The sequence below is a fragment of the Bacillus sp. 05T21 genome (genome assembly GCF_056396785.1).
In genome coordinates this window covers 57,672-115,342 of record NZ_JBFTMD010000006.1, presented here as the reverse complement: position 1 = coordinate 115,342, position 57,671 = coordinate 57,672, and the positions used below count along the sequence as shown (strand labels likewise).

The window sequence follows — 57,671 nt, the reverse complement described above, 5'->3', positions numbered from 1 at the left end:
AATACAGGAAATGTACTGGCGACGAACGTTATTTTTCAAGATCCAATCCCAATTGGAACGACTTTTATACCAAATAGTGTAACTGTTGATGGAGTTTCGCAACCTGGGGCAAATCCAGCGACTGGTTTTACGGTAGCGAATATATCTCCAGGTGGAAGTAGAACGGTGACTTTTCAAGTACGAGTTACATCTACCCCATCAGGAGGCACGATTGCGAATCGCGGTAATGTATCTGCTAATTTCGTCGTTATTCCGAATCAACCGCCAGTAACGATTAATAGGCAAACGAATACCGTTGTAACACAAGTTAATACAGGTGGTTTAAATGTAATAAAAGAAGTGAATACAACGCAAGCAGCAGTAGGGGATACTTTAACGTATACGATTTCCGTTCAAAATACAGGAAACGTTCCGCTAACAAATGTATTTTTCCAAGACCCTATTCCTTCTGCTGTTTCATTTGTTGCAAATTCTGTAACAATTAATGGAGTACCGCAAAGTGGATTGGATCCGAATCCAGGATTTTCTCTTCCAAATATTCCTGCGGCTCAGACAGTTGTAGTCACATTTGACGTATTAATTGTACAGGATCCAGAAAATGAAGATATTTTAAATCAAGCAAATGTAACAGCAAGTTTTCAAGTGAATCCGAGTGAACCACCAGTAACAATTAATGTTCCTAGTAACATTGTTAACACAACTGTACAATCGGGGAATTTTGAAGTTGTGAAAGCAGTCAATACGGATGTTGCAACGGTAGGGGATGTTTTAGTATATACAATCGAAATCATAAATGCAGGTAGTGTACCAGCGACAAATGTATTTTTCCAAGATTCAATTCCGCAAGGGACATTATTTATTGAAAACAGTGTATTAGTTAATGGTGTTTTACAAGAAGGAGCAGATCCAGAACTTGGATTCCCACTAAATAATTTGCCTACTGGCGCAAGTGTAATTGTTTCGTTTGAAGTATTAATTGATGAAATTCCCCAAGGAAATAATGTCGTAAATAATGCGAATGTAACTGGAGATTTCCTTGTAAATCCAACAGAGCCACCAATTACTGTAACAGTACCAAGTAATACTGTTATGACAGTTGTGAATTCTTCAGGGCTAAATGTAATGAAGAGCGTAAGTGCTAGTGAAGCCGGTGTAGGAGATACGTTAACGTATACAGTTCGTATACAAAATAGTGGAACAGTAGCAGCGACAAATGTATCATTCCTTGATCCGATTCCATCTGGAACAACGTTTGTTGCGAATAGTGTAACAATCAACGGGATATCTCAACCTGGTTTAGATCCGACAACTGGATTTCCGCTTGCTAATATTCCGGTAGGTACGATGGTAACAGTTACTTTCCAAGTGTTAATTACAAGTGTACCATCAAATAGAGTTCTTCCGAATAATGCGAATGTCACTGCTGATTTCCAAGTAAGTCCTCTCCAGCCACCAATTACAATTGTAACGATTAGTAATATTGTTGTGACGCGAGTGAATGTAGGATCACTTAATGTAATGAAGAGTGTAAATACACCACAAGCAGGTATAGGAGATACGTTAACGTATACGATTCTTATTCAAAATACAGGAACTGTTCCTGCAACAAATATCATTTTTCAAGATCCAATCCCAACTGGAGCTACATTTGTAGCGAATAGTGTAACGATAAATGGAGTTGTTCAGCAAGGCGCGAATCCTATGACAGGTTTTCCAGTACCAAATATTCCAGTCGGGCAAACCGCTACAATTACGTTTCAAGTTACAGTGACGAGTGTTCCAAGTGGAGGGAATATAAGAAATCAATCGAACGTTACTGCAAGCTTCCTTATAAATCCGGCAGGACCTCCTATAACGACTGTTACGAATAGTAATTTTGTAGTGACACAGGTAAATACGGCACAGTTAAATATACAAAAATCTTCATCTGTACAACAAGCAGCACTTGGAGAGACTTACACGTATTCTGTTGTCATTCGAAATAATGGCACAGTACTAGCGACGAATGTTTCTTTCATTGATCCGATTGCAACAGAAACAACATTTGTCGCAAATAGTGTAACGATAAATGGAACGCCTCAACCTGGCTTTGACCCAAATGCTGGTTTCCCGCTCCCTAATATCGCAGCTGGAACATCATTGACAGTAACGTTCCAAGTTACGGTAGTTGCACCGTCTACACGTGGAGCAGTACTAAACACAGCATCTGCTACAGCCACTTTTTTATTAAATCCTTTACAACCGCCTGTAACAACGACAAATTCAAGTAATACGACAGTAGTTACAATACCGTTACCTCCTCCTGGTGAAGTAACAGCAACAAAAACTGTAAATGTTGCTGCTGGAGCTGTTGGAGATGTATTAACGTATACCGTTCTAATAACGAATGTAGGAATTATACCTGTTACAGATGTACTCTTCCAAGATGTCATTCCAGAAGGATCAACATTTGTCGCAAATAGTGTAACGATAGGTGGAATACAGCAACTTGGTGTAAATCCTGAAATAGGATTTACAGTTACTCCGTCATTAAATGCTGGTGGAAGTATTACGGTAACATTCCAAGTGACGATTACAGAGATTCCAGATAATGAAGTCATATTAAACGATGCTGACGTTACATTTACTTCACAACCAAATCCGCAGGAACCACCGATTACGCAAACGATATTAACAAATTTAGTCGTTACGACGATTAATATAGCGTCTATTTTTCCATTAAAACTAGTAGATAAAGAGGCAGCAACGGTTGGAGAAATATTAACTTACGATGTATTAATTTTTAACTTTGGAACAGTGCCGGCAACAAATGTTCAATTTCTTGATTCTAGTACGAGTGGTGTAGCATTTGTTCCAGGAAGTGTGAGTATAAACGGAATACCAGAGCCTGGATTAGATCCGTTCATAGGCTTTACAGTTCCAGATATACCTGTAGGTGATTTTGTACTTGTCACATACCAAGAGATGGTAACGAGCATACCTCAAGGTGGAACAGTAGTTAACTTTGTGGATGTTACGGCTACATTTGCTGTAAGTGGAACAGAGCCGCCTATTACTGAAACAACGACAAGTAACACGACATTAACGAAAATAAATGAATCTGGTTTGAATGTTTTAAAATCAGTAAGTCAGCCGGTTGTTGCAGTAGGAGATACAATCACATATACAACAGTAGTTCAAAATACGGGAACAGTGACAGCGACGAATGTTCAATATAGTGATGTATTACCTTCCTCTATAACATTCATACCGAACAGTGTAACGATAGACGGTGTGTTACAACCTGGATTCAATCCTAATAATGGATTCCCGCTTCCAGATATAAATCCAGGTGAAAGTGTAGAAGTAACTTTCCAAGTAACCGTCGTCAGTGTGCCATCAAACGGAACGATTGCCAATACGGCAAATGTGACTGGAAGCTTTATATTAGTACCAGGAGAACCACCAGTTATAGTAAACCAACCAAGCAATACAACACTCACAACTGTAAATAGAGGACGATTTAATGTTATAAAACAGGTGAACAGGGCTGCGACTCTCGTTGGCGATGTATTAACGTATACAGTGCAAATAACGAATACGGGAACAGTAACAGCTAACAATGTTCAGTTTATTGATACGATTTCAGCAGGAGCGTCATTTGTCCCAAATAGTGTAACGGTAAATGGAACTCCGCAACCTGGTTTAAATCCGATTACTGGGTTTGGAATTGGCGATATACTTGTTGGCAATACGACTATAGTGACGTTCCAAGCGACAGTGACAAATATTCCATCTTCAGGAACGATAACGAATGTTGCAAATATAACAGGAAGTTTTACTTTAGTACCAGGAGAACCACCAGTTGTAGTAACAGAGCCGAGTAATACGACAATAACAAGGGTAAATAGAGGGCGATTCAATGTTATAAAAACTGTCAACAAACAGGCGACACGATTAGGAGATACGTTAACGTATAGTGTGCAAGTTACAAATACAGGAACGGTAACAGCGACAAATGTGCAATTTATTGACGTTCCATCACCTAGTTTAGAATTCGTTCCAGGGAGTGTACAGATAAATGGGATTCCGCAAGTAGGTTTAGATCCTTTTGTAGGCTTTTCATTACCGGATCTCCCAGTAGGAGATAGTGTACTCATAACGTTTGAAGTAACTGTAATCTCAATCCCGCCTTCTAATAGCATTATGAATTCGGCGAGTGTAACGGGTAGTTTTGAACTTATTCCAGGAGAACCACCGTTTACAATTACGAGTTCGAGTAATACGACAGTAACTCCAGTAAATAGAGGCAGTTTAGATATGCTAAAAGAAGTAGATCATCCAATTGTTGGAGTAGGAGAAACGGTAACGTATACTGTTCGTATATTAAATACTGGTACGGCTGATGCGATGAATGTTCAATTTATAGACGTGTTATCTCAGGAAGCTGATTTTGTCCCAAATAGTGTAACGATAAATGGAATACCACAGCCGGGGTTAAATCCACAGATTGGATTTACGATACCAGATATCCCAGTCGGTGAAACGGTGATTGTAACATATGAAGCTACGATTACAAGTTTTCCTGATGGTGGTACGGTAGTGAACGTTGCTGGGGCATTAGCAGAGTATATTTTAGTACCAGGAGAGCCACCAGTTACAGTGATGGACACAAGTAATACAGTTATTGTAACGGTAAATACTGCAATTTTATTTGTTGCAAAAGGAGCGGATTTTGAAGTAGCAATGGTAGGAGATGTTGTCACTTACGGAATTGCTGTTATAAATGATAGTACAGTTCCTGTGACGAATCTTATTTTAACAGACATCATTGACCCAAATACGTTATTTATAAATGGCACGGTAACAGTAAATGATGTACCTTTTCCATTTGCCAATCCGAATACTGGTATCCCTTTAGGTAATTTTCAGCCAAATGATGCAGCGATTATTAATTTCCAAGTTGTAATAACAGGAGGGCAAATAAATAATTTAGTTACAAATACAGCTACAGCGAATGGGCTTGCAACTGTAAATCCTAATGAGCCGCCAGTAGTAGTTGAAGGCGATAGTAATACAGTTGTTATCCCGTTTATTCCTCAAAATGTTTCAACAACAGTCGTAAAAACGGCAGATCTTCAATCAGCAACGATAGGCGATGTTATTACGTTTACGACAGTTATTACGAATACGGGGGATACAGCGATACAAAATATTCGTTTTCAAGATATGTTAGATAGTAGTTTTCGATTTGTTCCTGGAAGTGTAACTGTTGATAATACGCCAGTGCCAAATGTAAGCCCAGTATTAGGGTTTCTTATAGGAAGTTTAAATCCAGGTGAAGCACGGACAGTTTCGTTCCAAGTAACAGTTCAGAGTGCACCAAGCGGTTCAGGAAATTATATTAATCAAGCGAGTATTCGCTTCGAACATCAAGTAGGCACAGTATTGCCACCTGTTACACAAATAATAGATAGTAACATAGTTGTCATTCCATTTGTTCCAACGATAGAACAAATTTGTGAAACAAACTTTAATTGTTTAGACAAAATTCCATTTCACTGTTCCCCGTGTAATCAGTTGCGAATAAATAAAAAATAAACACAAAAAGAGCATCCTGAAAGAATAGGATGCTCTTTTTGTTTAGATCAAGTAGCTTCTTCTTCGGGAGAAGTGAAAAATTCGTTGACTTTGTTGGAGAGTAGAAATGGAATAGCTCCTTTTATAACGGAAATGTCCCAGTCCCACCATGCAAGATTCTCTAGTTTTTCAATGATTTCTTGCGGGAAACGATATCGAACTAGTTTGGCAGGATTACCAGCGACGATTGCATATGGAGGTACGTCTTTTGTAACAACACTCTTGGCCCCGATAATGGCCCCGTTACCAATTGTAACACCAGATAAAATGCAGGATTGATAACCAATCCATACATCATTGCCGACTACGATATCACCTTTTGAAGAAGGATGACCAGTAATGTGTGCTCCTTCTTCGAAGAGGACATTAAATGGATAAGTTGTTATCCAATCAGCACGATGTTCACCGCCAAGTACGAAAACGACTTCTTCTCCTAATGAACAAAACTTACCTATTTTTAATTTTGTTTCATCATTCCAAGAAAAAATAATAGGGCCTACTTTACTGTAAGTATAATCACCGATATCATATTTATTATATTCAGGTTTTTGATTTAAATATAACATACCAATTTTAGCATCCTCTCTAAAGAAAGTAATGGATATGGAACATTATATGCAAGGTGAAGTAAGGCGAACTATGTTGTATGAAATAGTAATGTGCAAAAATGTTAGTAGGCAAGATGAATAAAAGGGAGTGAAATGTATGAGATACGAAATGGGATTATATAATAAACCTTTTCAGTCGATTCAATTAGGAAAAAAAGTATATGAAGTACGCTTATACGATAAAAAACGTCAACTTATAAAACAAGACGATGAAATTGTATTTACGAACCTTACGACAGCAGAAACGATGGCTGTAAAAGTAACGGAGATAAAACGATACGAAAGCTTTAAAGCAATGTACGAACAAATTGATAAAAAATTATTTGATTGTGAAGAACTTAGTATAAAAGAAATGTTAGAAAGTACATACGGAATATATACGAAAGAACAAGAAAAAGAATGGGGAACAGTTGCGATTGGTGTTGAGGTAATAAAGTGAGAAGAAATCGCGGTGCAGCTATAATTATACAAGGTGGTAAAATCGCTCTTATAAAACGTGTTCGAGAAGGTGAAATGTATTTTGTTTTTCCAGGTGGGGGAATTGAAGAAGGAGAAACACCTGAAGAAGCAACGAAGCGAGAGGTCTATGAAGAATTAGGGATACATATACAAGTGAAGAATCTGATTGCAAAGGTGGAGTATAAAGGTACGGAGTATTATTATAATGCCCATATTATAGGTGGAGTTTTCGGAAGTGGTAAAGGCGAGGAGTTCGAGCTGAAAGATAGAGGGAGTTATATTCCTTTATGGATGCCGGTAAATGAGTTGCCAAATTTAAATGTAAAACCTTATGATGTGGCCAAATGTGTATTTGATTATTATGGAATATAAGGTCTGACAACATACAAAAAAAACCATTGACATAGCCTTCTGATTTAAGTATTGTATTCGAGTATGTYTATAATCAGGAGGTTTATATGAGCAATCAAACTACTACACATCATGTGAAAATGACAACAGCAGATCCATCTGGAATTGGTCTATTTGGATTAGCGATGGTAACACTTGTAGCATCATCTCAAAAGTTAGGCTTAACAGATGGCGTTTCACTTGTATTACCATGGGCAATCTTTTTAGGAGGATTTGCACAAATCTTTGCATGCATTCACGATGCAAAGCATAACAATACGTTCGGTACAACAGCATTTGGTGCGTACGGCCTATTTTGGTTAGGTGTTGGAATGACTTGGTTAATTCAACTCGGAGTATTTGGCGAAAAATTAGCCCAAACTGCAGATTCAAAACAGCTTGGTGTAGCCTTTATCGGATACTTGATTTTCACGATCTTTATGACAATTGGTGCAATGGAAACACATAAAGTATTATTTATGATTTTCGTCCTTATTGATTTCTTATTTATCGGTCTTTCATTAAGTACTTTAGGTGTTATGCCGCACGCAATGCATAATTTAGCAGCGTATTCTGAACTATGTATTTCATTATTATCTTTCTATGGTTCAGCAGCAGCCGTGTTAAATACACACTTCGGAAAAGTTGTATTACCAGTTGGAAAACCATTTGGTATTTTTAAAAAGTAATAAAAAAGAACAGATGATTGTATAGTCATCTGTTCTTTTTTATTTATTTATTGCTACAGCAGTAGATCCTGTCATTTCGGAAATCTTTTGAGAGCCTGCTGGGCTGCCATCTATCGTTACATGAACTTGTTGCTTAGGGTTCGAGGTAACAACCCAGGCGTTTGGTAAATAGCGTGATTTATGAGATAAGGTTGAAGGGATGTTTAAAATGTCTCCCATTGCGTACAATGTTGCTGACGAGCCCCCGTCCATTGCCATTGCATTTATGGCCCCTTTTTCATAAAGAATATCTTGGCAGTCTCTTAAAGAAGCTCCGATACTATGAGGTTGTCTTCCATCAATGATGAAAAACATAATTGATCCATCTTTTTTCTGAGCCATAATACTTCGGGGACCATAGCCCCATCCGCCATCATTTGTAATCATTTTTTCGCCATTTACAATTAGTTGAGGCATAAAGCCAGCAGCGGAAATGACATTCTTATTTAACAGTTGATTAGCAGAAAACTCTCCTGAAACCATTTGTCCGTATTTTGTAAGTCCACTGACGAGAGTAGGGGTATTAATGTCTTGCGGTGTGTTGATAACTTTCCCGTTTTCAATAACAATACCGATGCCTGTTTTACCACCACCATGCCCCGTTTCATCCCAGAACCCACTAGCATTTACAGCAGCAAGTGCATGGTTTCGTTTTGCCATGACATATATTTTTTCTCCAACGTCTTTCCCTTCTGAACCTTGTTGTGTAACGAGCTTTACATTTAATGGATTACTAATAGTCATTAATTTACCTTCAAAAAAATGATCATTGTATTTTTTCTTTATCGTTTCAATCGAAACGTTTAATGGTGCATTTTTCTTTCGCTCTAATTCTTGTTTTGAAAGTTTAGTATTGGCAAAATCGCTATTTTTCCATTTTGGATTTGTAATGGATTGAGAAATATCATTTAACTCGTTATCAGACAGTAATGTAATTTTTGCGTATTGCGGATGTTGAGACGTTAAAATACTTTCCGCTGCGATGACACGTAAATTATGGCCGTATGAAGTGCCAAATAGAATAATGGCACCCACTGTTAATAATAGTGCTGTCAAAAGGGATGATATTTTTAAAAGTCTAATAAAAAATTTTTTCATTAGAAAGACTCCTCTTTTTGTAAGATCGAAATTGTTTGTTACCTAAAAATAATGAAATGTGTAAATGGCCTTTCGCATTATATATGCAACATATTAAATGTGAAAGGATGTATATACAATAAGTTGAGAAACTAGATTTGGCAATAGATGAATATGAATGTTAATACTCAAAATGAAAAGGGAATAGTCAGATGTACCATTTCTTTTAACATAAATGAAAAGGATATAAATTGAATGAAAATAATAATTGAAATTGATTCTCATTATTAATATAATGAGAATGAGAATCAATTATTGTAAGAGGGGGATGCCAAAGTGGCGAAAATTTTAATAGCGTATGCAAGTATGTCAGGGAATACAGAGAGTATTGCTGACTTAATTAAAGTAAGTTTAGATGCCTTTGATCACGAAGTAGTATTGCAAGAGATGGAAGGTATGGATGCTGAAGAATTATTAGCTTATGATGGAATCATTTTAGGATCTTATACGTGGGGTGATGGTGAATTACCATTTGAAGCGGAAGATTTCCATGATGAGTTAGAAAATATAGATTTAACGGGTAAAAAAGTGGCTGTTTTTGGATCAGGTGATACGGCGTATGAGCTGTTTTGTGAAGCGGTAACGATATTTGAAGAACGTCTTGTAAAATGCGGGGCAGAACTTGTACAAGAAGGATTGAAAATTGAATTAGCTCCAGAAGATAAAGAAGACGTTGAAAAATGCAGTGATTTTGCAATTGCTTTTGCCGAGAAGTTCTAGGAACGGGAGTGTCAACGTGGAAACAATGTTAAGTGCAACTGCTATTACAAAGTTAAGAGATGGAAAGCTTTTGTTAGCTACTACATATAATGGTTTATTCATTGAAAAAGATGGAGAATGGAAACAGGCTTTAACTGGTTTCCAAAAACGAATTCGAGATTTACATAGTGAAGGTAACGTAGTTTACGGAGTAGGGGACGAAGGAGTTTTTGTTCGTAGTATGAATGGTGGAGAAACGTGGACGATCCAGCGCTTTCCAACGAAAGCAACGAGCTGGAATGTATGTAGTAATGAGAATGGAACAGTAATTGCTCATGGAGATAAAACACTGTATCATTCTAATAATTTTGGTTCCACATGGGAGACTATTCAGCCATTTCTTAATTACGGTAGTGAGGCACCATCTATTCGATCATTATTTTTATATAAACATTACTTATTTATCGGTACGAAAATACATACTAAATATGGTGGTGTTTGGCTTTTTGATTTAGAGACACGTAAATTAAAAAGGATTAAAATAGCGATGAATCAGATGATTTCTGCGTTGACTATACATAATTCCTATTTAGTAGCGGCAAGTGGATCGTGCAAGGGAATTAGCGGAAATATTTCTTTTTGCAGAATAGATGAGAGTATCGAAAGTGATAAAATAGGTTGGCATACATGTCAAAGTGAACAAAAAGCGAGTAGTTATTTAGATTTAAGTGTGGATCAACATGTATTATATACAACGTCAACGCAAAATAAGGCGGGAATTAGCACTGTTTGCCGTGTGCTTCTTGAAGAAGGAATTGTTACAGTATGTGATTCGGTTAAAGGGCATGGTTGGCGCATTGTTAATGAAAAAGAAGGCTATGTTGTAGCTGGATCAGGTGAATTAAAAGCGATGCAGTGGAAAAAAAAAGCTGTATAACTTTAAAAAAACTTTACTTTTATTATATTGGTATGATATAGTTACTTTAAACCATTTTACTTTTAATAATATAGAGATTTAAATGAGCTGTAACTTCCGAGGAGGATAGCAATGTTAAATCTCCTCTGGGGTTGCAGTTTTTTAATATATGATGTATTATTGTAAAGTGGTTGAAAATGAATATGTACATATAGGTACATTGTAGGAGGATTTTTTAAATGCAAAACGGTAAAGTAAAATGGTTTAACGCAGAAAAAGGTTTCGGTTTCATCGAGGTTGAAGGCGGAGAAGACGTATTCGTTCATTTCTCAGCTATCCAAGGCGACGGCTTCAAATCTTTAGAAGAAGGTCAAGAAGTTACTTTCGAAGTAGAACAAGGTAACCGTGGACCTCAAGCTACAAACGTAAACAAGAAGTAATTATGAAAAAAGAAGGGCTTGCCCTTCTTTTTTTTTTGCGTTTTTATTGAATATCCTCCTATGTACATGTAATAATAAGACTGAATTTTTGATTTTTATGTGAAGTTTTTCATGCATAAAGTGCATTAATAAATAAATACTGAAAATAAAGTATGTGTGTGAAAAGGAATTTAGAAAGAGGTAAATAAATTGAAAAACGCTACACACTTCATTGTGTTTGATATTGAAAGGAATTTTAGGCCGTATAAATCAGAAGATCCGTCAGAAATAGTTGATATTGGAGCTGTAAAAATAGATGTGAGTACAATGAAGGTTATTGGAGAATTTTCAGAGTTAGTAAAACCAAGTGCCCCATTAACTCGTCATACAACAAAATTAACTGGAATTACAAAGAAAGATTTAATAGGTGTAGGGAATTTCCCTCAAATTATAGAGAAATTTATTCAGTTCATCGGAGAAGATTCAATATTTGTTTCATGGGGAAAAGAAGATTACCGTTTTCTATCTCAAGATTGTACATTATACGGTGTAGAATGCCCATGTATGGAAAAAGAGAGCAGATTTGATGTGCAAAAATTTGTTTTTCAGGCGTATGAAGAATTATTTGAGCATACACCAAGTTTACAATTTGCAGTGGATCAGCTCGGCTTAAGATGGGAAGGGAAGCAGCACCGGGCTTTAGCAGATGCTGAGAATACAGCAAATATCTTTCTGAAAGTATATGGCGAGAGAGATATTAACAAGCGATACAAGAGACATGGTGAGCTTGAACTTGTAAAGAACGGAAAACTAACAGAAAAAGCGAAAAAAAGGATGCGGAAATGGGTGTTTAAAGAACTGAGAAAAAATACAGAGCGTCCTTTTGTATGGAGTGCATTTGAAAGTAGTGACACGTGGGAAAGTATAACGGAAAGATATTATATAAGTGAATCAGCAGTAGAACTTCTGAAAAAACACTTTCCTACTGCGGTGAGAAAAGCGGAGCGGCAGCTTAGGTATTTGGCTGAGATGGAGAAAGTAGTAGAAGAAAGTTAGTAATAAAATTTATTTTATTCATATGTATAACTAGACTTTAGGATTAAGTTGCTGAAGTTTAGTTGGAAAATTCACGGCTTGTCCTGTATTGTTAATGGAATATTTTGTTGTTTTTAGTACGGATATACATAGAAAAGAGTGTAGTTTAATGGAAGCAATCTTTAACATTTTAACCATTTTAGTTTTTTTGATAATATTTACCACACTATTTTCACTAATTACACTTCCTTTCATAGCAAAGAAGAAGAATTGGAAAAAGCTTAATATATCTTTAACTCGTGGTGTATTAAAGATTAAAATCGAAGAGTAAGGTAAGAGTCTTATACAAGGGAGGTGTGATAGTGATAGACTTGGAAATCAAAGATGTCACCGTACAGATGGAATTAAATGGTATCTTTTGGAATGAGGATGGAATTGCTGAAATGATGGTGACTACAAAAGCGGAGCATTCTCTTATTCTTCGTCTAGTAGTTGACTTAGAAAGTAAAACGATTCGTGCGATGAATGCCGAGATAGTGGGTGGGTTCTGTCCTCTATGTAAACAGAAAAGGAACGAATGTAGTGAACTTAATGACGTGCAAAATAAAATGGATATTTTAGAAGAAGCCTACGATTGGGTGAGAGAGCATCCGGAATATCGTTTTCAATTATCTTTTTACGAGTACAATAAATTTGAGGTAGTAAAGTAAAATTTTCATTTTAACAACATACATAATGACTAAAAGGAAAAACACCAAAAACTTATAGAAGGACTTGCTCAACTAGAAATATTGAAGTAGATGTCTCTCATGGAAATACGCTTGTACAACAAGGAAGGAATCTGCTTGATTCTACAAGAAATGTCATCTTGGAGCAAAAATATTTTTTAAAAATAAGCATATTTGTTATAAAGAAGAAAAACCGATTCTTAGTAGAATCGGTTTTTAATATAAATGTCAACTATGTACCAAATAAAAGAGCGCTTATTAATAGAGCTCAGTAAAAATAGGTATATGGAAGCATTTATTCAATCCCATTCGGATCATAAGAATACTGCTGTTTATTCTCAATTCGCTTAATCACATCTTGTAATTCATCTTGCCTCAGAAGCTCAATATAAGAGAATCCTTTCTCAATACTTTTAACTACTTGTCTCCAAAATAGCAGGGCGTACATAAAATACTGTATATATGATTTTAAAGGAGATGTTTTCTTGACGAAAAGAAATTGTAGGAGCCATAATCATTCGTTTGCTCCCTTCATCAGCCCCAATCCCATCACCTCATTTAATCGGGTTAAACGTTATCCCTAAATTGATAAAACAGCTTTTATAAGTCCGTTTTCTAGTGTAATAGGAGATGTGAGAATTAAAGATAATGTATATGTAGCTCCTAATGTAAGCGTTCGTGCGGATGAAGGAACTCCATTCTATATTAGTTCAAACACAAATCTGCAAGACGGAGTTATCTTACATGGTTTATTGAATAAATTTGTTTCTGTTGATGATAAAAAGTATTCCATCTATATTGGAAAAAAAGTAAGTGTTGCGCATGGCGCTCTCATTCACGGTCCTTGTTATATAGGGAATAAGGTGTTCGTCGGTTTTAAATCAATTGTGTATAATGCGATTATTGGAGAAGGAACGTTTATTTCATATAATGCAGTAGTAACAAACGGTGTGCGTGTTGCGACGAACAGGTTTGTGCCGCCTGGAGCCAATATAGATACACAAGAAAAAGCAGATGCGCTCATTCGAGTACCAAAAGACGAAGAAGAATTTGCACGAGAAGTACAACGTGTAAATCAAGAATTTCCTGCTTCCTATAACTTATTATTCGGTTCGCATCGTTGTTCTTGCGGAATGCCGTACAATCATTAAAAATTAGCAGTTTTTGAGATGAAGTGTTTATTATGCATGACAGTGGTTTAAAAGACTCGTATTCATTGAGAGATGTGCTTCATTTGAAAAAAATGCCGGATCATACAATATAACATTAACAGATATACAAGACGGACACGTTACAGCGCATGCTCTTGATACGAAATGTTTTCGATAATAAAAAGACAATGATGGAATTTAACCCGTCATTGTCTTCTTTACATTATTCTATTCAATTTCTCCTGATCCATAGCTATATTGTTGCTTATTCTCAATCCGCTCAATTACGTCTTGTAATTCATCCGGCTTCAAAAACTCAATTGGAGAGAAGCCTTTCTCAAACGTAAGTGTATCAGCCTCAATCATTAATACATATCGGTCGTTTACCTTTGCAATATGTATTAGGTCTCCGAAATCAGCAAGCAAAGCCTTCACAGAGATATGATCTGCTTTTAGCTTTAATTCCACTTCAGGGGCGTGCTCGACGATTTGAGCAGTAGCTTCCATTACTTCTTCGGTTGAAAATTGTTCCATAATTTCGCGTTTCGGACTGGCAGCCCATACTTCCATCGCTTGGTCGAATTGTTCGCGTTCTTCAGTACCTTCTTCAAATACATCTTCAATTTGGTCGTATACCATGTCCATTACTTGTGTTTTCATAATTTCAGGCATAGAGCGTTCGTATTCGACGAATTTTAAGAAGTCTTCAAAGTAGCGGGCGTGTGATGCTTGGTGTATTTTTAGTTCGCCAGGCTCCACCATACCTTCTTCAGGCATGTAGGGGTACTGAATAGATTTCATATTCTTTGTTGTGATGGCCATTTCAACGTTACGAATAAGTGTTGATTCATCAGAAATGGAAGCAACCTTTGGTTCGAAGTCACATTTCATTACGAATACGAATGGATCATCAAAGTATTTGCGTAGTTTTGCTTGAGCGATTAAAAACACACCACCACGTACAGCGCTTGTGTCAAGGTATGTATAAACGAGAGGTTCGCTCATATCTTTGAAGTTTTCTTTTGTTTCTGCAAAGCGAATACGATTAAATAAGTTGTAATGAGGGTTTGAATCGAGTTCATGCCCTTCTTCTACAATAAAGCGACCAATCTTCGTTGGGGCTTGTTCTGTTTTTGCGTGACGTTCTACTTTTCGCTTTGAAATTTTTAATAATTCACCATTCAAAAATTCTTTTAAAGAGCTATCTTCATACTCTTCAGCGTCTAATGTTTGAAAATGTTTATAGCGCTTATCAACTGCTTCACCTTTTCCTTCTACTTGTACTACATAAAAGGAAAGAAAATTTATTTCAAAATCCATATTTATCACCTTGTTTCATTTCATTAACTCTTATCAGTATAGAGATGGAAAAAACTTTCGTCAATTTATATAAGGAAGGGGGAGTCCCTTCCTTATATATTTGTTATTTTCGAAATTAAAATCCGTCTTCTAATGCTGAAAATGGAATGTTTAGCCTGTTTTCTACTGTACGTAAACGCTGATTTAAGCGATTTAATCTACGTGTATGACGCTCAACTGTGTTTTCTAGTTGACGTACTCTTTGCTCGAGCTCATTTACTCGTCTTTCTAATTGACGGTTTCCAGCACCAGGAAAAGAGATTGGAAGTTGAAATTGTCGATTTGGATCATATGGATTAATTTGCTCTGTTTGATCTATATATTGTTGGTATTGTGCCTGTAAATCATACTGAGGTTGGTAACCATATTGGTTATATGAATCATAAGGGTTGTAGGGATACATAAAAAAATCCTCCATTTCTTTATAATAGGTTAAATTCACCATAATGTATGTGCAAAAGCGGAGTAGTGGCACGGCAAATACCTATATACACTGAAGCGAATGATTGTTTTTACCTATAAAAGCTCGGTTTAAGTTGTTTAATAATGATCACATATGAAAAATCGGTATTACGGTTTCTAAAGCATGCAGGTGAATAAAGAGGCGAAATGAAAGAGTTTTACATTTGTATTTTATCTGTTAAATGGTATATACTGGATGGGGATAGGTTGCATAAAAGTTACAATCTTATCAAACTCGAAAATTTATATAAATATGTATAGACATTTACAAAAGAAAAGAGTAATTTTAATAGAGTAAAAAACAACTTGTAACATTTTCTAAATATATTGTAAAATGATTGTAACAAAAGATACATAAAAATGAAATAATACATAAGAAATAATGTTGGGGAAAAGGAGAGAGTATATTGTTCCGAAAAATAAAGGGTATATTAGTAGGGGTGCTATGCGTAGCTGTAGTAAGTGGTTGTGGAACAAAAGTAAGTGATGTGGCATTAGTAAGTGATTTTGGTGGGAACGTTGTAGAGGCTAAGGCTGATGTACAGGATTCAATTAGCTTAGTGGATGGGCGTACTGGTACTGAGGTGAAAAAATTAGATTTATCGAGCTTAGGTTATTTTGAAGATGAAGCGAAATTCAAAGCAGCGGTAACGAAGGTTGCTAGTGAAGTTGGTAAAAGTGTCGATAAAAAGATGGTACCTTCCCGTTTGGCACCTGATGGAACGTGGCAAGAAGGAAAGCCTGCTTATGAGTTAATGGAAAAAGAATTAGTGGCTAAATTATTAAATGTGGGTATGTGGGATTCTTCTTATCAGTTACCAATTGTGGAGAAAAAACCGGTTGCAACACTTAGTGATGCTCAAGGAAGTGGTACTGTAATTGGTAGATATGAAACGAATTTAGGTGGCTCAGCAGGTGGTAGAGTTGAAAATATTCGTTTGTCTGCCGCGAGCATAAATGGGGTTGTTTTAGCGAAGGGAGACCGTTTCTCTTTCAATGCATTAATCGGTGATACAACACCAGATAAAGGGTATCAACTAGGAAAAGAAATTGTGGATGGTAAATTAGTAGATGGTTATGGTGGTGGCGTTTGTCAAACATCATCAACGCTATACAATGCAGCAGATCAAGCTGGTTTGAAAATGGTAGATAGAACTACACATTCTAAAACAGTAGGTTATGTCCCGCAGGGAAGAGATGCTACAATTGCTTATCCATATTTAGACTTAGTATTTGAAAATACGAATGATGCTCCTGTTAAGCTTTATATGGGCATTCAAGGCGGAAAGTTAGTTGCTGAAGTACATAAGATGAAATAAATATGTAGTTAAAGGATAATAAAGTAAAATATTTATAGTTTCTATAATTGAAGCCATCTCTTCTGAATTTCAGAGGAGATGGCTTTTCTGTACAGTTTATTAAGAATAGTAAATTGATGTATTACTAGTATGTTCGAAAAAGGGTTGAGTTTAATTCTTAGTTTTCCTATTGACATTGTTTTAAAATGGCTGTATTCTTCATAATAACAACTTAATAAATGGAAAAATTTATTAGTTTTCTTATCAAGAGAGATGGAGGGACTGGCCCGATGAAATCTCAGCAACAGGCTACAAAAGTACTGTGCTAATTCCAGCAAACGTGTGAGGCGTTTGGAAGATGGGGGGAAATGGATTAACATTCAACTCTTCTTATATGTGTAAGAAGAGTTTTTTTGTTTAGAGAGGGGGGAGAAAATGAAATTTGATGTAACGTATTTTTTAGAAAGTTTTCCGCAATTATTTAAGTATGTATACATAACTTTAGGGATTACTGTTGTTTCCATGATTATTTCTTTCTTTATAGGGATTGGCTTGGCAATCATAACAAAAAACAAAACGAAATTTTTATATCCAATTGCAAGGGTGTATATCTCTTTCTTTAGAGGAACACCGTTATTGGTTCAATTGTTTGTGTTGTATTTCGGATTGCCACAAATATCTCCGGCTTTTACAGTACTTACAGCTATGCAAGCAACTTTAATTGGTCTCAGTTTAAATAATGCTGCTTATTTGTCAGAGATCATTCGAGGTTCATTGAATGCTGTGGAATCAGGGCAAATGGATGCTTGTTTATCAGTTGGAATGACAAAAGCACAAGCGATGCGACAAATTATCTTTCCGCAGGCTATTCGTGTAGCAGTGCCGTCACTTGGAAATAATTTTGTTGGATTGTTAAAAGAATCTTCGTTATCTTTTGCACTTGGAGTGGCTGAAATATTGGCACAAGCGAAAATGCTGGCGGCACAATCGTATCGTTATATGGAAAGCTATTTAGCGGTAGCGATTGTGTATTGGATTATTACAATCGTAATCAGCTGGGGACAGAAAAGGTTGGAGAAGAAACTTGATGCACCGTATTTATAAGAGAAGTGAGGTGATATATGTGATTGAGTTAAAAAATTTGTATAAATCTTACAAACATAATGAAGTGCTGAAAGGAATCTCACTTACTGTCAAAAAAGGGGAAGTGGTAGTAATTATTGGACCTTCTGGTTCAGGGAAATCGACATTACTACGATGTTTAAATTTATTAGAACAACCGGATGATGGTAGTATTAGAATTGAAGATTTAGAGATTCATACGAGGAAACTTTATCAAAAAGAAATCATAAAATTACGTCAAAAAACAGCTATGGTTTTTCAAAACTATAATTTATTTAAAAATAAAACAGCATTGCAAAATATTACAACAGCATTAAAGGTTGTACAGAAAAAAAGTGAAGAAGAGGCAAATGGAATAGCGAGAGAAATATTAAAACAAGTAGGCTTAGCTGATAAAGAAGATTTTTATCCGGCAATGTTATCAGGTGGACAACAGCAAAGGGTAGGGATTGCTAGGGCAATGGCTTTAAATCCAGCTGTATTATTGTTTGATGAACCGACTTCAGCACTTGATCCAGAATTAGTTAATGAGGTATTACAAGTTATTAAAGACTTGGCAAGACAACATATAACGATGGTTATTGTTACACATGAAATGAATTTTGCAAAAGAGGTGGCTGATCGCGTTATTTTTATGGCTGATGGAATTATCGTAGAGCAGGGAACGCCAGAAGAGATTTTTCGAAACCCACAAAATGAACGTACGAAAAAGTTTTTACGGCAATTAAATGCATCTGAAGAAGGAAATCATTTCGTTATTTAGGAGGAAGAGTTATGAGAAAATCGTCATTATTACTAACATTAGCATTAACACTATCAGTTGGAGCTTTGTCTGCATGTGGTTCTAATGCAGCAAGTAAAAAGGCAGATGAAAAAGTAGTGAAAGTTGGGACTTCTGCAGGCCGTAGCCCATTTATATTTAAAGAAGGTGAGAAAGTAAAAGGTTTTGATGCTGAAATTATTGAAGCGGCTGCTAAAAAAGCTGGATATAAAGTAGAATGGAATGTTTCTGATTTTGAAGGATTATTCGGTTTATTAGATTCAGGCCGTATTGATACGATTGCAAATGAATTATCCGTTTCTCCGGAAAGAAAAAAGAAATATGACTTTTCGATACCGTATGTGTATTCAGGTTCTGTTTTTGCGGTGAAGAAAAATAATAATACAATTAAATCGCTAGAGGATCTAAAAGGAAAGACTGTAGGTGTTGGACTTGGTACAGCAGGAGAGCAAGAGTTAAAAGCTTTAAATAAAAATAATGCTTTTACGATTAAAACGTACTCAGAGGACCCAACGGCGGAATTGAACGAAGTAGGGTTTGGACGCGTCGATGCTTATTATAATGATAAAGTTCAAGTGGAAACAACAATAACAAAGGCGAAACTAGATAATGTCAAAGTTGGATTTGGCCCACTTGAATGGGGAGAGATTGCATTTCCATTTGCAAAAAAGAGTGAAAAGTTAGAAGATATAAACAAGGCGTTAAAAGAATTAGAGCAAGATGGAACATTAAGTGACATATCGAAAAAATGGCTAAAAGTTGATGCTACAAAAAAATAAAATTAAGGTGTATTCGTTGAATGGGCCTATTGCCTATCAACTTACATAAAAAACTAAAGGGAACTGGAGAGGAAGTTATTCATGGTACAAATTCATCCGAAAACACGTATTGGTCATGTTGCATTTAAAGTAAAAGATCTAGAGCGTCAAATTGCCTTCTATGAAAATGTAGTAGGATTAGAAGTAATTAAACAAGAGGAGAACAAAGCACACTTAGCTGGAAAGGGTGGTAAGAATACGTTAATTGTTCTTGAGCAGTTGGAAGATGCAGCGCTACAAGAACCGCGTACGACGGGTATATATCACGTTGCCTTTTTAGTTCCGACTCGTGAAGCTTTTGCTTCGGCACTATTTGGTGTTATTCGCAATAAAAAGGTAATTGATAGTCCGGCTGAGCAAGAAGGGCGTTATACATATTCAAATGAAATTTTACCAATTTCAAGGTTTAATAGCGCAAGTGATCATACGTATAGTGAGGCATTTTATTTACAAGACTTAGAGGGTAATGGTATCGAAATATATGCAGACCGTCCGCGTGATCAGTGGGGAGAAGGGCCAGGAGGAAGTACGCCACTTGATTTAAAAGAACTAGCAGTGCTCGTTGATTATGAGTTTGATGGCTTACCAGCCGAAACGGTGGTTGGACACGTACATTTACGTATAGCTGATGTGGAGAAGTCACATGAGTTTTATGTAGATACAGTAGGTTTTGAAGTACAACAGCGTGAAGATGATTGCTTATTCATTTCGGCAGGAGGCTATCATCACCATATTGGTGCAAATACGTGGAACGGGGTAAATAATCCACATCCACCAGCACATGCAACGGGACTAAAAGTGTATACGATAGTACTACCGCATAAAGAAGCGTTAGATGAAGTGAAAGAAAGATTAATAGAAAAACAACATGAAATAAATGAAACTACAAATAGATTTACTGTAGTAGATCCAAGTGGTATTACAGTGCAGTTTGAAATAGAAGCAGTATAAAGTGAAACTTTAATTAGTGGGGGTTTTGTTCATCCCCCACTGATTATTAGCCTTCACCAATCGGGTGTTTATGAGCAGTTAATCTCCCACCACTATGAGAGGTAAGTGAAGGAAACCGATACAGCTTGTGCGTATGCAGTGCATTTTGGTCTGGGTCACAGTCTTTTAACGTGGTCGAACTACAGGAGGAGTAAGCATATTCCCGATGGATCCATTTCCATACTTCCATTATCTAGGGAAATCCCCCAGTATCCAAGACTAAATTTTACCCATACATCATTTTTTTGATGTAGCTCTTGAAGATAAAAACTATTTAATTTTCAAGGAACAGTTATTAACTTAAAACTTATTATACGAGGAGGGTGTATCATGAAAAAAATATGCTTTGTATTAATTGTCGACGCTGGTATAAATTATGGTTCAATATTTTCTCTACCATTTTTAAGGAATCAGGATGATTTGAAGGAATATTTTTCCAAGTATTATGATGTTTCAATTAATTATATTAGGGATAAAAACTCAGTTGACTATTTGGTAGTTCCCAAACCGTGTCCACCTTTTGATAATGAAAATAATCTTCCAATAATTGAAGTACCAGCAATCTTATTTATGGAAAAGGATTTTGAAAAAATAAAGACTTATATAGACAATTATTTTTCTAATAACTCATAAAGAAAATAAAAGTACAGTAAAAAGAAGTCCGATAAAAAACGAGTGGCGTAGAATATTTCTATTAATCATTCGTTTTTTATTATATTTACATATATTTTTTAAAAGAGGATTATAGACGTTCTGAAAAAAATTAATTATAACAAGAACAGTGTTCGTGCTACTATCTACGGTTATTTTTTGTACTAAGTACCCCTTTAACTAACAAGACAACAAAAAATAATTAACATATTAAAGTGAATAATGTTACAAACAATGTAAGGGCTTTCTCTTTGAGTTTTAGCTCTGAATAATAAAGATAGTTAAATCACTAAATGGAGGAGAAAGTAATGACTAATTTATTGCGTAAACTAGCAGATGAAGAAATGGAAACGTCGCTATCTAATGGAGGAGCAGGTCAATTTTGTTCCTTGTATAGTAAATTGTTACCTATCTCTATTGCAGGTTGTATGGCAGGTAACAGTAGCAGTTGTAGCGAAATGCAGCATTACACAGAATATCTTCATAAATACTGTTAATAATAATTATTTTTTCAAAGTAAGATAATACAATAATATGGAGGAGCAGGTAAAGGTGCTACCATTTATCGCTTTGTGAGTGATCAATTCTCTAGCTTTTATACAAAAGTGATTAATACGAATGCTAGGGATGCCGTTCATGTCATTGATGGTTTACTACATCACGAAACAGATTTACATATTGAAGAGCATTATACTGATACAGCTGGATATACAGATCAAGTATTCGGTCTTACTCATTTGCTAGGGTATCGCTTTGCCCCAAGATTAAGAGATATTTTGGACTCGAAACTCTACACATTTGAAAAGCCTGAACAATATCCTGATATGGAGAAATTGTTACGCGGAAGGATTCATAAAAAAGTCATTCAAGAGAATTACGATGATGTGTTAAGGTTAGCACATTCCGTTCGGGAAGGAACAGCGTCTGCGTCTCTTATTATGGGGAAGATTGGTTCTTATTCTAGGCAGAATAGTCTTGCAAAAGCGATAAGAGAAATGGGACGAGTTGAAAAAAACTTTATTTATTTTAGACTATATTTCTAGTGAAACGTTACGCCGGCGCATTCAAAAGGGATTAAATAAAGGAGAAGCAATGAATGCCTTAGCAAGAGCTATTTTCTTTGGAAAACATGGTGAACTTCGAGAGCGTGCACTGCAAGACCAATTACAGCGTGCCAGTGCATTAAATCTTATTATAAATGCAATTAGCATTTGGAATACCGTATATTTATCCCGAGCGATTGAGCATATGATGGAAGTAGGAAAACATCAGGAGTCTTTACTTGCCCATATTTCACCTTTAGGTTGGGAGCATATAAATTTCTTAGGTCAATATAAATTCGATATTAACAGTTCCCATTCTATTCGATCATTACGCCCCCTTAGAACATAAATGAAGCCCTTGATTTTCTGCTTAGCGTAGACAAATCAAGGGTTTTTCTTTCAAAATCTTTCTTAGCGTATAATTTCCGCGTTTTGTCGGCAGGACCCCTTAAAGGGCACTATTGTTGAATAAACCTTAGATTTTTAAACGACTTTATTGTTATATTTTCGAGTACAGTGAAGTATCTTATATCGAAAATTAAACAACTATATTTTAACCCCGTCCTAAATTTAGAACGGGGTTATGCTTGTTTTAGTCTTTAAAATTTAATAGCTTTATTGTCTTTTTACAGTTAATTGAAGAAGAAAGGACATAACATATTAGTTATATAAAATATGTTATGTCCTTTAATTTATCAACTTTTTTTCAATCTAGGTCTTGATAAGGGATTCACTTTCTGGCTTGTTTTTGATTATTTAGAGCTCAATCCAATACCTTCTCACAACATTCCCATCTTCTTCAGTGTAATCTTCATCCCGGAGACCGCCGTTATGTAAAATCGTTTTCTCAGAAGCCGTATTCACTTCGTCACAAACGACAAGTGCTTTCGTGATGTTTAATTCTTTCGTTTTTTCTAATGATAACTCTAGTAACTTTGTAGCATAACCTTTTCTTCTTTCAGAAGGGCGAATACCATAACCGATATGGCCTCCAGCATTAAATAGATGATCAGTTAAACTATGACGTATATTAACAACTCCTACAATTTTATTTTCATCTGTCACGAGCCAATAAGTAGAATCTGGTACCCAAGTTTCAGGAATATTTATTCCGTTATGTGCGTCGTGTAATTCTTGAATCATTGTCGTGAAATTAGAAGGATTTTTTGAAATAACGAATGGAATCATCGCTTCACCGCTATCTTTCCATTCGTTATAAAAATCTAAGTATTCTTCTTGTAAATCGGTAGTAGGTGTAAGTAAAGAGATGTTCATTGTTAGTAAGCTCCTTTTATTTATGTTTTTTTTCACAAAAATTATGATATAAAATGAAAGCGTTTTCTGACTTTCTCAACCTCATTTCACGCAACTCATATGCCATTTTTAACTGAAAATAAGTTAGACGTTGAACTTTAAAGGTTTTTTGTATGAGAAGTAGGTTGTTTTATTTATGTTAATATTTAAAATATTAACATAAAATCACTGGGATATTAAATGTATTTTAATAAAATGCTTTTATATCGATGGGTAGATGCATGTGATAATTTTTGTTTTATCTCTCTATAATGAATAAAAGGGGGAAGTGCTCGTGAGCTTACATATTGATTTTATTATACGAATCGGTGTTGCTGGTTTGTTAGGGGCGATAATCGGTATTGAAAGGGAAATCCGCTCAAAAGAAGCTGGATTAAAAACACATTTCCTAGTAGCCGTAGGGAGTGCTTTAATAATGGTCGTTTCGAAATATGCTTTTTCGGATATTGTGTTTGAAGAACATATGGCTCTTGATCCGAGCCGGATTGCAGCGCAAGTTGTTAGTGGAGTTGGATTTTTAGGTGCAGGTACAATCATTATTCAAAAGCAGGCAGTGAAAGGATTAACGACAGCGGCTGGTTTATGGGCTACAGCAGGAATAGGGCTAGCAATTGGAGCTGGTATGTATGTTGTAGGGATTGGAGCGATGATTCTCGTTTTGATTGGTTTAGAGATTGTAAGTCGTATTTTTAAGGTGCAATTTTTATTTCCGCAAAATATAACAGTGCAAATGTGTATAAATAAACACGAAGCGGTACAACAAATAATAGAGACGCTACGAGTGAAAGGTATTCCAATACTTTCATATGAAGTTGAAGCTTTACAGCAAGATACAGAAATAGTTTATAAGGTAGGAATGCAATTGAAAAATATATCGTCAGAAGAAAAGAATGCATTTATTCAGCATATGCAAACATTGCCGGAAATTACGTTTATAAAGTTAAAATCATAGTGTTGAAATAGAGGATAGATGTAGCAGGGATTTCGCTATTATCTATCCTTTTTTGACATAAATCACATGTGAAGTCAAGTGTTAATTTCAATTTGAATGGATACATGTGTGAACGTTCCCTTCTTTTTTTTCAATACAGAATAAATAGTCAGAATAGTAAAATAATGGAGCGGGACACTAAAAAATGTAAGGTAGGGGAGAGCATGAAAGGCTATTCAAAAAAAGTTTTAGTAGGGGTAAGTTTTGCTAGTTTAATGTTAGGGAGTTTTCAAGGAAGCATATTGGCGGAAGATACTAAGGGAGAGCAAGTTTCATATCGAAATGTGCTAAAAATGGAGCCGATTGGTGTACAACTGCCCATGGAAGAATTAGCTCATTCATCGAAAGTATTAGAAAGCAAGTCTTTTGAGAAAAGGCTACAATTTGCTGATTTATCGCAAAGACCACCGGAAGTAAAAAAGGAAAGTAAGCAATTAGCTGTAGCGAAAACTTATACAATTGCTGAATTAAATCAATTAAGCAATCAACAATTAGTAGATTTACTTGTAACAATCGATTGGGAGCAAATTACGGGGCTATTTCAGTTTAATAAGGACAGTCTTGTATTCTATCAAAATGATAGTAGGATGCAGGCAATTATTGATAAATTGAAGCAGCAAGGACAAGCTTATACGAAGGATGATTCAAAAGGGATTGAGACATTAGTAGAGGTATTGCGCTCTGGATTTTATTTAGGTTTTTATAATGGAGAATTAAGTAAACTTAATGAGCGGAGCTATCATGACAAGTGCTTGCCGGCGTTAAAAACGATTGCGAACAATCCAAATTTCAAGCTCGGTACATTGGAACAAAATAGAGTTGTATCATCATACGGAAAATTAATAGGAAATGCTTCGAGTGATGTGGAAACGGTAACATCGGCTGCAAAGATTTTTAAACAATATAATGATACTTTTTCTACATTGGTAGATAATCTTTCAGCTGGAAATGCGATTTACGATATTATGCAAGCTGTCGATTATGATATTCAATCGTATTTGTACGATACGAGAAAAGTACCGAAAGATACAGTATGGTACCAAAAAATAGATAGTTATATTAATGAGTTAAGTAGATTTGCGTTAATGGGAACGATTACAGAGAAAAACGGATGGCTTATTAATAATGGCATTTATTATACAGGTAGACTCGGCACATTCCATAGTACAGGGACGAAAGGATTACAAGTTGTAACAGATGCGATGAAAATTTATCCTTATTTAGGTGAGCAATATTTCGTAGCAGCTGAGCAAATTACGACGAATTATGGCGGGAAAGATGCAAACGGTAACGTTGTTAATTTAGATCAAATACGAGAAGATGGGAAGAAAAAGTATTTGCCGAAAACGTATACGTTTGATGATGGTGCAATTGTTTTAAAAGCCGGAGATAAAGTGACTGAGGAGAAAGTTAAACGTTTATATTGGGCAGCAAAAGAAGTGAAGGCACAATTCCATCGTACGGTTGAAAGTGACCAACCGTTAGAAAAAGGAAATCCAGATGATGTATTAACGATGGTTATTTATAATAGCCCAGCTGAATACCAATTTAACCGTCAATTGTACGGATATGAAACGAATAACGGCGGTCTTTATATAGAAGGAACAGGTACGTTCTTTACTTATGAACGTACGCCACAAGAAAGTATTTATAGTTTAGAAGAATTGTTCCGACATGAGTTCACTCATTATTTACAAGGTAGATATGAAGTGCCAGGACTTTGGGGGCAAGGTAAGATGTATGAGAATGAGAGATTATCTTGGTTTGAAGAAGGGAATGCTGAGTTTTTTGCAGGTGCAACGAGAACGGACAACGTCGTTCCAAGAAAGAGTATTATAGGAGGACTATCTTCGAATCCAGCAGAACGTTATACGGCAGAGCGAACGTTAAATGCAAAGTATGGAACGTGGGATTTCTATAATTATTCCTTTGCTTTACAATCGTATATGTACAATAAGAGATACGATATGTTTGATAAAGTTCATGATCTTATTAGGGAAAATGATGTAACAGCATATGATGCATACCGCTCTGCTTTAAGTAAAGATGCGAATTTAAATAAAGAGTATCAAGACTATATGCAAATGTTAGTAGACAACCGTGAGAAATATAATGTTCCGTTAGTGTCAGATGATTATTTAGCAACTCATGCACCGAAACCAGTTTCAGATATTGCCGCAGAAATTACAGCGGAAGCAAAATTAAGTAATGTATCAATAAAGAAAAATAAATCACAATTCTTTAATACATTTACACTGCAAGGAACATATACAGGAACTTCTGCAAAAGGAGAATATGAAGACTGGAAAACAATTACGCAAAACGTTAATGATACGTTAAAACGTTTAAGTGCAAAAGAATGGACAGGCTATAAAACAGTAACAGCTTACTTCGTGAATTACCGTGTAAATGCATCAGGGCAATTTGAATATGATGTTGTGTTCCACGGTATTAATACAGAAGAAGGTGCTGTGAATAAAGCGCCGGTCGCGGTTATAAATGGTCCGTATAGCGGACATACGAATGAAGCAATCTCGTTTAAAAGCGATGGATCAAAAGATGAAGATGGGAAAATTGCTTCTTATAACTGGGAGTTCGGTGATGGTGCGGTAAGTAATGAGCAAAATCCAACTCACGTATATACAAAAGAAGGAACGTATACGGCGAAATTAACAGTAACAGACGATAAAGGATTAACTAATACTGCTACAACGAGCGTAACGGTTCAAAAGAAAGAAGATAACAGTGTAGAAAAAGAGCTAAATAATTCATTCCAAACGGCGAATAAACTGCAGTTAAATCAAGTTTTACGTGCTAGTTTAGGAAACGGTGATACGAGTGATTACTTTGAAATAAATGTAGAAACTGCGAAAAATCTTCAAATTAATGTAACGAAGGAAAATAATATCGGAGTAAACTGGGTTCTTTATTCAGAAGCAGATTTAAATAATTATGTTACGTATGCACAGCAACAAGGAAATAAATTAGTAGGTAGTTACTATACGTATCCAGGGAAGTACTATTTACATGTATACCAGTATGGTGGTGGAACAGGGAATTATACGGTAGAAGTGAAGTGAAAAAAAGGGTCGCCATTCATGGCGATCCTTTTTTGTTATGCGTTATACCCGAATAATTTTAGATCTTCTCCTGAGTCTGAAATTATTTTTTCGAATCGCAATCCTACTTTTTCTAACAGCGTACCTGAAGCAGCATTATCTATAGAAGTAATTGCTACAATTCGTTTCATTCTTAGCTTCTGTACACCGTATTCTATTACAGCAGAAGCTGATTCATAGCCGTATCCTTTCGAACGGAATTTTTCTAAAAAGGCAAAGCCGATATCAACATCTTCTAATGAATCTCTTTTAATAAGGCCGCACATACCAATTGGTGTGAGATTTTCTTTTTGTTCAACTAAGTAAAGACCAAAGCCCATTTTATTATACATATCGACGGGTCCATTTAAGATGTATTTTTTTGCATCTTCTAAGTTTTTAATACCTTTATCACCAATAAATTGAATCCATGCAGGATCATTTACTAATTCAAGAATAAACGGAGCATCTTTTACATCGAGCCAGCGAAGAGTGAGTCTTTCAGTTTCAAGAACTATCAATCTATTGCACCACCTTTAATAGTTATAACAATTAGTATGGATTGCGAAATACAAAAGTGCAACATATTTTAATAGAGCCCTGCTTGTTCACATAAAGTTCGTTTGTTTTGTATAAAAGGATATTTTATAATTAGAATTGATTGTAAAGAGTGAGATACTTATACAATGACTCCTAGGTAACTAGGAGTTTTTACTATATAACTATCATTATTACTAAATATGACGCACTACACATTCTACTTAAGGAGGTACATAATGAAGAAATTATATAATGCATCGTTTACTTATTTGATTATCGGTTTATTGTCAGGAATATTTGCTAGGGAGTATGGAAAATATAAAGGGATTTTAGGATCTACTTTATTAAATCTTTTGCATACGCATACGTTAGTACTTGGCTTTTTCTTCTTTTTAATTGCTTTAGGATTAGCGAAAGTATTCGCGTTTCATGAAGTGAAAGGATTTAATAACTGGTTTATTTTACATAATATCGCATTAACTTTAATGTTAGGTTCGCTAGCAGCGAGAGGACTTCTTCAACTAAATGGAGCGGACTTTAAAGGGTTAACTTATATTGTAGGGTTCTCTCATTCTATGATGGCATTTACTTTAGTTTGGTTTATGATTCTGTTGAAGAAATCGTCTAAAATATAGTTTTATAAAAAAGAACTTGTAGGGAATACTGCAAGTTCTTTTTTATATATAAAATTATAGGAATCTTACTATTCTGATTATTTTGTATAAAAATGGTATAATTAATGTGGCGTAAATAATATAAAAGGAGAGTACGTAATGGAAATAACAATTGAACGTTTAGTAAATGAATTAAAGGATGTACTTCCTGAAGAGCAAGTAGTGGTTAATAAGACAGTAAGAGAGTTACATAGTAAAGATGAATCTTACCATAATAGTAGTTTACCTGATGTAGTTGTTTTTCCAAAAACGATGGAAGAGGTTAGAGCAATAATGAAAGTAGCGAGTGAGCATAAAAAACCTGTCATTCCATTTGGAGTAGGTTCTAGTTTAGAAGGTCATATAATTCCTTATGAAAAGGGGATTACAGTTGATTTTTCATTAATGAACAAAATACTTGAAATAAGAGAGAAAGATTTTCTTGTGAAAGTACAACCAGGAGTGACTCGTTCTCAGCTCAATAAAGAATTGAAAAAGTACGGTTTGTTTTTTAGTGTAGATCCAGGTGCAGATGCAACGTTAGGGGGCATGGCTGCTACGAATGCGAGCGGAACGACAGCGGTTAAGTATGGCGTAATGCGTGATCAAGTTCGTGATTTAGAAGTGGTGCTTGCTGATGGGCAAGTGATACATACTGGCAATTTAGCGGCGAAGTCATCATCAGGTTATCATTTAAATGGTATTTTCGTAGGATCAGAAGGTACGCTTGGATGCTTTACAGAGCTAACATTAAAAGTATACGGCATACCAGAACATGTTATGGCTGCGAGAGCATCGTTTCCAACTATAAATGATGCAGTAGAAGCTGTTATTAATATACTGCAAGCTGGCATTCCAATTGCGAGAATAGAACTTGTTGATGAATTATCTATGAAACAAGTAAATCATTACAATGAAACAAATTACAGAGAAGAACCAACACTGTTTTTAGAGTTTCACGGAAATGAAGCAGGGCTAACGCAAGATATTGAGTTTACGAAGGAAATTGTTTTTGATCATAAATGTAAAGAAGTTGCTTTTGAAACTGAAACTGCGGCGAGAAATAAATTATGGGATGCAAGACATAACTTAGCATACTCTTACGTTCATAGTTACCCTGGTAAAAAGCTGATGAGTACGGATGTTTGTGTACCAATTTCAGAATTAGCTGGCGCAATACAACATGCGAAAGAGACATTAGATAAAGTTGGTCTTGTTGGTGGTATTCTTGGCCATGTAGGAGACGGGAATTTTCACGTGCTCTTAATGATTGATCCAAATGATAAAGATGAAGTGAAAAAAGCGGACGAAATAAATGAAAGTATTGTACTGTATGCTCTTAAGCGTGGCGGAACTTGTACAGGAGAGCATGGCGTTGGAATAGGAAAGCAGAAGTATCAAGAAGAAGAACATGGGGCGGCATTATTGGTAATGGAGAAAATAAAGAAAGCTCTTGATCCGCAAAATATTTTAAATCCGAATAAAATTTTCAAGCTAACAGATAAGGAATGATGAATTTTGGAGAAACGAATTATACACTTTGAAGGATTGGTCGTCTTATTAGCTGCGATTTATATATATGCATTATGTGGATTTAGTTGGTTATTATTTATCGTATTACTTTTTGCACCTGATTTAGCAATGGTGGCGTACGCTATTAACAAACGTGTTGGTGCACAAATTTATAATCTATTTCACACATATATCATATCAATATTACTTGTTTTAATAGGGGTCTATTTAAAGGTGGATACGATTTTAATGATTGGTTTAATATGGACAGCACATATTGGAATGGATCGAATGCTTGGGTATGGATTGAAGTATGAAACTGATTTTAAGGATACGCATATTCAGAGGTTATAAAAGTGATTTGAGAAGGGTGGTCAATTGAAACAATTTATTACTGTTGAGAAATATAATACACAATGGGAAAGTGAATTTTGTAAATTACAGACGTTGATTAATAACGTAATGGGAGAACTCATTTTTTCTATAGAGCACGTTGGGAGTACATCTGTTAAAGGCCTTGCTTCTAAACCGATATTAGATGTCGATGTTGTAATAGAAGATTATGATGTTTTTCCAAAAGTGATAAAGAGACTTGAACAGATAGGTTATTTTCACCAAGAAGAGTGGAGTTTTAAGGGGAGAGAAGCCTTTGGGAGAAAGGGTCAATATGTTCCGAGGGACGGGAAGAATACAATTTGGATGGAACATCATTTATATGTATGCGATAAGAATAGTGAAGAGTTAAGAAGACATGTAGCGTTTCGTGAGTATCTTCGTGGAAATCCAAACGTTGTTATTGAATATGGGAAGTTAAAGAAAGAGTTAGCAGAAACGGCGGAAAATCGCTTAAGTTATAGCTTAGGCAAAACGGAATTCATTGAATATGTATTAGAAAAAGCTATGAAGGATAGTTGAATAGAAGAGTTTGTATCAATACGAAAATAGACTAAGGTGGCAGAAATTATATAATGCCACCTATTGTTTTTGAAGAAGAGGTTTTACTATATGAACTGACCTTATAAAACAATTACAATCTGCCCCTGCCAAATAATAAATCTCGTAAATATAATGGGAAATAAGAAGATAAGAAAAGAGGGAGCTTATGTACATACCAAAACATTTCACTATACAAGATGAAGAGAAGAAGTACGAAATGATTGAACAAAATAGCTTTGCAACTTTATTTTCTCAACATAACGGAGCACCGTACGCAACGCATTTGCCGTTATTATTAAATAGGGAAACACTTACTTTATATGGTCATTTTGCACGTCCAAATGAGCAGTGGAAAGATAGTGGAAATCAACAAGTGTTAGCTGTTTTTCAAGGGCCACATAGCTACATTTCTCCGTCATGGTATGAAACAAATAAAGCAGTACCAACATGGAACTATGTTGCGGTGCATGTATATGGAGCGTTAGAAATTGTTGAAGATGAACAGGAATTAATAGATTCTCTTCAAGATTTAGTACATAAATATGAAGATCCACAGAGCACCTACTCACTTAATGATGTAGATCCAAATTATATGGAAGGATTAAGTAGGGGAATAGTTGGATTCAAAATAAAGATAAATAAAATAGAAGGAAAAGCGAAGTTAAGTCAAAATCATTCTGTGGAGAGACGAGGGTTAGTTATAGAAGAACTTGAGAAAGTTGGGAGTGAGCGGAGTAGGGGGATTGCGAAATGGATGAAGGAGCAGTTGTATAATAATGAGGGTTAACGATTACATGTAGAGTACGCTCAGTAAATCAAATAATTATAAAAAAGTCGTGCTAAAATTAGCACGACTTTTTTATAATTATTTGATTGTTAACTCGTATGCTGGAGACCAAGTATCACCTTTGTTTAATGCAGCATCTTTTAGATTATGGCTGAATCCAAAACTCAAAATTAGTGTTAATGCTACCGACGATAGTGTTAAAACAATCTTTTTCATTATTTTAGCGCCCCTTTAGCTAATGATTTTTTGCGTGCTTGATTACTTAAATTATAATATTTACTTGCTTTGGCATGATTCTCTTCTGCATAAAATTTATTTGCTATTCGTTCAGTGTACTCTTCAATACACTCCCATAATTCTTCTTTTTCAAAATAAGAAATCCCTTCTAAAACTACTTTTTCTAGTTTAATTAAATTTGATTCTTTACTAAGCTCTTCTAAGATTTTAAAACGATATTGATATTCTTTAATTTCTAATTCGTTACAAACAGATAAACCTTTTTCAATTAGTTGCGATGCAGATTTTATGTCACTTAATTTTATATATTCATCTGCTTGGAGATAAAGGGCTTTAAAATGGTTTGGCATGCTCTCAGTAACTTCGGATAGATGGCGAATTGCTAAAGAGGAAAGATTTTGATTTGCGTATAGCAAGCCAATATTATTTCTAGTACGTAAAAGTAATGATTTTTCTCCTCTCTTTTTCAAGAAATCGATAGCAGAATTGAAGCTTTCTTCAGCTTGTTCAAATTGTCTTAAATCTAGACAAGATAGTCCAAAAACATTGTCGCACGCAGCTAAGTTAATTTCATATCCGGTATGTTTAGAGAAAAGTTTTTTTGCTTGTTGTATGTGGTTAATAGCTGTAAGTGGTTTGTATATTTGGTAATAAAAAGAAGAGATGCGATAATTAAACTCAGCAAGTTCTAATTCTTCAGGTACATATTTTATAAGTTTTTCAGCTTTCTCAAAGTGATTTTTAGCTTCATTATAGTCTGCGATAATCGTGTTATGAATAGCTTTGAAGAAATTATAATAATAGGAAAGAAAATTTTTTTCTGGTATTGGGAAAGAATCAATTTTATTAAAAGCATCTTTATTGATATTTAAACCATCTATTAGAACAGTATATCTAAAGTTAAAAAGTGAATAATATAATTGCAGGTTTGTATCTTCTTCTGAACCAGAGATTCTATCCTCAATCTCTTTTTTTAGTTTTGTTGCATGGACAGTTTGATGTTGTAATATAGCTCTATACCAATCATTAAATAGTTTTGTAACTTGTTCATTACCTTGTAGTTGAACGTTCATAAAATCCCCTCACTTTTTGAATATTCTTATAAAATATATTATCAAAAATAACAATGTTTAGAAATGGAGTTTTATATTTCTCAATATTTGTTTAGTAGATTTACTATTAAACAAATTGGAATAAAGATAGTTTTGATATTTAGTTTAAGGAAGGAGAGAGTGGAATTTAGTAAGGATAGCTAAAGGGTGCTTCAGTCCGCTTTTTTGAAAGGGAAATGTATAAAAAGGTGCGTTCATACAATTTGTATGAACACACCTTTTAAAAAATTATTACACAATCACGTCCCACAAAAAGTCCGATAAGGGCGATTAGACGGCACAGAAGGCGTGCAGTAATCCGCTTGTTCTTGAGAATATTCATAAGGATTTGCTAAAGCTTGAAGAAGTTTCTCCATTACGCTATAGTCTCCATTTTTAACAGCTGCTTCTAGTGCTTCTTCTACTTTGTGGTTTCGAGGGATGATTACTGGGTTGTTATTTTTCATTAATTTGTATGCATCATCTTGTGATTCTTTTTGTCTTTCTAACCGAGATTGCCATAGCTCGTACCATTCTTTAAATTCAGGACTTTCAAATAAAGGTGCATTTTCTAATGTAGTGTCAGTTAATGCACGGAATGTATTTGTATAATCTGCTTTATATTTTTCCATTGCTTTTAAAAGTTTCTCAATAAGGGATTGATCATGCTCTTCATTGCTAAATAGTCCTAATTTCTTCTTCATTCCGAGGAACCAATTGTTTTCGTACTGCACGCTAAACTTTGAAATTTCATCTTGTGCAATCTTTAGCGCTGCTTCTTCATCTTCGTGTAGTATCGGTATTAAAGATTCAGCTAAACGTGCGAGATCCCATGCAGCCATATATGGTTGATTTCCGTATGCATAACGGCCTTGTGTGTCAATAGAGCTAAATACTGTTCCTTGATTATAACTATCCATAAAGGCACATGGACCGTAATCAATCGTTTCACCGCTAATCGTTATATTGTCAGTGTTCATTACGCCGTGAATGAAGCCAACGAGTTGCCATTTTGCGATAAGGCTTGCTTGTCTCTTAATGACTTCTTGTAGTAGTGCGACATATGGATTTTCAGTAGATTCAACCTCTGGATAATGTCTTTTTATCGTATAATCAGCTAAAGCTTTGAGATCTTCGATTGAGCCTCGAGCTGCGGCGTATTGGAATGTTCCAACGCGTATATGACTGCTTGCAACTCTAGTTAAAATAGCTCCAGGTAACTTCGTTTCGCGATAGATTGGTTCGCCAGTTGAGACTACTGCTAAACTGCGAGTAGTTGGAATATCAAGCGCGTACATCGCTTCACTAATAATATACTCACGTAGCATCGGACCGAGTGCAGCGCGGCCATCACCACGGCGCGAATATGGAGTTGGACCGGAACCTTTCAATTGAATATCAAACCGTTCGCCTGAAGGAGTAATTTGTTCCCCAATTAAAAGGGCACGACCATCTCCTAACATGTTGAAATGACCAAATTGGTGCCCAGCATACGCCTGAGCTAGCGGGTGAGCTCTTTCTGGGATTGCGTTACCAGCTAAAATGGCAACTTCAGCGTCCTTTTTTAGTTCCTCAGGATTAAAGCCAAGAGATATTGCTAAAGAATTATTTAGTTTAATTAACTCCGGTGAGTGTACAGGAGTTGGGGGGATTTCGGTGAAAAATGATTTGGGCAGGTCAGTATAACTACTCTCTAAATTCCAACCAGTTTCGTTTTTATTAGTCATCGTATCTCCTCCTTTTTGTGTATTTTAGAAATTTGAATTGTAATTGGTTTTTAATTATTCTCTTGTACTTATATGTATTCTGTGTGAGGTTAATTAAAAATATTATACGTTTATTTTGAAAGATCCCCTTGAAATCTATTGTAAGGACTTCATTACATTGTGTCCATTTAACTGTCATAAAAACAAAACGATCTTATCAGATATGGAGAACATGATTCATTTAGCAGAACTTTTTATGTTAATAGAAGCAAAAGAAATTTTTGAATTTCAACTCCTATATTTACCAACTTCTGTTAGGAAAGATGATATACTTACAATAGTTGGGATACCATCAGCGACATTACCTCATTAACCCCACGCGGATGGTATCATTATAAATATATTTATTAAAAAGGATGCGAATCATGGAAAATTACGAATGCAAAAACAGAGAAAACATTCTTGAACAATTCAATTTGACGACTCCCATTTTCCAAGCATTGGGCGATGTAAATCGGCAACAAATTATCATGATTTTACTTAAAACCGATGGTTTAAATGTAACTCAAATAACAGAACAAATGTCAATTTCTAGACCTGCAGTATCACATCATTTAAAAATATTAAAGCAAGCAGAATTGGTTAGACCAAAGAAACACGGAAAAGAAGTATATTATTCTTTGACAACCAGTAATTTCGTTATTTATATGAAAGAATTAGTATCTGCGATTGAAGCAGGATATTAATTTTTTTACATAACATGTTTATAAGTTTAAACCTGTAAACGTGAAACTTGCACATTTAACTAAATAGGAGGTACAAAGATGCAAAATCAAAACCAATCAAACAAGATTTATTTCTTACTTCTACTAGTTCCTTTGTTTTGGGGCGGTTCCTTCTCGACAGCAGAACATGTTGTAACTGAAATCCCGCCATTAGTCGCAGCTACTCTTCGTTTCGGTATCGCAGGTGTCATCCTTATGGTGTATTTAACAATTAAATCGGAATGGGATATGGCTTCTATCAAGGAAGGATGGAAAGGACTATTACTCGTTGCGTTAACTGGTATTTTCGGCTATAACGCTCTATTCTTTTTAGGTGTACACTATACGTCCGCTATCAATGGTTCATTAATTATTGCAACCATGCCAATCTTCGTTACACTAGGTTCGATTCTTTTTTTAAATGAAAAATGGAACAGTAAAGTCGGAATCAGTTTAGTACTATCTTTAGTCGGTGTTATTATCGTGATTACAAAAGGATCTCTTGATATGTTACTTTCCTTAGCATTTAATGTTGGGGATTTATTGTTTTTAGCAGCTCTAGCATGCGGCGTTATATATGGTTTAGTAGGGAAAGCTGTCATGAAAGACGTTTCAGCATTATTTGCTACGACAATAATGACTGTTATGGGTTCTGTTTTCCTAGCAATTTCTTCCTTATATGAAGGGAGTTGGGACAAAGTACCTAGTATGTCTGCACAAAGCTGGTTAGAAATATTTTATATGGTTGTATGTGGTACGCTCGTTGGATATATTATTTTCAATAAAGGTGTAGAGCAAATCGGGGCGAGCAAAGCGAGCATGTATCTGAACCTTACACCAATCGTTACGACTTTAATTTCTGTCGTATTCTATGGTTCTGTCATGAGTTGGAGAGAAGTAATCGGTATGTTATTTGTATTAATCGGTGTATATATCGCGACTGCAAAATCGGCAAATCAAAGCAAGAAAGTCGCTTTAAATGATTAAAGGAATAGGCATCGATATTACAGAGATTGAAAGATGGAAGAATAAAAAAACACTTTAAAAGCTATTTACAAAGCAAGAAGTACTGTGGGCAAAAGAAAATTATATCAATTATTCTATTATGTGGTGTATCAAAGAAGCGACAGTAAAGGCAATCGGTACTGGCTTTCAAAAGAACACCATGTGGAAAGATATAGAGATAGTAGACATTGATGGGAAATACGAAATACATTTTAGCGCAGCAGCAAGACAAACCTGTCACATTACGGCAGAAGATCTATTTCATATTGATGTGACAAGAAACAGTACGAATGTGATATCACAAGTAATTTGGACTGATACTCATTTTGCGTAATTAATCTACTATTATTATGTAATTAAATATAAAAACACCGCTTGTATTTCAAAAGCGGTGTTTTTATTGCTTACAACTTACAAGAATAAAATATTGTAAGTCGTAAGCGGATGTGCTAATCTTATAACCTACTTGAAAGATGAATTTTTTTGATTACAACTTACAAATAATAAAAAATGTAAGTTGTTGAAATAACAGAAGATAATTTTATTATATAAACAAAATGGATGGTGAAAGAAATGACTGAAAAGGCATTGACGAAAAATGTTGTTTTGGATGCAGCGGAAAAGGAATTGATTAAATATGGATGGAGTAGGACGACACTCGTTAGTATTGCGAAATCACTTGATGTTAGTCATGCAGCTTTATACTCTTATTTTCGTAGTAAGGCAGCACTTCGAGACGCTATTTTGGAAAGATGGTTATTAAAGTATTCGGATCAACTTGAGAAAATTAGTGGGAAAGACGGAGAAACAGCAGTGATTTTACAAGAGTGGTTCTTATGTTTGTTCCAACTTAAACAGAAAGAGTTACTGGAAAATGAAGAGCTATTTACATTGAATAGTTCGTTAGTTCAGCAAAAGAATGCTGTTATCCAAAAACACGAAGAAAGATTAGTTAGGCAACTGGAGAAGGTTATAAATCAAGGGATAGAGCGTAACGAGATTGAAAAACAAGACAGTTTATTTTTAGCGCATACGATTTTTGGACTCCTATCACCGTTCTACCACCCTGCTTTTTCTGAGCGATGGAAAGAAGAGAAGATAAACGAAGAATTTCAAAAGTCATGGGAAATTGTTGCGCGTGGTATTTTTCAAAAGTAAAGAACTTCGTATCATATAAGGCTTTCAATCAGGAAACGTAATGAGAAGGGGAGATTATATGAGTCATTATAAAGAAGAACAACAACGTGTAAATGTAGTCATTGAAAAAGTAGACGAGGAACTGAATGAGCTGGACAGCCGAGTTGGTTCGGTGAAGTCTGAAATTGTAAATATAAGAAAAAACTTTTGGGAAGATGTAAAAGTAAATATAGATAATATTAAAGAGGCGGTTGAAACGGCGGCCAGTATTAGGCAAGAGGCTGAGATTCTTTCGGAAAGGGAGCATACCCATCGACATGCGAAAAATGAATATAATCTTTTAACGAAAATAAAAGATACACCCTACTTTGGAAGAATTGATTTTAAAGAAGAACAAGAGGCGGATACTGATGAAATCTATATTGGTATCGGCTCTTTTTATGATAAAGAGACAAATGAATTTTTAGTATATGATTGGCGCGCACCTATTTCTAGTCTTTATTACGATTATTCTTTAGGAAGTGCAAAGTATATAGCGCCAATGGGGACAATATCAGGTGATTTACTTTTGAAACGTCAATATATTATCCGAAATGGTAACATTCAAAGTATGTTCGATACAGGTGTAACGATAGGAGATGAACTCCTTCAAGAAGCGCTAGGAAGAAATGCAAGTGAACAAATGAAAAGTATTGTAGCGACAATTCAAAAAGAACAGAACAAAATTATTCGAAACGATAAAAGTGATGTATTACTTGTGCAAGGGACGGCTGGAAGCGGGAAAACTTCAGCAGCTCTGCAACGGGTTGCGTATTTATTATATCGTTACCGTGGGACAGTAAACGCGGATCAAATTTTGCTATTTTCTCCGAATGATTTGTTCAATAGCTATATTGCTAACGTCTTACCAGAGCTTGGTGAGGAGAATATGCAACAAACAACTATCCAAGCATACATGGAACATATGATTGGAAAAAGTTTTACTGTAGAAGATCCTTTTTCGCAGTTAGAATACATGTTAACGAAAGAACAGGAAAACGTGTATGAAACAAGGAGAAAAGGGATTCAATATAAATCATCAATTGAATTTATGGGGCTGATTGAAAAGTATGCGAGAAACCTTGGTGAAAAAGGGATGCAATTTCATGATGTAACATTTAAAGGGGAAATAATCATACATGCAAATGCAATATATGATTATTTTTATTCCCTAAACACAGCCATTTCAATACCGAATCGAATGCAACTTGTAACGGAATGGATTAGTAAAAAATTAAATAGCTTTGAAAAGAAAGAAGCGAAAAAAGAATGGGTAGAGCGGGAAATTCAATATTTAAATAAAGAAGATTATAATCGTTTGTATGAAAAGTTAGAGAAGGATAATCAATTTGATTATTACGAGAAAGAGCATGAAGTGTTAACGAAATATGTAGTGAGAAAGCATTTCCGTTCGGTGCGAAGAAAGGTGAAATCTTTAGCTTTTGTAAATCATTATGCATTATTTCAGCAGTTCTTTGAAACGATTCAGAAAGATGTTTTCGCACCGGTTGGTTGGGAAGAAATATGTAAGCAAACAGTAAAGTGTTTAGAGGAAAAGCGATTAGCATATGAAGATGTAGCTCCTTATTTATTTTTAAAAGAATTAATAGAAGGTTTTAAAACGAACCATCTTGTGAAATTTGTATTTGTTGATGAAGTACAAGATTATACACCATTTCAATTAGCGTTTATGAAACGACTGTTTCCGAAGGCAAAGTGGACGTTGCTCGGTGATGTAAATCAAAACATTTTCGCTCATGCTAGTAATAGAGGAACAAATATAATTTCAACGTTGTTTGCAAATAGCAAAGTAGAAATCATTCAGTTAAATCGTAGTTATCGCTCAGCAAAACCTATTATTGAACTTACAAAACATATCATTCCGAACGGGAAAGAAATCGAAGCTTTTAATCGGGATGGTAAGAAGCCGTTATGTATAAAAGTGAATGATGAACAAGAGCGTGTGGAAAGTATCATTGATAAAGCAAGAGATTTGCAAGAGAAAGGTCATAAATCAATTGCGATCATTTGTAAAACCAATGAAGAATGTATGAAGGCTATGGAGTTAATAGGGGATAAATTAGACTACCATTTTGTGCAGAAAGAAAATACGACTTATGAGAAGGGCGTTGTTATTATTCCTGCTTATTTAGCAAAAGGGATAGAGTTCGACGCTGTTATTATATTTGATGCTTCAAGTGATATTTACAGTAAAGAATCTGAACGGAATTTATTTTATGTAGCATGTACACGAGCGATGCATGAATTATATGTATATTATGCAGGAGAGATTACGACAATGCTTTCGAAAGTACCGAAAGCATTATTTCAAAACGAAACGAGTAAAGGGAGAGATGCTTAATGGCTAATCAATTAAATGCTTTTCAAAACTGTAGTAAGGAAGTTTCAATGTTATTACCAATTCCCAAGTATGTAAAATTAGTGCATGAGCATGAAGAACTACGTGACGGTGTAAATGTTGAAATTCAGCGTTATCAAGCAGAAGAACCACTGAATTATGGTGGCTCTCATATAACAACTATTACTTCTCAAAAGAGTAAGCATCTTTTAAGTTACACGAATATGATGCCAGTATACGCTAATAAACTACCTCATAAGGATGAGGCAGAGAAAATAGCGATGGATGTAATGGAAAAGGTTGATCGACAATATGCAAAGGGCCTAACTTTGCTTCGTATAGAAAAACAAACGAGACATTATGTTGACGGGGGACAAACTGTGGAGTTTCCTGTTCTATGGATAAAGATGATGCATAATAACGGAAGTTTTAACTGGGTGACAATTGGTGGTGACGGACAAATCATTGAATTTGAGCGAGAAGTGCGCTGGGATTATATGATGAGTCGTCGCCAAACAGAAATGTGGTATTACGATGATTGGGTATTGGCGCGCACCGGGGAAGGACCACAATTATTGCCGCCAGCTGCGTTGGCTTAATATGTTAAACAATATGTGTACAATGGTAGGCGTCTATGATAATATATTGCTATTTATGCCTTATCTGTATAATAAAATGAACATAAAGGGCTGAGCGTTATGAGAAGAAAAGGTTATTTTATAGACAATGAGAGTAAGCGGTTATACAACAATGACATCGTAGTCTCAAATAAAATATATTCTAATAATCCTACGTTGGCAGAACTGAAACAAATGATTTATAACGGTGGAATAGAAGAAGTGTGTATATCAAATTATTTTGACGATCGAAAAAGTAATTTAGAGCGTGAATCAATAGATGATGTGAGAGCCGAATGGGATACAAAATATCACAATAATATTTGTCTTACTGATGAACCAGTATCTTTAGAAGATTTCCCAGATGAATATCTCTTCTTTGTTGAAATGTGGGAAAATGAAAGAGGAAAAGTAATTTTAGTGTTATTTATGGATCATTAGAATATTCGGGAAGCCTTTATATTGGCTTCCCGATATTTTTTATGTTGAAAAAATATTATGCAAGATGTTGGTAATATACTACGTATTTTTCTAATCCTTCAATCTCTTTCTCAGGAGGTTCAATTCCACCTTTTCGGCCGTAGCAAACATTTCTCAAGTATTCGCCGAAAATCATAGAGCGACTTTTCTCGTTTTCCATCCAATTATATCTATTAATTATAAAATCACCATCAAAACTTGTATCAAATGTATATGGAATACAAGTTATATGTTTTGGTAAATGTTTTTTTAATACTCTATATTGCCGGCCTGCTCCTAAGCTTTTACATACAAATAGTAAACTATTAATTGTTGTAAAATCAAAGATCTTCTTAGCTTCAATTACATTTGCGATAGAATGGAGAGAGTTTTTCTCGAAAATGATAGCATCTTCCGGTACACCGTGTTCAATTAACTTGTTAACAATTACTTCTGATTCTGATAAATCTCCATAATGCCAGTTTGGATGTTTCATTCCATGTAAACTAGTACCACCTGTGACGATAATTTGTGCACCTAAACCTTGTTGATAAGCATGTAAAGGAGCTTGCCAATTACCAGGATGGGAACCACCGAAAACGAAAATTGCATCACACTGTTGTGGTGTTGGTTTTTTTAGGAAAGCGATTTCGGTTATTTCTTCAATTTGTTTTTTCGTAAGATGTGGGACTTCAGGATATTTAGGGATTACCATATGAAAACCTCCTATATAGTGAAATGTTAAATTCATTATATAGCGATTTTGTTTAGTAGAAAAAGGGAAGCTTTTCATTTGGCAGTTCCCCTTTTATGATAACTCTCCTATAAACAAAAGTTCTCCTTCATCATAAAATCCATCTTCATCATGGATTATCTCTTGGAAATGCAATGTTTGGATGCTGTTAGAAATTGATATTTTCCATTCATGCCCGAAGTCGGAAGCATTGGAGAGGGGAATCCATTTTTGAAATTCGTTATCTCTATTGAAAAAATTTTGAAAGTAGTCATCGTTTTTAAATATGATGATTTGTGAGTTCCATAAGCTTGCTATTTTGATCATAACAACGACTCGATATGTATTTGTATCGTTCGGTTTCATTGTCATTAATTGATTCGCTTGATTTAACAGGGCTTGAATGCACAATCGCTTTACTTTCCTAGGTGTTGTACTAGAATCGATAAAAGCCTGAGAGCCTGGTAAAGGCATATGCCAGTATTCATCGTTATAGAAAGTAGACGGAAATGCTTTAGTAGAGTCTTCAATTCTTTTTATAAGAGTTTGTGTTCTTCGTTTCATACCACGTATTTTCTGTTCACGCATTGTTGATCATCTCCATAAATTTTTGCAAGGCAGCTGAGTGAAAAATGTCTTTTCGAGTAATAAAGGTAGTAGGAACCTTTTTAAAGTGATTTGGTAATGTATTTAAAGATACATCATGTTCATAATCTGGAATAATAGATTTCATCATAATAGCCGTGCCCATACCTGATTTTACACATGCAAGTATTGCTTCAATTGTTCCGAATTCTAGTATTCTTTTAGGTGAAATCCCTTCTTCTTGAAGCCAGTTTTCTGTAATAACATCCTTGACTAAAAGCGAGTAAATTCAGTTCTCCTATTGTTTTAAAGGAAGATAGAGGAGTCTTACTAATGAGAACGAGTTCTTCTTCTCGAAATAAAAGTGTATGAAGTTCAGCATGCTGAATATTTCCAGCGATGAATGCTCCATCCAGTTGACAGTCTAAGACGAGTTGAGTTAACCGTTCGGTCGTATTTGTTTCTAAAATAAATTCGACTTCTGGATACTTTTCATAATAGGTCGTTAATATTGGTGGGAGATGAACGGCTGTTGTCGATTCTGTACACCCGATTTTTAAAGTTCCTTTCGGATGGGTTCTATTACTTTGAACAGCTTTAACAGATTGATCCATTAAGTGGATGATTTGTTTTGCATATGTTAATAAAATTTCTCCGTTAGAAGTTAAAGTAACACCTTTTCCGTTCCGATAAAATAATGGTACGCCTAATTCGTTTTCTAGTTGTTTTATACGCATCGTTACACCTGATTGTACATAGTTTAAGTTTTTAGCGGCATGAGATATATTTCCTTCTTTCGCAACTTCGAAAAAAACCGTTAAATCTTTAATGTCCATTTATTATCACCCCGAAAAAGGTATCAATTTTTTTGATGGATTCTATTAATAACACTTATTTTACATGATATCAGAACCTTCATACAATGAAAGGTATATGGGGGAGATAACGTTGATAAGTGAAGAAAAAATTGAAAAGTACAGTAGTTCTAATAAATGGATCATGTTAACTTTGGCAACGGTAGCACAGGCAAGTGCAACACTTATAACATATGGAGTAGGGGTACTCGCTTTATTTTGGAAACAGAAATATGCACTTTCGAATATGCAGGTTGGGTTGTTAATAAGTGCTGTAAATATTGGTCCGCTGTTTTGTATGCTTTTTGCCGGAAGGTTACTTGATCGATATAATGAAAGAATATTAATTGGAGCGAGTGCTGTATTACTTGGTGGGGCGCTGTTACTTGCTCATACGGCAAGGGGATTTATTGGGTTATTATTTGTTCTTCTTTTAATAGGGACCTTTTATAGTGTATCCCAGCCAGGTGGAAGTAAAGTAATCTTGAAATGGTTTCCGAAAGAAACACGCGGATTAGCTATGGGAATAAGGCAAGCAGGTATACCTATTGGCGGGGCATTAGCAGGAGTAATAATCCCTTTGCTTACAATTAAATTTAGTTTAGCTTATACGATAAATGTTATTGCAACTATATGTATAGTAGGCGGGTTATTGTTTTTCATATTTTATAAGGAATCGTACGTACGAGAACACACGACCCAAGAAAATGTAAGTATTTCTTTTTGGATGCAGTTAAAAAAGGTAATATGTAAAAAAGAGCTGTATCCAATTTTTATTACAGGTATTTGCATGATTTCTTTACAAATGATATTAGTCGGACATTTTATAAAATTTTTAGTCATTGAAAAATCGATAACACCTATTGTAGCAGGGAAAGTATTTTCAGTTATGCTATTTGCAGGAATGATTGGGCGAATTATATTAGCTACAATAAGTGATACATATTACAAAGGTGATCGTCGTACACCTTTATTAATAACTGTATGTATTTCTTGTTGCTTAATTTTAGTTGTTGTAATGAGTATAAACACAATGACACTTGAGGTATTGTTTGTGATGAGCGGACTGCTAGGGTTCTTTGCGATTGGTTGGTTTAGTCTTTTTATGGTTGAAGTTGCTGAGTCTGCAAGTGAGGAATCGGTAGGGATGACAGTGGGTTTTGCGCTTACGTTAAATCAAATAGCTATTATTTTTATGCCTGCTTTGTTTGGTTATATAGTAGATGGAAAAGGCTACACATATGCATGGATGGGGATAGCTGCATTATTAAGCGTTTCAGCGGTGAATTTATGTAACAGTAAAAGAATATTAAAAATGTAAATCTTTTATGAAGAAAATCTAAAGAAATGTCGTGAGAGTGACATTTCTTTTTTTATATGCTGTATAATCAATTTAGAAATGAGATTGGTTTTCATTAACGCTCATTTCCTCTTTTGAAATTACCTGTAATTTTAGCCATAATAAGCTGTGTTTCTTTTTCGTTACTTGCCCGATTTATTTTGTTTTAAAAATTTTCAGCATCATTTCCTTTTAAAATTATAATCTTTTTTCCTTAATATTCAATTAAAACTATATTGTTTTTTGTTACTCGATAATGAAACATCATATCATCTAAACGATTGAGCTTATCGGTCTTTTTCAAATTAACGCCTCCATTCTTGTTAATGTGTAACGAATGTTACATAAAAAATTAAAATTAAAGTTGGATGTATCCGATTGTAAGGTGGAAATTTTGTAAAAAAGAACTACAATAGAGAGTAGTTAAAATTTGAACGTTAGAAAAAGGAATCTAGTTTACTATGAGGAATAATAGAGTAGATAGATTATAAGATATTTAAAAATTAAAAGATATAGAATAGAATGGAAAAGTATAAAGTGAAACTAGATAAAAGAGGGTTCCCATATGTTTAAGAAATGGTTAATCGCTTTCTTTGTTTTTGCTATTTTTTGTGGGAGTGTCGCTGCACTCATACATGCAAATAAAGAAAAGAAATACAGTTTGAAGGCATTTTCAAATTTTGAGGATAAAGTTGGAAATGTTCAATCGAAAGTTGATGCGAATCAGCAAAAACGTTATGATATTGCAGCAACGAAACTCGATCAATATTTAAAAGATAAAGGATTTAACGGAACGGTTCTCGTAACGGATAAAAATAATGTGGTTTTACGAAAAGGCTACGGGTATGCGAATATAAAAGATAAAGTTTTAACAACGCCAAGAACAAAATATCGCATCGGTTCCATAACGAAAACAGTAGTTGCAATATCTATATTACAGCTAAGAGAAAAAGGGAAATTGAATATTGAAGACAATGTAAATAAGTATATTCCATCGTTTCCAGCAGATAAAAACATTACGTTACGAAATTTGTTAACACATACGTCCGGGTTACCAGATCAGGGACAAGGTAGTGTTGATGCGGCATCACGTTTAAAGTTAGTAACGTGGATTGGAGCGCAAAAGTTGCAATTTCCTGCAGGGACAGGATGGAAATATACAGATTATAATTATATGGTACTTGCGTATATTGTAGAAAAGATATCGAATAAACCGCTTGCTGAATATGTGAAAGAAAACATTTTTACTCCTGTTGAAATGAATGAATCTGGTATGGGTGCAACTCTCCCTGAAGATATTTTCTTAGCAGAAGGTTACACGAAAAAAGATAATGAGTTAATAGCTACACCCCGCTTAAAAATGAACTGGCTGTATGGTTGTGGTGAAATGTATACGACCGTTGAAGATATGAAAAGATTAGATGAGGCTATTATGGATGGAAAGCTGATTTCTAAACAAAGCTTATCAGATATGTTTACAGTATCACCTGCGAGAAAATATGGATTTAGCTTCTATATTTACCCAGATTATTATCATAACCACGGTGTATTAGCTGGCTGGAACACTTTTAATAATTTTAACTGGGATAAAAGAACGTTTGTAATATTATTCTCTAACGTACAAAATGGTATGAATGATACATTTAATCAAGAGTTTAGGAAATTAGCGAATGATTTAATAGAAGGAAAATAATTATTTGAAAATCGGTATTGATATAAAATTATCAATACCGATTTTTTTATTTAGTGAACAAGCATGTATGAGAGGGGATTAGTATTAGAATAAATTTATGAAGGAAGTTAAATGATATGGATGTTAAATATAGGAAGTGTATTTTGTGAATGTCATCTATTTGTATTGAAATTATGTGATTATCATGCGGAAGAATAATTGGTAATTTTTACATTGATGAAAAAGCTTGAGCTTCACACTATGTTAAGCCTTACAGTATTGTAGACATGAACAGGAGGTTGAAAAATGAAAAAAATAGTAAAGTTTTGTTTAATAGCTACATTATCTACAACGATTATTAGTGGATGTTCTTTTGAAGGGAATAATGAAAATGCCAAAGGGAAAGAGAAAGAGGATAAAAAAGTAGAGGTACAGAAAAACGCTGGAAAATATACGATGCCGGATGAAAAAGATAAACATGAAGGTACATGGCTACAATGGCCTCATGAATACACATATGGTCAAGAGTATAAACAAGAAGTTGAACCTATTTGGATTAAGATGGCAAGTGCTTTAACTGAGGGTGAAAAAGTCCACATTGTTGCATATGATGAGGAAGAGAAAGAGCGAATCAATAAGCTTTTAATAGATAAAGGGCTGAATATGGATAAAGTTGATTTCTTTATCGCTCCTACTGATGATGTGTGGGCAAGAGATAGTGGACCGATTTTTGTTTATGACAATAATAAAAATCTGAAAATATTAGATCCAGCATTTAATGGTTGGGGAAAGAAAACTCCATATAAAAATGATGCCCGTATACGTGAGAATGTTAGTAAACAATTAGGGATTGAAAGAATTGATTGGGGGAAATTTGTCCTTGAAGGTGGCGCAATTGAATTAGACAGCAATGGGACTGCTTTATTAACTCGAAGCGCAGTAACGAATAAAAATAGAAATCCTGATTTATCAGAAGCGGGAATTGAAAAATATATAAGTGACCTTGGGGTGACAAACTTTATTTGGTTAGATGGAGTGCCTAATTTAGATATTACTGATTTTCATATTGATGGATTTGCTAAATTCCATGATAAATCTACAATCGTAACGATGGCAGAAGATGACTTGGCTGAATGGGGCTTGTCAAACAAAGATATGGATAAATTGTTAGATGCAAAAAATGCTTCAGGACAGAAATATAAGTACGAATACTTACCGCTTAGTAAAGATAAAGTTACTTTAGAAGGTGGAAAAACTCTAGATTATAAGGGGTCGTATATCAATTATTATGTTGGGAATACAGTTATATTGGTGCCTAACTATAATGATCCAAATGACAAAATCGCAAACGATACGATTCAGAAATTATACCCGGATCGTAAAGTAGTGGGAATTGATGTGAGAGAGCTTTATAAAAATGGCGGAATGATCCATTGTGTGACACAGCAACAACCGATTCAATTGAAGTAATCGATTATAGTTTCGTTATGTTGCTTTATAGACAAAATAGGTGAAATGCTATCTTTACTTATTTTGTCTTGTTTTAACATCTGTAACAAGAGTGAAATGTATAATTTTAATGTAACGATAATTAAATAAAAGTATATTGTCATTATTGTTTTATATGGAAAAGGAGAAAAATGTTTGTGTTAAAGAATTTAAAAAGAGTATTTTCGTTTTTCCCTATCGTTCTACAGTACATTATAAATATAGCTTTGATCTGTTTGGGAATTGTTTTAAGTGTGTTTCTTATGAAAGAAGTCATTCAATTTATACAAGAACTTAAATTAAATAGTGAGGAATCTAGTTATCATTTAATTGATAGCATTGTCGTATTCTTTTTATATTTTGAATTCATCGTAATGATTATAAAGTATTTTCAAATGAACTTTCATTTTCCATTACGTTATTTTATATATAGGTATTACGGCTATTGTTCGTCTAATTATTATAGACCATGATAGTCCAATGGATTCATTGATATATGCTTGCGCGATTCTTGTATTAATTAGTGCTTTATTCATTGCAAATTCTAAAATAATGCGTCGTGATTTAGAAGAGTGAACGTTTGTTGTTTAAATCAAAAAAGATGTTTTATCTTTTGGTAAAAAGGAGTAATAGTATTGAAAGAAATAATCTTAACCAGTTTTATAATAATAGGGTTTATGATTCTACTATTTAATTGTATACTTTCATAATTTAAAAGAATAAAAGGTTAATAAGGAAAGAGGTTTTTGTAAATATGGTTCATTACAATAATCAAAATAGTTTACATCAAATATTTACATTAAAGGGAACAGTTATAAGAGATATTTTCCCGCAAATTTTATTATATATATGTATTTCAACGATAGTAGCTGTGATTAATTATTATTATGTAGAAATAAAAATTAATCAAACTCCTTGGGTAATTGTTGGAGGAGCTTTAGGTCTACTGTTAGTTTTTCGTACTAACACTGCCTATGATAGGTATTGGGAAGGTAGAAAGTTATTTGGCACGGTTGGTGCTTGTACTAGAAATTTGGCAGTTAGTTTTTTATGTTATTGGGAGTCTGAAGGGAAAAAGACGGATCAGGAAAAATTAAAATTTTTACATTTGTTAATTGCTTTTCCAAAGATAGCGAAAGGACATTTGAGAGACGAAAAAGATTTATCCGAAATAAAAGCATTGTTTGATATTTGTTCTGAGAAGGAAAAAGAAATGTTGGCTGAGTCTATTCATTTACCGATTAGTATAGTTTTTATGTTAAAAACTATACTATCAAAAGGTTTGAAAACGGGTCAAATTCACCCAAATGCAATAATTAATATGGAAGCTGATTTGAATACTCTGCTTACGGCTGTGGGTGGATGTGATCGGATCAAAACAACGCCTATTCCTTTTGCATATTTTGCTCATATTAAAATTTTACTGCTCATATTTTGCGGGACTTTATCGATTGGTCTTGTTGATAGTCTTGGATGGTTTACAGTACTTGCAACTACGTTTATAAGTTTTGCATTTATAGGGATTGAAGCAATAGGGGTTGAAATTGAGGATCCATTTGGTCAGGATCCAAACGATCTTCCGCTAGAAGGGATTTGCATAGGGGTAGAAACACATTTAGTGAATTTATATAATCAAAACGCCCTGTTAGAAGTAATGGATTTGAATCTTGATAAAAAAATAATCTAATCCGTCATTGTGTACGGCGATTAAAATTTAAAAATCTTGTCAAGAGTCAGTTTATGGCTTAACGACGGCTTTATATTTTTTATATAAATATATAATATTTCTCCGTGCTATAATCCATTCATGAAATGTGCACGTTTCAAAAATTGTAATGAAAAGAGAAATGAATTGGGGAATAGTTAGCTTATTGAAAACAGTTATTCAATCATTATTAAAAAGCGAGGTAAGTAATATGGGACAAAAACATAGTGGCATTATTTTTACTGCAATACCAGATGAATCGAATGAATATTATCGACCATTTTATGAAGACATTATTTATTTTAATGAATACTTAAATGAAAATAAAGCATTTACCGATCAACTTATATCTTTATCTGTTGAAGAGCAAGACTTTCATACAAACTTTTTTGAGTATGATGATATTTGGCTAAGAGATGTTGCACCAGTTGTAACAAATCATCTAGTTAAATTCAAATATCAACCAAATTACTTACCGAAAGATCAAGGACGATATTTAGATCAACAATTTAATAAATGGTTGAAAAAAAACGACTTTGAATATGTGACATCTCCATTGATATTAGACGGTGGAAATCTTATTTGGAATAAAAAAGATACCGTTATATTAACGGAACGCATATTTGATGATAATTATGATTGGACGGAAGAAGAAATTATAGAGCAACTGGAATGGGATTTAGATGTGAGTCGGGTTATTATTATTCCTGCTGAAGAGGGAGATGTACTTGCACACGCAGACGGGATGGTTAAATTTACTGATGAACATACAATGTTTATTAGTGATTTTTTAGGGGATCATGAATTTAGATATAAGGTTCAAGAGATTATTCAAGAGCAAATGCCAGAGGCTGAATTTATAGTTGTTCCTTCGTCATATACAGAGAAGGGCCAATACGATGAAGAGATAGCGTCAGCAAAAGGTTTATATATAAATATGTTAGAAACATGTGATACGCTTTACGTTCCTAAGTTTGGATTAGCTAAAGATGAGGAAGTTTTACGATATATTCAACAGCATACTGAGAAACAAGTTATTCAAAGTCATGTAGGAGAAATATCGACAATGGGAGGCGCGATGAATTGTTTAACGTGGTATTGTCCTAGTCATTTGTTACCTTCAAAAATGAAAAGGTTGAACGATCAGAATGAAGGTTCTTCAATCAGAAAAATATTTGATTGGTTTTAATAAATAAGCTTATATATAAGAAAATGTATTCAAGGGGTATTTATATGTATACAATTACTGAATTTTCACGGATTTGTAAAATGAGTACACGAATGTTAAGGCATTATGATAAAGAGGAAATATTGAAACCAGCATATGTGAATCCAGTAAATGGATATAGATATTATGAGCAAGGGCAGCTTGAAATAGCGTTGAAAATTAAAAAGCTAAGGGAGTACAAGTTCCCTTTACCGAAAATTAAAATAATTCTTCAATCATCAGATCAAGATTCATTTATTAAACATATGCAATCGCAAATTATAGAGTTGTCTCATGAGGTAAAACAAAATTTACAGGTTATTTCAGAAATGAATGAAATGGTAAATATGAATCATGCTTTAAATACTGCTTGTCATAGAAATTACGATATATTAATTGGAATAAGAAATGAAATAACGGTAATTGCTCAAAGACTGCAAATAAATATAGATGATATGGATGATTATTTTTATGACTTATATGAAAAAGTACAAAAGCATAACTTACAAATGGTTGGGTCGCCCTCTACGGTCTTTTATGATGAAGAGTATATTCCAAATGAAAGTGATGTTGAATTAAGAATTCCGGTCATGCATGGGAACAATAAAGATGTAGTACAAGAATATGAAATAAAAAAATTAAATCCACATCAAATCGTTACTACTATGCATTATGGAAGTTATGACTATATAGGCTACGCTTATATTGCGTTAGAAAAATGGATTGAAAGAAATGGTTATGTAATAGATGGTTCACCATATGAGGTCTACATAAAGGGACCTGAATGTGATTGTTTAGTAGAGGAGTATGTGACACAAATTTGTTTTTTAGTTATGAAAATAGACTGAGAATAAGGATTGACATTAACATTATGTCAATCCTTATTCTATTTATGTAAGTAATTCATCATAATAAAAAGGAGAAAGAATATGAAAAGAACAATCACGATTATTTGTCTGATTCTAAGCATGACATGGGTTTCAGCGTGTACTCCTGGAGTAGGAGAAGGTGAGAATGGTAGCTTCGTTCTACCTAATYAGTTGCCGAAGAATGTAGTGTTTAAAAATGGTACAATCTATACTTCAAATGACAAGCAAGACATTGTAGAGGCTGTAGCCGTTAAAGAAGGGAAAATTACATTTGTTGGTTCAAATAAGGATGTAGAAGAATTGATAAATGAAGATACGAAAGTGGTGGATTTACAAGGACGTTTTATTCTCCCTGGTTTTGTGGACAACCATAATCATATTTTTGAGGCGAAATCACCAGCAGCAGGGAATTGTAGTGTTTCATCAGATGCTGCGCTGCAAGAACAACGCTCGTATTTAAAAGCTTGTAAAAAAGATGTCAAGACAGGGGAATGGATAAGTGGAACAGGGTTCAGTTTGGAAGAGCTGTTAAAAGATATGGATGAAAAATCAGAACATCAAACCCCATTACAAGTTCTTGATGAGCTATTTCCTAATAACCCGGTATTAATTATGGAAAGAACCTCTCATTCTGTATGGGTTAACTCAAAGGCATTGGAATCAGCAGGAATAAATAAAGAGACGAAAGATCCGCAAGGCGGAAGAATCATCCGGGATCCAGAGACAGGAGAACCTTTTGGAATTCTGTATGATACAGCTGGGGATATCGTGATGGAAAAAGCATGGAATTCTCAGCCTAATCTCTTTGAAAAAAATTATGAAGGTTTGTTAGACGGTTTAGATGAGGTTGCGAAGAATGGAATTACTACAGTCGGCGATGGACGTCTCTATTGGAAACGAGGCTGGTTAGATGTTTGGAATAAAGTAAATGATGAGAAAAAGTTAACATCGCGAGTAGTACTTCGTCCGTGGGTATATCCGAACTTAAATGAAGCAGAACAAATTGAGTATTTCAAAAAAATTAAGCGTGATGATGTATCATCTCGAATGCTTATTAATCAAGTGAAAATGTATAGTGATGGAATTAGTATTAACAGCACAGCGAAAATACTAGAAAAATATAAATTTGAGTGGTTTAAGGGAACACCGTATGGCTTGAACTATATTCCAGAAGAAAAAATGAAATGGTGGTTAACGGAACTTAATAAACTTGGTTACGGTGCACTCATTCATACGATTGGGGATGGCGGGGTAAGAGAGAGTTTAAATGCAATTGAAGCAGCGAAAAAAGAAGGTGCAAATCAGCCTTATACGCTCACACATGTTGAAATGGTAGAAGATAGTGATATAAATCGTTTTGCTAAGTTAGGTATTAGCGCTGATTTCCAAGTAGGTCATGATTTTGCAGAAGATCCTAAACAAAGCTGGGCAAGTGCGTATTTTACAAATCAACAGATGAAACGAATTATGCCGTTAGGACGCATTTGGAAAACAGGAGCAAATGTATCGCTTAGTAGTGATTGGGACGTAAATGAACTAAATCCACTTGTGACAATTTCGAATGCGCTAAGTATTGAAGAGAAAGGCTTATCTGATATATATGCAGCTATTGATGCTTATACGATTAAGCCCGCCAAAGCATTAGGCCTTGATAATATTACTGGTTCAATTGAAGTAGGTAAATCAGCCGATATGGTATTACTAAATGAAGATATCACTAAAATGAGTGTCGATAAGATTCCGAATGCGAAAGTTTTAGTGACGGTTTTACAAGGAGAAGTAGTGTATCACAAGGGAAAATAAAGAATCAGTTTATGAAGTAGTTAATATATTCCTGTTGACCTTAACACGATGTCAAAGTTTAGACTGAACTTACATTCGAAGAAGGGGTGAACATGTATGAGAAATATGGAAAATAGTTTGTTTTATATGCCAGCTGAGTGGGAAAAGCATGAGGGGACATGGCTCCAATGGCCTCATGATAAAGCTCATAGAGGTGAAGGTTACAAAGCTAAGCTAGATGATATTTGGGTAACGATGGCAAAGGAGCTTCATTACGGTGAAAATGTGCATATTGTTGTATATGATGAGGAAGAAAAAGTACATGTCCAATCGAAGTTAATGGAAGCGAAAGTTGATATGGATAAAATTGATTTCTTAGTTCAAGAGACGGATGACGTGTGGATAAGAGATAATGGACCGATCTTTGTAAAAGATACGGAAGGCAATCTCTGCTTAACGCACTGGATTTTTAATGGTTGGGGAGATAAATATCCGTATGAAAATGATGCTGTTATTCCGGAAAAAATAAGTGAAATGTATAGCATTCCAAAAGTTAAATCTAGTGTTTGTATAGAAGGTGGAGGAATAGAGATAAATGGAAATGGCACCTTAATGGCGGCAAAAACTTCTATTATAAATGAAAATCGAAATCCTACACTAAGTCAGGAAGAGATTGAAATAGAGTTAACGAAGTATTTGGGAGTAACGAATTTTATATGGATAACTGGTATTCGCGGAGAGGATAATTATGATGAAGATACAGATTACCATATTGATGGGGCAGCGCGTTTTGTAAATGAAAATACAATTCTTTATGAATATGATCCTTTTGGGGAGAGTGAATCCTACCTTTTGGAGGCACAGGAAAAGCATTATCAAGAATTGCGACAAGCGAGAAATATAGATGGAAATCCATTTCAGCTCATCCCAGTACCTGTAACAAGAAAAGTGGTAAAAGAGTCAGACTGTAAGGGCTCGTATTTGAACTTTTATATTGGAAATGAAGTTGTATTAGTTCCTATATATGGTGATGAACATGACAAGTTAGGGCTTCAAATCATTGAAGGGCAGTTTCCAGGAAGAAGAATTGTCGGTGTTTATGTAAATGAACTGTATGCGTATGGTGGTATGATTCATTGTGTGACGCAGCAACATTTAGTATAAAGTAACCGAAATGAAAAAAGCATGCAGATTCTATAATCTGCATGCTTTTTTCTATAATGCTGAAAACTCTTCAACAAGTTGGGTGAATCGATTTAATGCACTTTCAATCGGTTCTGGCGTAGTTAAATCAACGCCAGCTTTTTTCAGTAGATTTAATGGATAGTCTGAACTACCGCCTTTAAGGAATTCAATATAGTTTTTCTGAGCATTTGGATCGCCGCTTAATAATTTATCGGCGATTTGAATGGCAGAAGCGAAGCCCGTTGCGTATTTGTATACGTAAAATGGACGGTAGAAATGAGGGATTCTAGACCAGCCATATTTTACTTCTTCGTCAAATACAAGTGAATCACCGTTATATTCTCTAAATAACTTTTCATAAATTTCGCTAAAGACTTGGGCGTTTAGTGGTTTACCTTGTTCGGCCATTTCATGTGTGATTTTTTCAAATTCTGCAAACATGATTTGTGTAAAGAAAGTACCTTTAAAGCTATCGATAAAGTAGTTAATTAAATGATTACGTACGTTCGTTTCTTTTGCTTCTTTTAATAAATAATGAATTAATAACACTTCATTTACTGTAGAAGCGACTTCTGCAACAAAGATAGTATAGTGTGCAGAAATTCTTGGTTGGTATCCGTGTGAGTAATGCGTATGCATACCGTGCCCGCATTCATGAGTAAGGGTGAAAAGGCTATTTAAATCATCATGATGATTTAAAAGAATGAAAGGATGAACACCGTATACACCAAAGTTATAAGCGCCAGAACGTTTTCCTGGTGTTTCTCTCACGTCTATATAGCGTTTATCTTTAAAGTTTTTTAATGTTTCGATATATTCTTTACCTAAAGGAGCTAGTGACGCGATCATTATATCAAACGCTTCGTCGTATGGAATGTCTTGTTTTACACCTTTTACTAAATCAACACTCAAGTCGTATTGTCGTAGTTCATCTACATTTAATTTTTCTTTTCTAAGTTCATTATACGTATGCAATGATTGAATGTTTTTTTTCGTTGTCTCAATTAAATTTTCATATACTTCTTTCGGAACCATGTCGCCAAATAATGATTTTTCTAAAGCTGATGGATATTTTCGTAGCTTTGAGACAGTAACATTGTTTTTAATAGCTGCGGACAAAGTAGAAGCGATAGAATTCTTTAATTGAACGTATGGTTTGTAATAAGCTTTATAGGCTTCTTCACGATTCTCACGATTCTCATCTTCTATTAACTTTGCATACATTCCACGTGTTAAGTTTACTTTTTCTCCATCATCAGTAGTCACTTCACCAAAAATTATATCTGCATTATTTAACATGCCAAATGTATGCTGCGGGGAGGAGAGTGCTTCACCCATTTGTGATAAAATCTCTTCTTGGTCTTTATTCAAAACGTGTTTTTTATAACGGTATAACTCAAATAAGTCTTCTTTATAATAGTGTAAGCCTTCTGTTTCTTCTATGTAAGAATGTAATGTGTTTTCATCTACACTAAGTAAGAATGGGGAAAAGAAAGATTTAGCCGCACTTACTTTCACGTGTAATTGTGATACTTTATCGACAAGGGATTGAGCGTCAGTATCGCGTGTGTCAAGATCGGATTGTAATCGTGCATAAGCGAACATTAAAGATATTATGCTAGATATTTCTTCACTCTTTGTTAAATAAGCTAATAAACTATTGCCATCGTGAATATTTCCATTAAACTTGTGTAATTCATTCGTTAATACTTCAATTTTATGAAAATCGCTTTCCCAATCTTCAATTGTATGGTAAATATCCGTTAAATCCCATTTTTCTTTATCAGCTACTTGTAGTCGATCTTTAAGTTCTGTCATAATCATTTCCTTTCTAAATATGTAGTTATATTCCTATATAACTATGAAATACAACAAATTGCAAAAAATCCCTGCTGGAAAATGAAAAGCCTTGCCGAGAATGGCGAGGCTTTAAAAGTTATAATGTAATGCCGAACGTTGAATGAAGGAGGTTTGTATATTGCTCTTTTGTAATTGTTTCTTTTGTTTTATTTCTATTTTTCGTTACTGTAAGGCTATCTTTTGTTAATGATGCGTGCCCGTCATGAGTAAGTTTTACAACAAGAGGTACTTTGTTAAATGGTGAACCTTCATGTTCAACAATAATTTTTTGTGCTGCATTTGCTTTCGTTTCATCCACTTCTTCCAAGTAAAATGCATAACCTACTGTCCAATCATCAGTAGAAGATTGATCTAGAAACTCATTGCTTTTACGCATTTCTAAAATATAATTACCTTTTTCAGTCGTTTCTTTACGAATACGATAGTCGTCTGTTACAGAATGAACGATCTCACCTGAGAAAGGAACAGGGGAAAGGGGTAAATATGATCCGAAACCTACTTCAATTAAGTAAAGTTCATTATGATGTTGTAAAACAGTTGCGATATGCCCTGAATCTACAGCCCATATAGAATTTGTAGCGTTATAAACTGTTCCTGAAACGAGATGGACATCGAATTTAGAGTCTTTAAGGAAGTAATACATAGTAGGATTGAGTTCATAACAAAGGCCGCCACGGTTGTTTATTAAAATTTTTTCTTTTAGATTTTCTTTTGATATTTCTTTAAAGTTGTTT

50 protein-coding genes, 7 pseudogenes and 1 riboswitch (2 of these 58 cut by a window edge) are annotated in these 57,671 nt (G+C 34.7%); of the genes and pseudogenes, 41 read left to right on the top strand and 16 right to left on the bottom strand.

What is annotated here, in order from left to right; genetic code table 11:
* On the top strand, positions 1–5,580 hold the 3' portion of the coding sequence (locus tag AC1DKZ_RS14265; protein ID WP_476996494.1) for a DUF7507 domain-containing protein. 1,893 nt of this gene lie to the left of the window's left edge; 5,580 of the gene's 7,473 nt are visible here — the last part of the coding sequence; its start codon lies off the left edge, out of view; its stop codon occupies positions 5,578–5,580.
* 47 nt (positions 5,581–5,627) lie between these two features.
* Here the strand turns inward: AC1DKZ_RS14265 and AC1DKZ_RS14260 are convergent, their stop codons facing one another.
* The gene (locus tag AC1DKZ_RS14260) at positions 5,628–6,185 is read right to left on the bottom strand and encodes a CatB-related O-acetyltransferase (protein ID WP_002128459.1); all 558 of its coding nucleotides are present in this window, start codon (positions 6,183–6,185) and stop codon (positions 5,628–5,630) included.
* 139 nt (positions 6,186–6,324) lie between these two features.
* Between AC1DKZ_RS14260 and AC1DKZ_RS14255 the strand changes: the two genes are divergently transcribed.
* The 3 genes from AC1DKZ_RS14255 (at position 6,325) to AC1DKZ_RS14245 (ending at position 7,765) form a co-directional block, all read left to right on the top strand.
* On the top strand, positions 6,325–6,666 hold the full coding sequence (locus AC1DKZ_RS14255) for an ASCH domain-containing protein (protein WP_002128458.1): 342 nt from the start codon (positions 6,325–6,327) through the stop codon (positions 6,664–6,666).
* On the top strand, positions 6,663–7,058 hold the full coding sequence (locus AC1DKZ_RS14250) for an NUDIX hydrolase (RefSeq protein ID WP_016092047.1): 396 nt from the start codon (positions 6,663–6,665) through the stop codon (positions 7,056–7,058). The genes AC1DKZ_RS14255 and AC1DKZ_RS14250 overlap by 4 nt, the downstream gene beginning before the upstream one ends.
* Positions 7,059–7,144: 86 nt before the next feature.
* Positions 7,145–7,765, top strand: a complete 621-nt coding sequence (locus AC1DKZ_RS14245) for an acetate uptake transporter (protein ID WP_000070943.1) — start codon at positions 7,145–7,147, stop codon at positions 7,763–7,765.
* A gap of 39 nt (positions 7,766–7,804) precedes the next feature.
* Here AC1DKZ_RS14245 and AC1DKZ_RS14240 read toward each other — a convergent pair whose 3' ends face one another.
* On the bottom strand, positions 7,805–8,902 hold the full coding sequence (locus AC1DKZ_RS14240) for a phosphodiester glycosidase family protein (RefSeq protein ID WP_476996493.1): 1,098 nt from the start codon (positions 8,900–8,902) through the stop codon (positions 7,805–7,807).
* Between the two features lie 315 nt (positions 8,903–9,217).
* Here AC1DKZ_RS14240 and AC1DKZ_RS14235 point away from each other — a divergent pair, with 315 nt between their 5' ends.
* The 5 genes from AC1DKZ_RS14235 (at position 9,218) to AC1DKZ_RS14215 (ending at position 12,720) form a co-directional block, all read left to right on the top strand.
* On the top strand, positions 9,218–9,661 hold the full coding sequence (locus AC1DKZ_RS14235; protein ID WP_001062757.1) for a flavodoxin: 444 nt from the start codon (positions 9,218–9,220) through the stop codon (positions 9,659–9,661).
* Between the two features lie 16 nt (positions 9,662–9,677).
* Positions 9,678–10,577, top strand: coding sequence for a WD40/YVTN/BNR-like repeat-containing protein (locus AC1DKZ_RS14230; RefSeq protein WP_476996492.1), 900 nt, complete (start codon positions 9,678–9,680; stop codon positions 10,575–10,577).
* Between the two features lie 218 nt (positions 10,578–10,795).
* On the top strand, positions 10,796–10,996 hold the full coding sequence (gene cspB, locus AC1DKZ_RS14225; RefSeq protein WP_001179147.1) for a cold shock-like protein CspB: 201 nt from the start codon (positions 10,796–10,798) through the stop codon (positions 10,994–10,996).
* Positions 10,997–11,185: 189 nt separating this feature from the next.
* Entirely contained in the window at positions 11,186–12,031 is an 846-nt protein-coding gene (locus tag AC1DKZ_RS14220) for an exonuclease (protein WP_476996491.1), read from the top strand.
* Positions 12,032–12,372: 341 nt separating this feature from the next.
* Entirely contained in the window at positions 12,373–12,720 is a 348-nt protein-coding gene (locus AC1DKZ_RS14215) for a hypothetical protein (RefSeq protein WP_215573659.1), read from the top strand.
* A gap of 313 nt (positions 12,721–13,033) precedes the next feature.
* Here the strand turns inward: AC1DKZ_RS14215 and AC1DKZ_RS14210 are convergent.
* A pseudogene (locus AC1DKZ_RS14210) lies at positions 13,034–13,150 on the bottom strand (DUF3900 domain-containing protein); the annotation flags it as partial.
* 73 nt (positions 13,151–13,223) lie between these two features.
* Between AC1DKZ_RS14210 and AC1DKZ_RS14205 the strand changes: the two are divergent.
* Positions 13,224–13,889 (top strand): annotated as a pseudogene (locus tag AC1DKZ_RS14205) (LbetaH domain-containing protein).
* Positions 13,890–14,117: 228 nt separating this feature from the next.
* On the opposite strand, the gene AC1DKZ_RS14200 reads toward AC1DKZ_RS14205, so the two are convergent.
* Together AC1DKZ_RS14200 and AC1DKZ_RS14195 are read right to left on the bottom strand one after the other, a co-directional pair.
* Positions 14,118–15,209, bottom strand: coding sequence for a DUF3900 domain-containing protein (locus AC1DKZ_RS14200; protein WP_002033604.1), 1,092 nt, complete (start codon positions 15,207–15,209; stop codon positions 14,118–14,120).
* Between the two features lie 115 nt (positions 15,210–15,324).
* Positions 15,325–15,651, bottom strand: a complete 327-nt coding sequence (locus AC1DKZ_RS14195; protein ID WP_002137656.1) for a hypothetical protein — start codon at positions 15,649–15,651, stop codon at positions 15,325–15,327.
* A 466-nt stretch (positions 15,652–16,117) separates the two neighbouring features.
* Here AC1DKZ_RS14195 and AC1DKZ_RS14190 point away from each other — a divergent pair, with 466 nt between their 5' ends.
* The 8 genes and pseudogenes from AC1DKZ_RS14190 to AC1DKZ_RS14155 all read left to right on the top strand — a co-directional run.
* Complete coding sequence (locus tag AC1DKZ_RS14190; RefSeq protein ID WP_002137655.1) at positions 16,118–17,029, top strand: VanW family protein; 912 nt, start codon at positions 16,118–16,120, stop codon at positions 17,027–17,029.
* A gap of 237 nt (positions 17,030–17,266) precedes the next feature.
* Positions 17,267–17,373: riboswitch (SAM riboswitch) on the top strand.
* A 70-nt stretch (positions 17,374–17,443) separates the two neighbouring features.
* Positions 17,444–18,112 carry an amino acid ABC transporter permease gene (locus AC1DKZ_RS14185; RefSeq protein ID WP_002137653.1) on the top strand — a complete coding sequence of 223 codons (669 nt, stop codon included), beginning with the start codon at positions 17,444–17,446 and terminating at the stop codon, positions 18,110–18,112.
* A 19-nt stretch (positions 18,113–18,131) separates the two neighbouring features.
* The gene (locus tag AC1DKZ_RS14180) at positions 18,132–18,893 is read left to right on the top strand and encodes an amino acid ABC transporter ATP-binding protein (protein WP_476996490.1); all 762 of its coding nucleotides are present in this window, start codon (positions 18,132–18,134) and stop codon (positions 18,891–18,893) included.
* An 11-nt stretch (positions 18,894–18,904) separates the two neighbouring features.
* A complete protein-coding gene (locus AC1DKZ_RS14175; RefSeq protein ID WP_476996489.1) occupies positions 18,905–19,690 on the top strand; it encodes an amino acid ABC transporter substrate-binding protein in 786 nt (261 codons plus the stop codon).
* A gap of 81 nt (positions 19,691–19,771) precedes the next feature.
* Positions 19,772–20,680 (top strand): VOC family protein, encoded by a 909-nt coding sequence (locus AC1DKZ_RS14170; RefSeq protein WP_476996488.1) that lies wholly within the window; start codon positions 19,772–19,774, stop codon positions 20,678–20,680.
* Positions 20,681–21,049: 369 nt separating this feature from the next.
* Positions 21,050–21,352: a hypothetical protein gene (locus tag AC1DKZ_RS14165; RefSeq protein WP_000717614.1), complete on the top strand. Its 303-nt coding sequence runs from the start codon at positions 21,050–21,052 to the stop codon at positions 21,350–21,352.
* 326 nt (positions 21,353–21,678) lie between these two features.
* Positions 21,679–21,867 (top strand): hypothetical protein, encoded by a 189-nt coding sequence (locus AC1DKZ_RS14160; protein WP_000183240.1) that lies wholly within the window; start codon positions 21,679–21,681, stop codon positions 21,865–21,867.
* Positions 21,868–21,909: 42 nt separating this feature from the next.
* A pseudogene (locus AC1DKZ_RS14155) lies at positions 21,910–22,762 on the top strand (transposase); the annotation flags it as partial.
* A 407-nt stretch (positions 22,763–23,169) separates the two neighbouring features.
* Here the strand turns inward: AC1DKZ_RS14155 and AC1DKZ_RS14150 are convergent.
* Positions 23,170–23,688 carry a GNAT family N-acetyltransferase gene (locus AC1DKZ_RS14150; protein ID WP_002137643.1) on the bottom strand — a complete coding sequence of 173 codons (519 nt, stop codon included), beginning with the start codon at positions 23,686–23,688 and terminating at the stop codon, positions 23,170–23,172.
* 313 nt (positions 23,689–24,001) lie between these two features.
* Between AC1DKZ_RS14150 and AC1DKZ_RS14145 the strand changes: the two genes are divergently transcribed.
* Together AC1DKZ_RS14145 and colA are read left to right on the top strand one after the other, a co-directional pair.
* A complete protein-coding gene (locus tag AC1DKZ_RS14145; protein WP_476996487.1) occupies positions 24,002–24,679 on the top strand; it encodes an MgtC/SapB family protein in 678 nt (225 codons plus the stop codon).
* Between the two features lie 203 nt (positions 24,680–24,882).
* Positions 24,883–27,798, top strand: coding sequence for a collagenase ColA (gene colA / locus AC1DKZ_RS14140; RefSeq protein WP_476996486.1), 2,916 nt, complete (start codon positions 24,883–24,885; stop codon positions 27,796–27,798).
* Positions 27,799–27,833: 35 nt separating this feature from the next.
* On the opposite strand, the gene AC1DKZ_RS14135 is transcribed toward colA, so the two are convergent.
* On the bottom strand, positions 27,834–28,337 hold the full coding sequence (locus AC1DKZ_RS14135; protein ID WP_002142650.1) for a GNAT family N-acetyltransferase: 504 nt from the start codon (positions 28,335–28,337) through the stop codon (positions 27,834–27,836).
* A gap of 255 nt (positions 28,338–28,592) precedes the next feature.
* Here AC1DKZ_RS14135 and AC1DKZ_RS14130 point away from each other — a divergent pair, with 255 nt between their 5' ends.
* The 5 genes from AC1DKZ_RS14130 (at position 28,593) to AC1DKZ_RS14110 (ending at position 32,244) form a co-directional block, all read left to right on the top strand.
* Positions 28,593–28,991: a DUF2871 family protein gene (locus AC1DKZ_RS14130; protein ID WP_002033617.1), complete on the top strand. Its 399-nt coding sequence runs from the start codon at positions 28,593–28,595 to the stop codon at positions 28,989–28,991.
* Between the two features lie 138 nt (positions 28,992–29,129).
* A complete protein-coding gene (locus tag AC1DKZ_RS14125) occupies positions 29,130–30,521 on the top strand; it encodes an FAD-binding oxidoreductase (RefSeq protein ID WP_016091952.1) in 1,392 nt (463 codons plus the stop codon).
* 6 nt (positions 30,522–30,527) lie between these two features.
* Positions 30,528–30,875, top strand: coding sequence for a DUF4260 domain-containing protein (locus AC1DKZ_RS14120; RefSeq protein ID WP_002146404.1), 348 nt, complete (start codon positions 30,528–30,530; stop codon positions 30,873–30,875).
* A 24-nt stretch (positions 30,876–30,899) separates the two neighbouring features.
* Entirely contained in the window at positions 30,900–31,436 is a 537-nt protein-coding gene (locus AC1DKZ_RS14115) for a GrpB family protein (protein WP_476996485.1), read from the top strand.
* 187 nt (positions 31,437–31,623) lie between these two features.
* Positions 31,624–32,244, top strand: a complete 621-nt coding sequence (locus tag AC1DKZ_RS14110; protein ID WP_476996484.1) for an FMN-binding negative transcriptional regulator — start codon at positions 31,624–31,626, stop codon at positions 32,242–32,244.
* A 78-nt stretch (positions 32,245–32,322) separates the two neighbouring features.
* Here AC1DKZ_RS14110 and AC1DKZ_RS14105 read toward each other — a convergent pair whose 3' ends face one another.
* The 3 genes from AC1DKZ_RS14105 to AC1DKZ_RS14095 all read right to left on the bottom strand — a co-directional run bounded on the left by AC1DKZ_RS14105 (position 32,323) and on the right by AC1DKZ_RS14095 (position 35,299).
* Positions 32,323–32,460 (bottom strand): Phr family secreted Rap phosphatase inhibitor, encoded by a 138-nt coding sequence (locus AC1DKZ_RS14105; RefSeq protein WP_219375569.1) that lies wholly within the window; start codon positions 32,458–32,460, stop codon positions 32,323–32,325.
* Positions 32,460–33,554 (bottom strand): response regulator aspartate phosphatase, encoded by a 1,095-nt coding sequence (locus AC1DKZ_RS14100; RefSeq protein WP_219375568.1) that lies wholly within the window; start codon positions 33,552–33,554, stop codon positions 32,460–32,462. Before AC1DKZ_RS14100 ends, AC1DKZ_RS14105 begins: the two co-directional genes overlap by 1 nt.
* A gap of 278 nt (positions 33,555–33,832) precedes the next feature.
* Positions 33,833–35,299 (bottom strand): protein adenylyltransferase SelO, encoded by a 1,467-nt coding sequence (locus AC1DKZ_RS14095; protein ID WP_476996483.1) that lies wholly within the window; start codon positions 35,297–35,299, stop codon positions 33,833–33,835.
* Between the two features lie 404 nt (positions 35,300–35,703).
* On the opposite strand from AC1DKZ_RS14095, the gene AC1DKZ_RS14090 reads away from it, so the two are divergent.
* The 7 genes and pseudogenes from AC1DKZ_RS14090 (at position 35,704) to AC1DKZ_RS14060 (ending at position 41,640) form a co-directional block, all read left to right on the top strand.
* A complete protein-coding gene (locus tag AC1DKZ_RS14090) occupies positions 35,704–36,024 on the top strand; it encodes an ArsR/SmtB family transcription factor (protein WP_000432919.1) in 321 nt (106 codons plus the stop codon).
* A gap of 78 nt (positions 36,025–36,102) precedes the next feature.
* A complete protein-coding gene (locus tag AC1DKZ_RS14085; protein WP_476996482.1) occupies positions 36,103–37,029 on the top strand; it encodes a DMT family transporter in 927 nt (308 codons plus the stop codon).
* A 76-nt stretch (positions 37,030–37,105) separates the two neighbouring features.
* Positions 37,106–37,381, top strand: a pseudogene (locus AC1DKZ_RS14080) (4'-phosphopantetheinyl transferase superfamily protein); the annotation flags it as partial.
* A gap of 239 nt (positions 37,382–37,620) precedes the next feature.
* On the top strand, positions 37,621–38,205 hold the full coding sequence (locus AC1DKZ_RS14075) for a TetR/AcrR family transcriptional regulator (RefSeq protein WP_002087686.1): 585 nt from the start codon (positions 37,621–37,623) through the stop codon (positions 38,203–38,205).
* A gap of 58 nt (positions 38,206–38,263) precedes the next feature.
* On the top strand, positions 38,264–40,585 hold the full coding sequence (gene helD / locus AC1DKZ_RS14070; protein WP_476996481.1) for an RNA polymerase recycling motor HelD: 2,322 nt from the start codon (positions 38,264–38,266) through the stop codon (positions 40,583–40,585).
* Complete coding sequence (locus AC1DKZ_RS14065; protein ID WP_016100887.1) at positions 40,585–41,181, top strand: hypothetical protein; 597 nt, start codon at positions 40,585–40,587, stop codon at positions 41,179–41,181. Before helD ends, AC1DKZ_RS14065 begins: the two co-directional genes overlap by 1 nt.
* A 99-nt stretch (positions 41,182–41,280) precedes the next feature.
* Positions 41,281–41,640, top strand: a complete 360-nt coding sequence (locus tag AC1DKZ_RS14060; RefSeq protein ID WP_476996480.1) for a hypothetical protein — start codon at positions 41,281–41,283, stop codon at positions 41,638–41,640.
* 55 nt (positions 41,641–41,695) lie between these two features.
* On the opposite strand, the gene AC1DKZ_RS14055 is transcribed toward AC1DKZ_RS14060, so the two are convergent.
* From AC1DKZ_RS14055 to AC1DKZ_RS14045, 3 genes and pseudogenes are all read right to left on the bottom strand, one after another.
* Positions 41,696–42,373 (bottom strand): YdcF family protein, encoded by a 678-nt coding sequence (locus AC1DKZ_RS14055; protein ID WP_476996479.1) that lies wholly within the window; start codon positions 42,371–42,373, stop codon positions 41,696–41,698.
* Positions 42,374–42,466: 93 nt separating this feature from the next.
* A complete protein-coding gene (locus tag AC1DKZ_RS14050) occupies positions 42,467–42,979 on the bottom strand; it encodes a DUF3916 domain-containing protein (protein ID WP_016127385.1) in 513 nt (170 codons plus the stop codon).
* Positions 42,972–43,812: pseudogene (locus tag AC1DKZ_RS14045) on the bottom strand (LysR family transcriptional regulator). Before AC1DKZ_RS14045 ends, AC1DKZ_RS14050 begins: the two are co-directional and overlap by 8 nt.
* A 112-nt stretch (positions 43,813–43,924) precedes the next feature.
* Between AC1DKZ_RS14045 and AC1DKZ_RS14040 the strand changes: the two are divergent.
* Positions 43,925–45,151 carry an MFS transporter gene (locus AC1DKZ_RS14040; protein ID WP_476996478.1) on the top strand — a complete coding sequence of 409 codons (1,227 nt, stop codon included), beginning with the start codon at positions 43,925–43,927 and terminating at the stop codon, positions 45,149–45,151.
* A gap of 94 nt (positions 45,152–45,245) precedes the next feature.
* Here AC1DKZ_RS14040 and AC1DKZ_RS14035 read toward each other — a convergent pair.
* Positions 45,246–45,473, bottom strand: a pseudogene (locus AC1DKZ_RS14035) (hypothetical protein).
* A 261-nt stretch (positions 45,474–45,734) separates the two neighbouring features.
* Between AC1DKZ_RS14035 and AC1DKZ_RS14030 the strand changes: the two are divergent.
* The 8 genes and pseudogenes from AC1DKZ_RS14030 (at position 45,735) to AC1DKZ_RS13995 (ending at position 55,056) form a co-directional block, all read left to right on the top strand.
* Entirely contained in the window at positions 45,735–46,862 is a 1,128-nt protein-coding gene (locus tag AC1DKZ_RS14030) for a serine hydrolase domain-containing protein (protein ID WP_113936033.1), read from the top strand.
* Positions 46,863–47,147: 285 nt separating this feature from the next.
* Positions 47,148–48,311 (top strand): agmatine deiminase family protein, encoded by a 1,164-nt coding sequence (locus AC1DKZ_RS14025; protein ID WP_476996477.1) that lies wholly within the window; start codon positions 47,148–47,150, stop codon positions 48,309–48,311.
* Between the two features lie 176 nt (positions 48,312–48,487).
* A pseudogene (psiE, locus tag AC1DKZ_RS14020) lies at positions 48,488–48,905 on the top strand (phosphate-starvation-inducible protein PsiE).
* Between the two features lie 178 nt (positions 48,906–49,083).
* Entirely contained in the window at positions 49,084–50,016 is a 933-nt protein-coding gene (locus tag AC1DKZ_RS14015) for a bestrophin family protein (protein WP_476996476.1), read from the top strand.
* Positions 50,017–50,245: 229 nt separating this feature from the next.
* Positions 50,246–51,223 carry an agmatine deiminase family protein gene (locus tag AC1DKZ_RS14010; RefSeq protein ID WP_476996475.1) on the top strand — a complete coding sequence of 326 codons (978 nt, stop codon included), beginning with the start codon at positions 50,246–50,248 and terminating at the stop codon, positions 51,221–51,223.
* A 44-nt stretch (positions 51,224–51,267) separates the two neighbouring features.
* On the top strand, positions 51,268–52,089 hold the full coding sequence (locus AC1DKZ_RS14005) for a MerR family transcriptional regulator (RefSeq protein ID WP_476996474.1): 822 nt from the start codon (positions 51,268–51,270) through the stop codon (positions 52,087–52,089).
* Between the two features lie 81 nt (positions 52,090–52,170).
* Positions 52,171–53,913, top strand: a complete 1,743-nt coding sequence (locus tag AC1DKZ_RS14000; protein WP_476996473.1) for an amidohydrolase — start codon at positions 52,171–52,173, stop codon at positions 53,911–53,913.
* A gap of 96 nt (positions 53,914–54,009) precedes the next feature.
* A complete protein-coding gene (locus tag AC1DKZ_RS13995) occupies positions 54,010–55,056 on the top strand; it encodes an agmatine deiminase family protein (protein ID WP_476996472.1) in 1,047 nt (348 codons plus the stop codon).
* 51 nt (positions 55,057–55,107) lie between these two features.
* Here AC1DKZ_RS13995 and pepF read toward each other — a convergent pair whose 3' ends face one another.
* Complete coding sequence (gene pepF, locus AC1DKZ_RS13990; protein ID WP_476996471.1) at positions 55,108–56,895, bottom strand: oligoendopeptidase F; 1,788 nt, start codon at positions 56,893–56,895, stop codon at positions 55,108–55,110.
* A 118-nt stretch (positions 56,896–57,013) separates the two neighbouring features.
* A protein-coding gene (locus AC1DKZ_RS13985; RefSeq protein WP_476996470.1) for an arylamine N-acetyltransferase family protein crosses the window boundary here: on the bottom strand, positions 57,014–57,671 show its 3' portion. Its footprint extends 134 nt past the window's final position; 658 of the gene's 792 nt are visible here — the last part of the coding sequence; its start codon lies beyond the right edge, outside the window; the stop codon is at positions 57,014–57,016.

Coding starts and splice junctions, on each gene's coding strand:
- AC1DKZ_RS14075 (WP_002087686.1), top strand. CDS start 37,621: ATGACTGAAAAGGCATTGACGAAAAATGTTGTTTTGGATGCAGCGGAA.
- AC1DKZ_RS14015 (WP_476996476.1), top strand. CDS start 49,084: ATGGTTCATTACAATAATCAAAATAGTTTACATCAAATATTTACATTA.
- AC1DKZ_RS14260 (WP_002128459.1), bottom strand. CDS start 6,185: ATGTTATATTTAAATCAAAAACCTGAATATAATAAATATGATATCGGT.
- AC1DKZ_RS14025 (WP_476996477.1), top strand. CDS start 47,148: ATGAAAAAAATAGTAAAGTTTTGTTTAATAGCTACATTATCTACAACG.
- AC1DKZ_RS14130 (WP_002033617.1), top strand. CDS start 28,593: ATGAAGAAATTATATAATGCATCGTTTACTTATTTGATTATCGGTTTA.
- AC1DKZ_RS14185 (WP_002137653.1), top strand. CDS start 17,444: ATGAAATTTGATGTAACGTATTTTTTAGAAAGTTTTCCGCAATTATTT.
- AC1DKZ_RS14170 (WP_476996488.1), top strand. CDS start 19,772: ATGGTACAAATTCATCCGAAAACACGTATTGGTCATGTTGCATTTAAA.
- AC1DKZ_RS14165 (WP_000717614.1), top strand. CDS start 21,050: ATGAAAAAAATATGCTTTGTATTAATTGTCGACGCTGGTATAAATTAT.
- AC1DKZ_RS14175 (WP_476996489.1), top strand. CDS start 18,905: ATGAGAAAATCGTCATTATTACTAACATTAGCATTAACACTATCAGTT.
- AC1DKZ_RS14030 (WP_113936033.1), top strand. CDS start 45,735: ATGTTTAAGAAATGGTTAATCGCTTTCTTTGTTTTTGCTATTTTTTGT.
- AC1DKZ_RS14105 (WP_219375569.1), bottom strand. CDS start 32,460: ATGAAAAAGATTGTTTTAACACTATCGTCGGTAGCATTAACACTAATT.
- AC1DKZ_RS13995 (WP_476996472.1), top strand. CDS start 54,010: ATGAGAAATATGGAAAATAGTTTGTTTTATATGCCAGCTGAGTGGGAA.
- AC1DKZ_RS14150 (WP_002137643.1), bottom strand. CDS start 23,688: ATGAACATCTCTTTACTTACACCTACTACCGATTTACAAGAAGAATAC.
- colA (WP_476996486.1), top strand. CDS start 24,883: ATGAAAGGCTATTCAAAAAAAGTTTTAGTAGGGGTAAGTTTTGCTAGT.
- AC1DKZ_RS14245 (WP_000070943.1), top strand. CDS start 7,145: ATGAGCAATCAAACTACTACACATCATGTGAAAATGACAACAGCAGAT.
- AC1DKZ_RS14095 (WP_476996483.1), bottom strand. CDS start 35,299: ATGACTAATAAAAACGAAACTGGTTGGAATTTAGAGAGTAGTTATACT.
- cspB (WP_001179147.1), top strand. CDS start 10,796: ATGCAAAACGGTAAAGTAAAATGGTTTAACGCAGAAAAAGGTTTCGGT.
- AC1DKZ_RS14200 (WP_002033604.1), bottom strand. CDS start 15,209: ATGGATTTTGAAATAAATTTTCTTTCCTTTTATGTAGTACAAGTAGAA.
- AC1DKZ_RS14125 (WP_016091952.1), top strand. CDS start 29,130: ATGGAAATAACAATTGAACGTTTAGTAAATGAATTAAAGGATGTACTT.
- AC1DKZ_RS14090 (WP_000432919.1), top strand. CDS start 35,704: ATGGAAAATTACGAATGCAAAAACAGAGAAAACATTCTTGAACAATTC.
- AC1DKZ_RS14050 (WP_016127385.1), bottom strand. CDS start 42,979: ATGCGTGAACAGAAAATACGTGGTATGAAACGAAGAACACAAACTCTT.
- AC1DKZ_RS14005 (WP_476996474.1), top strand. CDS start 51,268: ATGTATACAATTACTGAATTTTCACGGATTTGTAAAATGAGTACACGA.
- AC1DKZ_RS14160 (WP_000183240.1), top strand. CDS start 21,679: ATGACTAATTTATTGCGTAAACTAGCAGATGAAGAAATGGAAACGTCG.
- AC1DKZ_RS14010 (WP_476996475.1), top strand. CDS start 50,246: ATGGGACAAAAACATAGTGGCATTATTTTTACTGCAATACCAGATGAA.
- AC1DKZ_RS14085 (WP_476996482.1), top strand. CDS start 36,103: ATGCAAAATCAAAACCAATCAAACAAGATTTATTTCTTACTTCTACTA.
- AC1DKZ_RS14100 (WP_219375568.1), bottom strand. CDS start 33,554: ATGAACGTTCAACTACAAGGTAATGAACAAGTTACAAAACTATTTAAT.
- AC1DKZ_RS14060 (WP_476996480.1), top strand. CDS start 41,281: ATGAGAAGAAAAGGTTATTTTATAGACAATGAGAGTAAGCGGTTATAC.
- AC1DKZ_RS14110 (WP_476996484.1), top strand. CDS start 31,624: ATGTACATACCAAAACATTTCACTATACAAGATGAAGAGAAGAAGTAC.
- AC1DKZ_RS14255 (WP_002128458.1), top strand. CDS start 6,325: ATGAGATACGAAATGGGATTATATAATAAACCTTTTCAGTCGATTCAA.
- AC1DKZ_RS14065 (WP_016100887.1), top strand. CDS start 40,585: ATGGCTAATCAATTAAATGCTTTTCAAAACTGTAGTAAGGAAGTTTCA.
- AC1DKZ_RS14240 (WP_476996493.1), bottom strand. CDS start 8,902: ATGAAAAAATTTTTTATTAGACTTTTAAAAATATCATCCCTTTTGACA.
- pepF (WP_476996471.1), bottom strand. CDS start 56,895: ATGACAGAACTTAAAGATCGACTACAAGTAGCTGATAAAGAAAAATGG.
- helD (WP_476996481.1), top strand. CDS start 38,264: ATGAGTCATTATAAAGAAGAACAACAACGTGTAAATGTAGTCATTGAA.
- AC1DKZ_RS14055 (WP_476996479.1), bottom strand. CDS start 42,373: ATGGTAATCCCTAAATATCCTGAAGTCCCACATCTTACGAAAAAACAA.
- AC1DKZ_RS14195 (WP_002137656.1), bottom strand. CDS start 15,651: ATGTATCCCTACAACCCTTATGATTCATATAACCAATATGGTTACCAA.